This is a genomic window from Sphingomonas sp. (assembly GCF_965200105.1).
Lineage (GTDB): Bacteria > Pseudomonadota > Alphaproteobacteria > Sphingomonadales > Sphingomonadaceae > Solisphingomonas.
This window is the reverse complement of the sequence record NZ_CBDATN010000003.1, coordinates 827,332-874,688: the sequence shown is the minus strand read 5'-3', so window position 1 is coordinate 874,688 and position 47,357 is coordinate 827,332. Positions and strand designations below refer to the sequence as shown.

Genomic DNA, 47,357 nt, shown 5'->3' with positions numbered 1-47,357 from the left:
GGTCGCCACCGGGGGGGTCGACCCGGCCCGTCTCGCCCCGCTGATCGCGGCGGCACGCTCCGCCTTGCCGAAGGCGGAGCTGCTCGCCGGGCCTGTCGGCGGCGGATCGGTGCGCGCGCTACGGCAGGCCGGCGTCGACCGGCTCGTTACCGCCTTCGGCTGGTGGGATCTCTCCGCGCCCTGGCTGCTCGACGAGCTGGAAGCGGCGCGCGGGCTGCTGCCCGTCGCCGCCGAGTTCCGGCGCGAGCAGCTCCACGGATCGGACGAGCCGGCACGGATCGCGCGGCTCCTGTCGGTCGCGGCGGCGCTGTCCGACACGCTGATCGTGCCCGCGTCGGTGTTCGCGGACGCCAGCCTGGTCCAGCGCGTGCGGACGATCGGGCAGGCGGCGCTCGGCTACCGCGGCGCTGTTCGGCGGTTGAGCGATCCTCAGGCGGGCGTCACCGTCCTGCTGCGCGGCGACACGGGCGATCTGCGTGCGGCGACAGCCGCGACGCTGCTGCTCGTCAACCGCGCCGACGAGCCCGTCGACGCGCCTGACGCCGCGTCGCTGCTCGCCGTCGCAGGCGTCGGCCTGCGCGCGATCGCGCGGGCAGGCGGGCGCGGCGATCCGTTCGTGCCGCTCGGCCCCGGCGAGGTTCGGCTGCTGACGGCGCGCGTCGCGCGGCCGATCGCGTCGGCCGTCAAGCCCGGCGGCAAGGCCGCGCGCGCCTTTGCCGAGGAGTGCCCGCGGATCGTCGTGGAGCAGGTGGCGCCGTCCGTCTCGGGCGGTGCGTTCGCGGTCAAGCGCGTCGTCGGCGAGACCGTCGAGGTGGAGGCGCTGGTCTACGCCGACGGGCACGAGCAGCTCGCCGCCGAGCTGCTGTGGCGTGCCTATGACGACAAGGGTTGGACGGCGGTGCCGCTGACGTTCGAGGGCAATGACCTATGGACGGCGAGCTTCACGCCGACGCGGATGGGCCGGCATGAATTCGTGGTCGAGGCGTGGCTCGATCGCTTCGGCGGGTTCCGGCGCGATTTCGCCAAGAAGCTGGAGGCGGGCGTCGCGCAGCCCGTCGACTATATGGAAGGCCGCGCGCTCGTCGCCGAGGCCGCCGCCCGTGCCGGCGCGCTCGCCGACTGGCCGGCGCGGCTAGAGGCGGCGGGCGACGGCGAGGAGGGAACGGCGCTCCTCCTATCGCCCGAACTCGCGAGTGCGATGGCGGTGGCGGACGATCGGCGGCATCGCACACGCTCCTCGGTGCAGCTCCTCGATGCCGAGCGGCTGGAGGCGCGCTTCTCCTCCTGGTACGAGCTGTTCCCGCGTTCCATGTCGGGCACAAAGGACCGCCACGGCACCTTCCGCGACGTGATCAACCATCTGCCGCGCGTGCGCGACATGGGCTTCGACACGCTCTACTTCCCGCCGATCCACCCGATCGGCACCGCCAATCGCAAGGGCCCGAACAACACGCTGACGCCGGCCGAGGGCGATCCCGGCAGCCCCTATGCGATCGGATCGGCGGACGGCGGCCACGACGCCATCCATCCGGAACTCGGCACATTCGAGGATTTCCGCGCGCTGATCGCCGCCGCCCGCGCCGAGGGGCTGGAGATCGCGATCGACTTTGCGATCCAGTGCTCGCCCGATCACCCGTGGCTAAAGGAGCATCCCGGCTGGTTCGCGTGGCGGCCCGATGGCTCGATGAAATATGCCGAGAACCCACCCAAGAAGTATCAGGACATCGTCAACGTCGATTTCTACGCGCCCGACGCGGTGCCGGCGCTGTGGTGCGCGCTGCGCGACATCGTGCTGCTGTGGGCGCGCGAGGGCATCCGCACCTTCCGCGTCGACAATCCGCACACCAAGCCGTTGCCCTTCTGGCAGTGGATGATCGGCGAGGTGCGCCGCCAATATCCCGACGCGATCTTCCTGGCCGAGGCCTTCACGCGACCGGCGATGATGTACCGCCTCGCCAAGATCGGCTTTTCGCAGAGCTATACCTATTTCACCTGGCGCGACGACAAGGCGGAGCTGATCGAGTATATCGAGGAGCTGACGACGACCGCTCCGCGCGAGTTCTACCGCCCGCACTTCTTCGTCAACACGCCCGACATCAATCCCGTCTATCTCCAGACCTCGGGCCGCCCCGGCTTCCGCGTGCGCGCGGTGCTGGCCGCGACGCTCAGCGGCCTTTTCGGCGTCTATTCGGGCTTTGAGCTGTGCGAGGCGGCGCCGCTGCCCGGCAAGGAGGAGTATCTCGACAGCGAGAAGTACGAGCTGCGCCCGCGCGACTGGAACGCGCCCGGCAACATCGTTGCCGACATCACGCTGCTCAACCGCCTGCGCCGCGCCAACCCCGCGCTCCAGACGCACCTCAACACGCGCTTTTACAGCGCCACCAACGATGCCATCATCTACTACGGCAAGCCCGAGCCCTCCGGCACGGGCATGATTCTCGTCATGGTCAACCTCGATCCGCACAACGCGCGCGAGTGCGAGTTCGACGTGCCTCTGTGGGAGTTCGGCCTGCCCGACGAGGGCTCGGTGTCCGTGGAGGATATGGCGCGCGGCTACCGCTTCGACTGGCACGGCAAGCGCCAGTTCATCCGGCTCGACCCAGACGAGCCGTACCGCATATGGCGCATCGCGCCTAAGGAGAACCCTGCATGACGGACCCGTCCGACACGATGTGGTACAAGGACGCCGTCATCTATCAGGTCCACGTCAAGTCGTTCTTCGACGCCAACAACGACGGCATTGGCGACTTCGACGGGCTGATGGCAAAGCTGGACTATATCTCCGATCTCGGCGTCAACGTCGTCTGGTTGTTGCCCTTCTACCCCTCGCCACGTCGCGACGACGGCTACGACATCGCCGAGTATCGCGACGTCTCGCCCGATTACGGCACGATGGAGAGCGTGCGCGCCTTCATCGCCGCCGCGCACGAGCGCGGCATCCGCGTCATCACCGAACTCGTCATCAATCACACCTCGGACCAGCATCCCTGGTTCCAGGCGGCGAGGCGCGCCCCCGCCGGCAGTCCGGAGCGCGACTTCTACGTGTGGTCCGACGACGACCAGCTCTACTCGGGCACGCGGATCATTTTCTGCGACACCGAGAAGTCGAATTGGTCGTGGGATGAAGAGGCCAAGGCCTATTACTGGCATCGCTTCTATTCGCATCAGCCGGACTTGAACTTCGACAATCCGGCGGTGATCGCCGAGGTGCTGTCGGTCATGGACTTCTGGTGCGAGGCCGGCGTCGACGGGCTCCGCCTCGACGCCATCCCCTACCTCATCGAGCGCGACGGCACGTCGAACGAGAACCTGCCCGAGACGCACGTCGTGCTGAAGCAGGTGCGCGCGCACCTCGACGCCAAGTGGCCCGACAAGATGCTGCTCGCCGAGGCCAATATGTGGCCCGAGGACACGCAGCAATATTTCGGTGGCGCCGGAGACGGCGGGGCGGGCGACGAGTGCCACATGGCGTTCCACTTCCCGCTGATGCCGCGCATGTACATGGCGGTGGCGCAGGAGGATCGCTTCCCGATTACCGACATCATGCGCCAGACGCCGGACATTCCGGAAAACTGCCAGTGGGCGATCTTCCTGCGCAACCATGACGAGCTGACGCTCGAGATGGTGACGGACAGCGAGCGCGATTACCTCTGGAACACGTACGCGTCGGACAAGCGCGCGCGCATCAACCTCGGCATCCGCAGGCGCCTCGCGCCGCTGATGGAGCGGGACCGCAGGCGCATCGAGCTGATGAACGCGCTGCTGCTCTCGATGCCGGGCACGCCGGTGCTCTATTATGGCGACGAGATCGGGATGGGCGACAATGTCTATCTCGGCGATCGCGACGGCGTGCGCACGCCGATGCAATGGTCGATGGACCGGAACGGCGGCTTCTCGAAGGCGGACCCCGCCTCGCTCACGCTGCCGCCGATCATGGACCCGCTTTACGGCTTCCAGACGATCAACGTCGAGGCGCAGGAAAGGGATCGGCATTCCCCGCTCAATTGGGTGAAGCGGATGCTCGCGGTGCGCGGACAGCACCAGGCGTTCGGGCGCGGCACGCAGCGCTTCCTGAAGCCCGCCAACCGCCGCATCCTCGCCTACTTGCGCGAGCATGACGGCGATCGCATCCTGTGCGTTGCCAACCTGTCGCGCACCGCGCAGGCGGTCGAACTCGATCTCCACGAGTTCGAGGGCGACGTGCCCGTAGAGATGACGGGCGGCGCGGCCTTCCCGGCGATCGGCCAGCTTCCCTACCTGCTCACCTTGCCGCCCTACGGCTTCCTGTGGTTCAAGCTCTGCGAGGATGTGATGGCACCCGACTGGTCCAGCGGGGCGCCCGGCGCCGAGATCGAGCGCTATACCTTCGTGCTGCGCCCCGAGCTTGCCGACGTGGCGCTCGGCGCCAATCGCGGCGTCCTGGAGCACGACATCCTCCCGCCCTACGTCGCGCAGCGCCGCTGGTTCGGCGCGAAGGACGAGGCGATCCGCTCCGCCCGGCTCGCGTGGAGCGCGGAGCTGCCCGGCACGCGCGACCTGCTGCTCGCCGCGATCGAGGTGGAGACCGAGAAGACGACGGCGCGCTACGCGCTGCCGCTCGGCATCGTGTGGGAGGGCGAGCAGCCCGGCCGCTTCGCGCCTGCGCTGGCGCTGGCGCGCGTACGGCGTGGCCGTAATGTCGGCCTGCTGACCGACGGCTTCGCGGTCGAGGCCTTCTCGAAGGCGGTGGTCCACGCGATGACCGAGGGCGCCAGCTTTCCGGTAGGCGAGGGCGCGGCGCTCAGCTTCTCCTCCTTCCCCGGCTTCGACGTCGATCCCGACGAGCCGCCGCAGTGGCTGTCGGCCGAGCAATCCAACAGCACGCTGGTGCTGGGCGACAGCGCGGTTATAAAGCTGCTGCGCAAGATCGCGCCCGGCATCCATCCCGAGATCGAGATGGTCCGCCACTTGACCGATGGCGGCTTCGAGAGCGTGCCGCCGATGCTGGGCCAGGCGGTGCTGGAGGAGGGCGACAGCAGGAGCGTGATGATGCTCGCCCAGGCCTTCGTCCATAACCAGGGCGATGGCTGGGAGTGGACGCTGGGCGTGCTGGAGCGGCTCGCCACCGATGTGGAAGGCAGCTTCGCCAACTACGAGAACTTCGCCTGCCGGCTGGGATCGCGCCTGGCCGAGATGCACGCCGTGCTGGCGAGGCCCAGCGATGATCCCGCTTTCGCGCCCGAGACGATGACGCGCGAGGATGCCGACGCGCTGGGCGAGCGAGTCGCGGCCGGACTCGATCGCGCGATCGGGCAGATCAAGGCGTCCGGCATCGACGACGATAATGCGCGCTTCCTCGTCGAGCACGCCGCCGCCATCGCCGCGCACGTCCGCACCGCCGCGCAAGAGGCTGAAGGCGAGAAGCGCACCCGCATCCACGGCGACCTCCATCTCGGCCAGATGCTCGTCACGGGATCGGACGTGATGCTGATTGACTTCGAGGGCGAGCCCGCCAAGCCGCTGGAGGAGCGCCGCGCCAAGGATCTGCCGGCGCGCGACGTCGCCGGCGTGCTGCGTTCCTTCGATTATGCGAGCGCCGTCGCGCTGTCGCAGCGGCCCGCGGGCGCGGACACGGAGGAGGCGCGCACCGACGAGCGCTATGCCGAGTTCCGCAGCCGCGCGGCGCGCCGCTTCCTGGCCGGTTACACGGGCGAGGACGAGCCGGAGGTGGGCGCGTTGCTGGAACTCTATCTGATCGAGAAGGCGGCCTACGAGATCGGCTACGAAGCCGCGAACCGGCCGGATTGGCTTGGCGTGCCGGTGGCGGGGCTGGCGCGCGTGGCGCGGATGCTGATCGAGGAGGGCGCGGGCGCCTAGGCTGAGCGCGCTTGCGGATCGTGCAAGCGCGCACCCGATCTAAGGCATTGTTTTGCCGATGTCGGAAGCTTAGGGGCGGCCCCGTGAAGCTGCCTCGCGCATTTCGCTCTCCAAAGCCTCTCGCGATCGCTTCGCTTCTCGCGCTATCCGGTTGCGGCCAGATTCTCGATCCCGCCGGGCCGATCGGCGCGGGCGAGCGCACGATCCTGCTCGACAGCCTGGCGATCATGCTGTGCATCATCGTGCCGGTGATCGTGCTGACGCTGGGCTTCGCCTGGTGGTATCGCGAGGGCAACGCGCGCGCGACGTACCGGCCGGATTTCGTCTACTCGGGACGGATCGAACTCGTCGTCTGGGCGATCCCGCTGCTCACCATCATGTTCCTGGGCGGCATCGCCTGGATCGGCAGCCACGATCTCGATCCGCCCAAGCCGATCGAGGCGAAGGCGGCGACGATGGACGTCCAGGTCGTCTCGCTCGACTGGAAGTGGCTGTTCATCTATCCTGGGCAGGGCGTGGCGAGCGTCAATCACCTCGTCGTCCCCGCCGGCGTGCCGGTGCGCTTCCACATCACCTCGGCGTCGGTGATGAACGCCTTCTTCGTGCCGCGACTGGGATCGATGATCTACGCCATGAACGGCATGGAGACGAAGCTCAACCTGATGGCGGACAGGCCCGGGCGCTTCCTCGGCCTCTCCTCGCACTTCTCGGGCGACGGCTTCCCCGGAATGCGGTTCGACGTCGACGCGGTGCCGCAGGCGCGCTTCGGCCGGTGGGTGCGCCAAGCGAAGGGCGCCGGCCCCGTGCTTGATCGCGCCGGCTACGACGCGCTCGCCCGGCAGAGTTCGGACGAGCCGCAGCGCACCTACGCCGCCGTCCAGCCCGGTCTCTTCGACGCGATCGTCGCGCAGCGCATCCCGCCCGCCGCAGGGCCCACCACCGGACAAGGAGGGCCGGGCGTCTCGCCGCGCCCCCAAGGCTCGATATGAACCTCTTCGGCAAGCTCACATGGGACGCCGTCCCCTGGCACAATCCCATCGATCTCGTCGCCTCCGGCGGGATGATCGTCGCCGTCCTCGCGCTGCTCGGCTGGGTGACAAAGAAGGGCTGGTGGCCGTATCTGTGGGGCGAGTGGCTGACCAGCGTCGACCACAAGCGCATCGGCGTCATGTACTGCCTGCTCGCCGGCGTGATGCTGCTGCGCGGCTTCGTCGACGCGCTGATGATGCGTGCGCAGCAGGCGGTGGCGTTCCACGCGCCGGGCTACCTGCCGCCGGAGCATTACGATCAGATTTTCTCCGCGCACGGCACGATCATGATCTTCTTCGTGTCGATGCCGTTCGTGATCGGGCTGATGAACTTCGTCATGCCGCTGCAGCTCGGCGTACGCGACGTCGCCTTCCCGACGCTCAACTCGGTGAGCTTCTGGCTCACCGCCACGGGCGCGCTGCTCGTCAACATCGCGCTCGTCGTCGGGGAGTTCGCGCGCACCGGCTGGCTGCCCTATCCGCCACTCAGCGAACTCGCCTACTCGCCGGGCGTCGGCGTCGACTATTATCTCTGGGCGTTGCAGATATCGGGCATCGGCACGCTGATGTCCGGCATCAATCTCGTCACCACCGTGCTCAAGATGCGCGCGCCTGGCATGAGCTACCTCAGGATGCCGGTGTTCTGCTGGACGACGCTCGCGTCCAACCTGCTGATCGTCGCGGCCTTCCCAATCCTCACCGCGACGCTCGCGATGCTGATCCTCGACCGTTATCTCGGCTTCCACTTCTTCTCGAACGATGCCGGCGGCAACATGATGATGTTCATGAACCTCATCTGGGCCTGGGGGCACCCGGAGGTCTACATCCTCATCCTGCCCGCCTTCGGCGTGTTCTCCGAGGTGATCTCCACCTTTTCGGGCAAGCCGCTGTTCGGCTATCGCTCGATGGTGCTCGCAACGATGGCGATATGCCTGCTGTCGTTCATGGTGTGGCTGCACCACTTCTTCACGATGGGGGCGGGGGCCGACGTTAACGGCTTCTTCGGCATCACCACGATGATCATCGCGGTGCCCACCGGCGTGAAGATCTTCAACTGGCTGTTCACCATGTACGGCGGCCGCGTGCGCTTCACGACGCCGATGCTGTGGGCGCTGGGGTTCATTTGCACCTTCGTGATCGGCGGCATGACGGGCGTGCTGCTGGCGGTGCCGCCCGCCGACTTCGTGCTGCACAACTCGCTGTTCCTGGTGGCGCATTTCCACAATGTCATCATCGGCGGCGTGCTGTTCGGTGCGTTCGCGGGCTACACCTATTGGTTCCCCAAGGCGTTCGGCTTCACGCTGGACGAGGCGTGGGGCCACCGCGCCTTCTGGTGCTGGCTGATCGGCTTCTACGTCGCGTTCATGCCGCTCTACGCGCTCGGGCTGGACGGCATGACGCGGCGGATGCAGCATTACGACGTGCCCGGTTGGCATCCGTGGCTGATGGTGGCGGCCGGCGGCGCGCTGATCGTGGCATGCGGCATCGCCTGCCAGCTCATCCAGCTCGTCGTGTCGATCCGCACCCGCGACCAACGCCGCGACGTCACCGGCGATCCCTGGGACGGCCGCAGCCTGGAGTGGGCGACGCCGTCGCCGCCGCCGTCCTTCAACTTCGCGATCATGCCGCGCGTTGAGGACGAGGAGGCTTATTGGGGCATCAAGCAGGCCGCCATCGAGACGCAAAGCATGGGGGACGAGCCCGACTACGCGCCGATCCACATGCCCCGCAATTCGGCCACCGGCTTTGTCTGCGCCTTCTTCGCCACCTTGGTCGGCTTCGCGCTGATCTGGTACATCTGGTGGCTGGCGATCGCGGGGCTGATCGGCGCGTTCGCGACCTTCGTCGCCTTCGCCTGGCGCGATCACGACGAGTATGAAATCCCGGCGGAGGAGGTCGCGCGCGTCGACCGCGAGCGCCGGCAGGCGCGCGCCGAGTGGATACGCCGCAATTTGGCACCCGAGGAGCGGCCGGCATGAGCACCGGCACCTTCGAGGGACTGCCCGCCAGCCGCGAGTATCAGCGCCAGCGGCAGGGGCGCGATCCCAACCGCGTCGGCCATCGCGGCCACGGCCCCGGCCACCACGACGAGGCGACCGGCCACGGCGAGAGCGGCCCGGCATCGAAGCGCGTCATCACCGGCTATGGCTTCTGGATCTTCCTGCTCTCCGACATCATCATGTTCTCGGCGCTGTTCGCCTCCTACGCGGTGCTCGCCAAGGCCACCGCAGGCGGGCCGTCGGGCCGCGACATCTTCGATCTGCGCAACGTCGCGGTGGAGACGGGCCTGCTGCTCGCCTCCTCCTTCGCCGCCGGCATGAGCCAGATCGCGGCCGACCAGAAGAACATGCTGTGGACGCAGGCCGCGCTGCTCGTCACGGGGTTGCTCGGCGCGGGCTTCCTGCTGCTCGAACTCCTCGAATTCGTCGATCTGGTGAGCCGCGGCTTCGGGCCGTCGCGCTCGGCCTTTCTGTCCGCCTTCTTCACGCTCGTCGGCTGCCACGGCCTCCACGTCGGCTGCGGGCTGCTGTGGCTCGGCACTATGATGGCGCAGATCTGGGCCAAGGGCTTCCGCGACAGCATCATGCGCCGGCTGCTGTGCTTCAACCTGTTCTGGCACGCGCTCGACATCATCTGGGTCGCGGTCTTCACGATCGTCTACCTCATGGGAGCGGGCGCGTGAGTTCGAACCACCACTCGGCGTCCGAGCATAGCCGCCACGATCTCGCGCCCGGCGAGGAGCAGAAGGGGGGCAGCGGCATCGCCAAGGGCGTGCGCGGCTACCTGGTCGGGCTGGCCTTCGCGGCCGGGCTGACGGTGGCGTCGTTCGTGGTGGCGGGCTCCACCAGGTTCATCTACGCGCCCGGCGTGCCCGTCGCGCTGCTCGTGCTGGCGGTGGCGCAGATGGGCGTCCACCTCGCCTTCTTCCTCCACATCACCACCGGCCCGGACAACACCAACAACGTGCTCGCGCTCGCCTTCGGCACGCTGATCGTCGCGTTGGTGGTGGTGGGATCGTTGTGGATCATGGCGAACCTGAACGCCAACATGATGCCGATGGACGCGATGATGCCGGCCGGTGGCATGGCCCAGAGCGGCCCGACCGGCGGCGCGACCGTTCCCGGCGCCTCGCCGAGCCCGGTGACGCCGCCGCCCGCCGCGCGCTGACGCGCGTTCAGCCCGGATGGGCGGCGCGCCACGCCTTTACCGCCGCCAGCGTCTTGTCGACGTGGCCGGCGGCATCGAGCGCCGTGTAGGCAAAGACGATCTTGCCGTCGGGCGCGATCACGAACGACGTGCGGTTGGACCGCGCGAGCACCGGCAGCTTGACGTCGTAGGCGGCGATCGTCTGCTTCGACGCCGATCCCACCGCGAACTTGCTGCGGCAATCCGAGACCGAGAAGCGGTTGAGCGTGTCGATCGGATCGGCGGACATGCCGATCACCGTCGCGCCGAGCTTCGCGAACTCGGGCGTCGCCTCGGCAAAATCATGCGCCTCGACGGTGCAGCCGCTGGTGAAGGCGGCGGGGTAGAAATAGAGCACCACCGGCCCGTTCCTGAGCGCGTTCGACAGGCGGAAGGGGAAGGGTTTACCCGCGAGGCTAGCCTGCGTGGCAATATCGGGCGCCTTCGCGCCGACCGGCAGCGCGGCGGAGGCGGAGACGCCGGCGGCGAGCGCGAGGGCGGCGGACAGCGGGACGAGACGGATCATCGGCTAGGCTCCTTTCCGACGGAGCCTAGAGCATGATGCCGCGTCGATGAAGCGCTTCCCGTCAAGCAGGGTGGCCGCACCGGCTGTTGCCGGGTAGCGCGACACGATGATCCTTCCCGCCGGCTGCTCACCACCATCGCGAACCGCGACGGCGGTGCGCGAGCATCGGGTTTGCTTTGGGCATCGTCGCCGGAAAGCGATCAGGAAATCTTATTCCGGCGTGGTGGGCGCCCCGACATTGGCGGAAACGGCGTCGATCACCTCGACGCCAGGATCGATCGCGGTCGGAGCCGCCGGCGACGGCGGGATCACCACGGCAGGCGGCGGGACGCGCGGCTTGCGGCCTTCGAGCGTGGCGGCCATCGCCTGGTCCAACCTATAGGGATCGCCGACGTCCTTCAGCGAGCCGTCAGCGCTGCGCACTAGCGTAAGGTACACGATGTCGGCGCGCCAGGCGCGCGCGGGCGCGAAGCCGCGCGTCTGGACCGACGCCATCGCCGCGTCGTAGCGCGCCTGATTGGCGACGATCGAGCGGCCGAGCGTCGCGATATCCTGCACGCGCACGCAGCCGTGACTGAAGGTGCGGACCTCCGCGCCGAACAGCGAGCGGCTGGGCGTATCGTGGAAGTAGATCGCCAGCCGGTTGGGGAATTCAATCTTCACCTTGCCCAGCGCGTTGCCTGCGCCTGGTTTCTGCCGGACCCTGAGCGTTCCGTCGGGACGTCGAGAGAAGATGTATTTCGCGGACGGTTTCAGGTGCGACCGGCGGACGATGCTGGCGGGCACGATCCAGTCGGGATTGACGATCACCTGGCGGACAGGCGCGGAGAGCACCGGCGTCGGCATGTCGGTGGCGCCGATCACCGCGCGGTAGCTGTTGGCGGTCTGGCCGTCCCGCGTCACCTCCAGTCGGTAGGTGGGCAGGTTGATGGTCAGGCGGTCGGGTGCGGTGCCGAAGTCGCGCGGCAGCCAGCGGTGCCGCTCCATATTGGCTTTGATCCGATCGCGCCGCTGCCAATCCTCTTCTGGCGTCGCGCTTAGCGCATCGCGCAGCGCGCGGTAGTCGGCATCGTCGGGCAGCAGCCCCGTGAGCCAGGTGTCGAGCCGCTGGTCCTCGCGCGCCGCGACGATCAGCCGCCGCATCGTCGCGGCATCCGGTCCCGCATAGTCGATATACCAGTTGAAGCGATGCCGGTTGCGGATGCGGCCAGCGGCATAATCGTGGGCGAGCGCCAGCGCGGCGGCATCGGCTATAGCGTCGACCGGCTTGCCGGTTTGCCGGGCGGCGAGTGCGCCGCGGAGCTCGCCTGCGCGATAGTCGCCCGCGCGTAGCCCGTTGGCGTCGGCGCGCACGATCGCGCTGAGCAGGTCGGAGAGTTGCGCCTGCGTCCAGGGCGGCGATGGCGGCGGGGAAGGGCGCGCGGGCTCCGCCACCTGCCCGACCGCGGGGAGGGGAACGTCGGCCGGGCGATGCCCGATCCAGGCGATCGCGACGGCGGCGACGAGGACGACGAGCAGGATTGCCGCCCGCCCGCGCCCGCTTGCCCTGCCGCCGCCTGCCTCCGAAACCCGCCCCACCCGCGCTTCCTGTCGCAAGCCCTGCGCGCCCGCAAGTCCGCTCGCTAGAACGCGGGCGGGAACGCGGGCGGCGGTTCCCCTGTTCACGAGCCGATCGGCGACGGAGATGGCCATGAGCGACGCGAACACGCAGGCGGCGGCAGTACCCGGCGCGCATTCGAGCAGCCCGTGGCGGATGCCGGGCGCTGCCTGGAAGGACGTGCTGGTGCGCACTTGGACGCAGGCCGCCGAGGATAATATCAGTTTGGCGGCCGCCGGCGTTGCCTTCTACGGCTTCACGGCGATGGTGCCGCTGCTCGGCGCGACCGTGCTGATCTACGGCATCCTCGCCGATCCGAGCACCGTCTTGAAGGACATGAACAGCCTGACGACGGTCATGCCCAAGGATGCCGCGAAGCTGATCGGCGAGCAGCTGATGGGCGTCGTCAAGACATCGTCGGGTAAAAAGGGCTTCGGGCTGATCCTCGCCATCCTGATCGCGCTTTACGGCGCGCGCAGCGCAGCGGCGGCGGTCGTCACCGGGCTCAACATCGCGTACGAGGAGAAGGAGCGGCGATCCTTCCTGCGTGTGACGGCGCTCACCTTTGCGATCACCGGCGCGACGGTGGCGGTGGCGATCGTGGCGACGATCGCGATCACCGCGGTCGGCAACCTCAACGACATCTTGCCCCATTTGCCGCAGCCCGTTCTCCTCGTCGGCAAGCTCGCCTCCTACGTGCTGCTGGTGGCGGCGGGTGCCGCCGGGGCGGCGACGCTCTATCGCTACGGGCCCGATCGGGTGAAGGCGAAGTGGGTGTGGATCACGCCGGGATCGACGATCGCGGCGACGATCTGGATGCTGCTGACCATCGTGTTCGGCATCTACGTCGCCAATTTCGGCAGCTACGATGCGACCTACGGGTCGCTCGGCGCGGTGGTGGTGTTCCTCACCTGGCTTTACCTCACCAGCTACGTCCTGCTGCTCGGCGCCGAGCTCAACTCGGAAATGGAGCGGCAGACGCACGTCGACACCACCGAGGGGCCCGATCGGCCACCAGGACAGCGCGGTTCGGCCGTCGCCGATTATGTGCTGAAGCCTGAGGAGCGGCGCGGCGTCGACGACGCTCCGCGGTCCGCGCCGCTCGCCGAGGACAAGGGTGACGGGCGCGGAAGCATGGCTTTAGGCGTGCTGCGTGCCGGCATGCTGCCGGGGCTCGTGGCGTCGGCCGGGTTGTCCGGCATCCGTCGTGGGCGCTCGCCTGCTACAGGATTCGGCCTGCTACTCGCGGGCGGGTTGCTCGCGCTCCTGCGCCGGAAGCCGTACCAGGACGACGAGGAACGGGTTTGATCACGGGCGACCGAGCGGTGCTGAAGGGCAACATGGAGGCGTCCACATCCGCGTCGGCTTGGTCGCCGCCGTGGAAGGCTGCGGGCGGTTCGCGCGGACGCGGGCAGGATCCCTCGTCCGGTCGCCGGATCGTGGACCACCGGCCGACCGTCCTGTCCCGCCACCGCGACGTCGCCCGGCTGGCGGCGCGGTTCCACCGTCGGGGGCGCCGCGTCTTGCCCGTTTGCTTCGGTCTCGACGACGGGCATGTCACGACCTCCTTCGGATTCGCCGTCGTGCGCGGGCGCGGCTGAACCCGCGTGGAGTCCGTCCGAGCTGACGCAGGCGATTGGAGCGAAGCGGAGCCGGCACCGGCACGCCGGATCCAGCTTTTCGTCAATCCCAGGGCGGGAACCTGGCGGCTGCGGCGCGTCGCCGCGCTGAGGCGGGCGTTCGAGGCCCAGGGTGCGACCGTTCTCGTCGCACCGAGCCATGGCGGCCCGCTCGCGATCGCGGAAACGGTCGATCATGTCTGCGCCGTGGGCGGCGACGGCACCGTCCGCCACGTCGCCGCCGCCGTCGCGCGGGCGAGCCGGCCGCTGTCGATGAGCGTCTACCCGCTCGGAACCGTCAACCTGCTCGCGCGAGAGTGCGGCTACCTGCACGATCCCGTCGCGTTCGCGCGCCGCGTGACCGCGACGCCACCCAAGCGAACGCATTACGCCGCCGCGATCGGCGACGTCCCGGTACTCACCTGCGCCAGCGTCGGACCCGATAGCCGCGCGGTTGAGCGCGTCTCGCCGTGGCTCAAGCGGCTGATCGGCCGCGCCGCCTATATCGTCGCGTTCTGCGGGCTGCTCGCGCGCTGGCCGCGCTCGTCGCTGCGCGTCGTCGCAGACGGGCGGAACGTGTGCTGCGAGGCGGTCTACGTCGCCAAGGGTCGGTTCTTCGCCGGACGCTGGAGCTTCGCGCCGGCCGCTGCCGTCGACGATCCGCTGCTGCACGTCGTGGCGTTGGAACGCGCCAGCCGCTTGACGATGCTGCGCTTCGCCTGGGCGTTGCTGCGCGGGCGCGTTCCGCGCGACGCGACCTGCTTCACCTGCTCGGCCCTGACGATCGAGGGCGCGGAGCGGTTCGCGGTACAGGCCGATGGCGACATCGTGGCGCGGCTGCCCGTGGAGATCGGCGTCGGGCTCGGGACCATTGCGTTCTGCTGATCAAGTGAGAGCCCGGCCGCAGCCTGCTCGGTTCGGCATCGGCCTCTCGTCGCGCGGATTGGACAGGATGGGTGCGTGCCTGCTTAATCGCGCCTTGCGTAGGTCCATGCTCCTCGTGCTGATGCTTTCCGCCAGCGTCCACGCCGCGCCGACGCCGTCCGATGCTGTCAATCCGATGATCGGCACCGCCGGCGAGGGGCATACATTCCCGGGCGCGACCGCTCCGTTCGGCATGGTGCAGCTTTCGCCCGACACCGACACCAGCTGCGTGATCCGCGCCTGCTACGGCCACGCCGCCGGCTACCGCTACGAGGATCCGACGATCCAGGGGTTCAGCCACACCCACTTCTCAGGCGCCGGCCACTCCGATCTTGGCGACGTGCTGGTGATGCCGCAGGCAGGCGCCATGGTGCGCCTCGATCCGGGTGATCCCAAGCGTCCCGGCTCGGGCTACCGGTCGCGCTTCGATCACGCTCGGGAGGTAGCGTATCCCGGCTACTACGCCGTTACGCTGATCGACGGCGGCGTGCGCGCCGAGCTCACCGCCGGCACGCGCGTCGGCGTGCATCGCTACGCCTTCGCGGTTGGGCAGGCGGCGCACCTCATCGTCGATCTGCGCTCCTCGCTCTACGACTATCCGGGCAAGATCCTGTGGTCCGGGCTCCACCTGCGGCCCGACGGCACCGTCACCGGCTTCCGCGAGACGCGCGGCTGGGCGCCGGGTCGCAAGCTCTACTTCGCGATGCGCTTCTCCGCGCCGCTCACCGGCCACGCCTTTGTCGATCGCGACGCGGCGGTGCCGTACAAGGGCTTCCAGGGGCCGGGCCGGGGCAGTGATGCAGTGGCGGAGAAGCTGGGCCGCGCGCTGGAAGCGCGGCTCGACTTCGGCACGCTCAAGGCGCCGCTGGAGGTCAGGGTGGCGCTGTCGGGGGTGGACGAGGACGGCGCCGTCGCCAATCTCGATGCGGAGCCGGGCGGCTTCGACGCCGTGCGCGCGGGTACCGCCGCCGCATGGGCGCAGGCGCTAGGCGCGATCGACATCCAGGCGCCTGCGCCGATCCGGCGGAGCGTCTACACCGCGCTCTACCACGCGCTGCTCGCGCCGAGCGTTTGGAGCGACGCCGACGGCCGCTATCGCGGGCCCGACGATCAGGTGCATCGGGCGGACGGCTTCACCTTCCGCTCCACCTTCTCGCTGTGGGACACGTTCCGCGCCGAGCACCCGCTGCTGACGCTCGTCCAACCCGAGCGGACCACCAGCGACGTCGTGCGCTCGCTGATCGAGAGCCGCCGCTTCAGCCCGGACGGCATCCTGCCGGTGTGGCAATATGCCGGCCGCGAGACATGGACAATGATTGGCTACCATGCGGCGCCTGTGATCGCCGACGCCTATCTCAAGGGCCTGCGCGGCTTCGATGCCGACGCCGCACTCGACGCCATGGTGGCGAGCGCCAGCTATGCGGCCTATGGCGGCCTCGGCGAGTATATGCGGCGCGGCTACGTGCCGATCGACAAGGAACCGGAGGCGGCGTCCAAGACGGTCGAGTACGCCTATGACGATTGGACGATCGCGCGCATGGCTCGCGCGATGGGCCGCACCGCGATCGCCGATCGCTTTGAGAAGCGCGCCGGCAACTGGCGTAACAGCTTCGACGCGGCGGGCGGCTGGGTACGCGCGAGGCTGTCGAGCGGTGCCTTCCGCAAACCGTTCGATCCAACCGCGATCAACTATGGATCAGACTATACCGAGGGTAATGCGTGGCAATATAGCTGGTTCATGCCGCAGGATCAGGCCGGGCTGATCCGACTGCTGGGCGGCGACGCCAAGGCCGTGGCCAAGCTCGACGCGATGTTCGACTTCGACGTTTCGAAGCTGGACTATAGTCACGCGGAGGACATCGCCGGCCTCATTGGGCAGTACATTCACGGCAACGAGCCGAGCCATCATGTCGCCTATCTCTACGATTACGCTGGCGCGCCGTGGCGCACGCAGGAACGGCTCACGCAGATCGTTGCGTCGCAGTATAAGCCACGCCCCGACGGGCTCGTCGGGAACGACGATCTCGGACAGATGTCGGCGTGGCTGGTGTTCACGGTGCTGGGTTTCTATCCCGTCGCGCCGGGATCGAACCAATATGTCATCGGCCGGCCGTTTGTGGAGCGCGCCGCGCTGAACTTGCCGAGCGGCAGGCGTTTCGTGGTCGTCGCCGATCGCCTGTCGCCCGCGAACCGCTACGTCGGCGCGGTGACGCTGAACGGCGTGGCGCTCGATCGCAGCTACGTCACCGACGCGGAGATCCGCGCAGGCGGTGAGCTGCGCTTCACCATGGCGGCGGTGCCGAATAAGGTCTGGGCAAGCGATCGGACGGCGCGCCCCTTCTCGATGAGCGGCGACTGATCTCAGGCGATCGCGGGCATTCGCGCGAGCAGCTTGTCAAGGCGCAGCGGATAGTCGCGCACGCGCACGCCGCAGGGGTTATAGATCGCGTTAGCCACCGACGCGCCGACTCCGTAGATGCCCAGCTCGCCGACGCCGCGCGCCTTCAGCGGCGAGGACTTGTCTCGGCGCACTGCACGGCGACGCGCTGGCGGCGGCATACGCCTCGGCCGACGTGCTCGTCTTCCCGAGCCGGACGGACACGTTCGGGCTGGTGATGATCGAGGCGCTCGCCTCCGGCGTGCCGGTGGCGGCGCTGCCGGTACCAGGGCCGCTCGACATCGTCGGCCGCGACGGCCGAGGGCGGCAGGGGTGGCCGATCGGCGCGCTCGACGACGATCTCGCCGCCGCGATACGCAGTGCGCTCGGCGCCTCCCGGTCCGCTTGCGTCGCGGAAGCTTCGCGCTACGAGTGGGGCAGCTGCGTGGACCAGTTCCTACGCGGCCTGGCACACTACCGCGCCTACGATCTCACGGCCTGATCCCGAGGCAACCCGTCGCGGACCGAGGTGGAGCGCGATCGCGGGCGCAAGTGGGTCCGGCCGGGTTCCGCGAAGAAGCCGCTCGATCTCGCCACCACCTCGAAGTTTCCGCTCGCGAGGGCAGCTCGGCGTCGGGGCAGCTCGCTCGTCGGCTTGAGGCTCATGCACGTCTCGAACGCCTGGTCCGCCGCCTCCACCTTGCCCATCAGGCCGAGCATGTCGCCCAGGATGTGCCACTCGGACCAGCTATAGGGCGAGACGCGGATGAGCGCCCGCTGGACCTCGACCGCGACATCGCCGTCGCCGATCGCCAGCGCGGCGTCGCGCGATACCCAGAGCCATTCCGGCTCGCCGCGTCGCACGCCCCGCCGCGCGAGAAGTCGGAGCAGGCCCGGTCCCGCGCGTCGGGCGGCGAGTGCTGCAAGATCGGTGCTCCACGCTCGCGGCGCCTGAACGGTGATCGCAGACAGCCAGGCGGCCTCCTCCTCGGGCGCCAAGGGAGTCTTCGTCGCCAGCCGCAGCAGCGCCGGCAGATCATGCGGAGCCGTAACCAGTCGGGGCAGGTTGGCGAACAGCGATCCCATTCCGCTCGCATCGAGCGTCATGACCCTCGTCGCGAGACTCGCGTCCGCTTGTTCCACTTCCTCGAATGCAATCGCGAGACGATGGAGACGACGTAGCGTGACGAGGCGCGCGAGGATGGCGCCGTCGACGGCGGCGTGGCTCGATGGTCTCGGCAGCGTCCAGCCGTCGCACGCGTCGAGCACCCGCCGCAGGACCGTGGCGGCGCTCTCCCGCCCACCTTCAAGCAGTTCGCGGACCGGACCGACGATCGCCACCGACGTCGCTACGATCTTCTCAAGCGGCATCTGCCCCCGCGCACGCGGGCTCGCCGCGTCCTCGACGGGCCGATCGTCGATCGTCAACGACGGCCATTCGGACAGGAGCGTCCGCAGCCCGGAGATCGCGCGATCGAGTATCGGCTCCTGCGCCAGTCCCGCCGTTAAAGGGGGCGGTGCACGCCACAGGCCGGTGCGGTTCGCCGTGTCCTGCCATCCCGGCACGCGGCGCGACGACGGGCCCTGCTCCAGCGCTGCCGCGCCGAAGAGCAGCAGCGCGCCTTCGCCGTCTCCTGCGGCGAGCGCGAGATCGGCAAGATCGAGGATATCCTGGAGCGGCGTCTCGCCGTCCTGCAGCAGCGCCAGCCTGCGCAGTGCGGCATCGATCAAACCGTGGCTCAGGTCTTGGATCGACATCAGCGCGGCTCGGCCGCCGCGACGAGGCGCCTCTCTGGTGACGGCTCGTCCGCCGCACTTGCCGCGAGCGTCCTCGCGATCGCCTCCATCACCTCGGCGGGCGTGATCGCGCGCAGGCAGACGAATCCCGCGCCGCACTCCTCGGGATCGTAGTGGATCAGGCAGCCCGCGCATGGAACCTTGCGCGAGACGATGGTGCCGCCGCTCTCCTGCCCCCACTCGTTCCAGTTGTTGCGCGCCATGTGGATGCTGACGACGGGTGCGCCGCGAAGCGAGGCGAGATGCTTTGGCCCGGAGTCATTGCCGACGAAGACAGCGCAGTCGGCGAGGAGCGCGTCGAACCCGTCGAAGGACAGCCGCGCGGGCAGGAGGTGGAAACGCTCGGAACGGTCCAGCGCCTCGGGCAGCGGGGCCGGCGTCGCCTCGTCGCGCAGCATCGCCACGTCGAGGTCGGTCTCGCGCAGGATCGTCTCGACCAAGGCATCGAAGTGCGGCCAGCGGCTGAAGGCCAGACGCGCGCCGTCGTGGATCACCGCATAGCGGCGGCCCGGCCGCAGGCCGAGCGCGGCCAGCGCCTGCGCCGTCGGCCGCGTACGGGGCTGAATGTTGGGCTCGCTCCTCGCGAGCGCCGCCAGCCACTCCATCATGCCGAGCAGCTTGTTAGTGTGGGGCACCATCTCGTGCCCGTTGCGGGGATCGTGGGTGTTGCCCTCCAGGTCGAGGTCCAGGCCGGGGAAGTCGTCACCGGCCCGGAAGCCGTAGAGGAAGCGGGCACCGCTCAGCATGAGCACCCGGCGCGCCCATGCATTCTCGGACAGGTCGATGGCCATGTCGAAGCGGTGGGCGGCCAGCAGCTCGGCCAAGCGACGCTGCTCGTCGAGCGGCATCACCCGTCGGCGCTGCTCGTAATCCTCCGGGAAGTCGGTGGTGAGCACCTCGTCGAAGAGTGAGAGGTCGCGGGCGAGCTCCGCATTGGCGTTGCTGACGAGGCCGACGATGCGCGCGTCGGGGAACAGGCCGCGCAGGCGGCGCAAGGCGGGCACCGAGACGACCATGTCGCCGAGCTGATCCACGCGCTGGACGAGGATACTCCGCGGCGGCTCGGCGAGCAGGGCGCGCCGCGCGGAGCGAATCTGCGAGGGGCGCTCGTTGATCTGCTGCGCTACGGAACGCGGATCGGCGGCATCGACGTCGACGATGCCGTCGACGCGCGGATCGTCCGCTTCGAAGCGCGACGGCTGAATGACGATCGTCTCGTGGTGCGAGTGCCGCCGGTAGCGCGCGTCGGTGACGCGGATGTCGAGATCGTGGCGTCCCGGCGGCTCGTCGCTGAAATCGATCCAGGCATTGAAGACGTATTTGCGGAGTTCCGGCCTCTCGTTCTCGCGCTTCAGTTCGTAGCCGCCATCGACGCCGCCACGATGCCGGGCTACGCCGTTCAGCAGGACGACCACCTCGACGAGGGGAGTCGCGGAGATGCAGAAGCCGCGGACCGCCTCCACGCCACGGAACGTCTTGATCGTGCCCCAGGCCGTCCTCTCGACGCGTCCGAAGCCGCGAAGCTCGATGCCTTCGCGATGGGGATGCATCAGCTCCGCGACCGAACGCGGGAGCAGATCCCGTTGCAGGCTGAAGCGACGGGAGGCGTCGAGCAACGCCGCCTCCGATCCGACGTCCTGCTCCATGCCGTCCTCGGCTTCGGGACCCGCCCTCTCGATCTCGCCTGCGCCGAGGCGGGCCAGTTCATGGCGAGGCTCGGCCCAGTCGGGGCGTAACTGGATGGCGCGGCGGTAGGCAACCAGCGCGTCCTCGCGTCGGCCGGCTACCTTGTGGAAATGGCCGATCTGTAGCGCCAGCTCGGGATTGCCCGGCATGGCGCGTTCCGCCTGCCGATAATGCGAGTGGGCGCGCGCAATGTCGCCGCCTTCCTTGAACATGTGCCCGGCCTGCACGTGGAGGTCGGCGCGATCCGGGCGCAGCCGCAGCGCCTCCTCATACAGTGCGGCCGCCTCCAAGAAGCGGCGGGCGTCGCGATGATCGTCGGCACGACGCACGAGCCCGCGCGCGAGGCTGCGCGTCGACACCAGCCGGGGGAGACCGCCCGCCACGTTCAGACGGCCGATGCGGCGATGCCGCCGTTCGCGAGCACGGCGTCGAAGACCTCCGCCACCTTGATGTCGCGGATGCAGGTGAAATCCTGTCCGCATTCTTCGGGATCGTGGAACAGCGCGCAGCCGGCGCACGGCACCCGCCGGCTGATGATGACCCCGCCGCGCTCCTGCCCCCATTCCTGCCAGTTGATGCGCGCCGTGAAGAGCGTGACGGCGGGCACGCCGCGAAAGGAGGCGAGGTGCTTCGGGCCGGAGTCGTTGCCGACCAGGACGGTGGCGAACGAGACGAAGGCGTCGAAATCGTCGAAGTCCAGCCTGTGATCGATGAGGATGAAGCGCGGATGGTCGAGAAGCCGCTCGGGAAGCCCGGCGCGCGCGGCGTGATCGTCGACCATCATGACGACCTTCACCCCGGTGCGGTCGAGCAGCTCGGCCGCGAGTTCAGGGAAGTGCGGCCAGCGCGAGAACTCGATCCTGGCGCCCGTGTGCAGGAGCACGTACCGGTCGCCTTCCCCGATCCCGAAGCGCCTCAGTCGCGCGCGGTCGAGATCGTCGCGCCGATGCGTTTCGAAGCTGTCGCGCAACACCGCGCCGAGCGTCTCGATCAGCGCCAGCGTCTTGGCGGAATGCGGCACCCAATCGAGCCGGTTGCGGCGATCGTGGGTGTTCAGCCCGAACTCGGCCGTCAGCCAGGGCCAGTCCCCGCCGCCGACGCCGTAGAGGAAGGGCGCGCCCGAAAGGAGGAGCAGGGGTCTCGAAACATCAGACTGCGAGAGGTCGATCGCCATGTCAAAGCGATACGGCTCCAGGCGGCGTCGCAACTCCTCCTGCTGGTCGAGCGGCATCACGCGACGCCGCTCTCCCTTGTCGTCGGGGAAGTCGGCAACGAGCACCTCGTCGAGCAGGCCCGTGGTGCGCGCGATATCGGCGTTGGCGGCCGTGAACAGCCCGATCAGGCGGGCGCCCGGCAGGATCTCGCGCAGCCGCCGGATCGCCGCCGCGGACGAGACGACGTCGCCGAGCTGGTCCGTCCGCATCACCAGCACCGTCCGCGGCGGGCTCGGCAAGGTCGTCCGCGCGGCGGGGCGCACGGCGCTCGGTAAGCCGCGGATGCGGGCGGCGAGGGTTCGGGGATCGGGATCGCTTACCGGAACCTCGGCATCCGAGCCGCCATCTTCCTGGTGCGAGAATGTTGCGATGACGACAAGCTGACGGACGTGATGCACATGCCCCTCGCTGTCGATGCAGCGCACCTCGGCATCGTAGCGCCCCGCAGCATAGCCCGAGAAATCGAGCCATATGTTGAAGACGTATTTGAGCACGCGTCGTTTGTCGCGCTCGTGTGCGAGCTCATATCCCCCCCTCGGCAGACCGCGATAAATCGCGATCCCGTCGAGCAGGATCTGCAAGTCGACGATCGGGTGCGGCGAGATGCAGAAGCCGCGGATCGCCTCCACGCCGCTCAGCGTGCTGGCGTTTCCCCAGGGGCCGTGCGCGGGACGCCCGAGCCGGCGTACCTCAAGGCCGATGCCATGCTCGTGGAGCAGCGCGTCGGGCGAGCGCGGTGCAAGCGTCGGCACGAGGCGAGCGACATCGCTTGGCCGAAGGCCCTCCGGCAGGTCGAACATGCCTGATCCGGCCTCGTGGTTCTCATCAAGCGAAGCCTTCGGGTCGACGCTCGCGCGCGAAGCCAGGATCCGGTCCAGTGCCTCGATCTCCCGCCGTGGCTCGGCCCAGCCGGGCTTGAGCTGCAAGGCTCGCGCGTAAGATGCCGATGCCTCCGCCGGCCGGCCGGCCGCCCTGTAGAAGTGGCCAAGCTGGAGTGCTAGCTTCGGATCGCGGGGCGCGACCTCCAGCGCCGATCCGTAGGCCCGCTCGGCCGCCTCCATCTGGTTGGCCTCCTGGAGCATCTCGCCATGTCGAAGGTGCAGCTGCCTCAGGCCGGGCGCGATCCTCACCGCCTCGCCATAGAGCGTGGCCGCCTCGGCAAAGCGCCGCTCGTCCCGCGCGACGTCCGCCCGGCGCATGATATGCTCGAGAACGCGACCGCGACGGGATAGCCCGCCGATGAACGACCGCCAATGATTGAGAGGCATAGGGACGCGGAACCTGAGTGCGTGCCGCACCTAGCGACGGGGCGCTCCGCTCGTCAATCATGCGATCCGTCGTCATGACCATCCGACCGACTTCCGTCACGGTGGCGAGGACAAATCGCTTACCCGTAGTGCCGGCGAGGGTGGCGACGGGCCGATCCGACCACCGTCTTTGTGACGGTGACGGGCGAGCCGTAGCTCGTCATCTTGTAGAGCCGCTTGGCAAACGCCATCGGCAGCCGGATGCAGCCGTGCGAGGCGGGGTAGCCGGGTAGATGCCCGGCGTGGAGCGCGATACCGGACGCGGTCAGCCTCTCCATATATGGCATTGGCGCGTTGCTATATCGGTTGGAGCGGTGGAACACCTGCTTCTCGGTGATGTGGAAGACGCCGGCCGGAGTGGCGTGGCCCGGTTTACCTGTCGAGACTGGCGACGTCGCCACGAGCACGTTGTCTTTATAGGCGAAGAGCCGCTGCTGGGGCAGGCTGACGACGACGTGGACCAACCCCCTCCTGAGGCCGGGTGGGGGCGGCGCCATGATCTCCATGCGTGCGACGCTCAGGTCGTACGGGAGGGCAGGTGGTGGCGGGCCGCAATTGGCAGCGACCGGCTGGATGCAAGGATCGTTCATCGCCAGATCGGCCACATCGTAGGGCAGCGTCGGCCGACGCGAGCAGCCGGGGAGGGCGAGGACGAGAAGGGCGGCTGGAAAGGCGCCGCGCAGCAGTGGCGAGCCGAGGATCGAGGAATCGTGCATGAGCCTGCCACCGCGAGGACGTGCTCGCGGGAGAGCGAGGATGCGGCGAGTAGCAGAGGGCGATCGGCATCGAGAGCTGCCTCTCAGGCGGATTGTCCACCGATGGCACGCTGGCGCGTGAGATGATGACCCCGCACCCGCTTGGCGCTCAAGGCGCGTTTGTCCGTAGGTATCGATTGCCGACAGATGACAGCGTTGCGCGTGCGCGCTACCCGCGCGGCGTGTCCGCCGTGAAGTGCCTCCTGTCGCATCGTCCGCTCGCGATCCTGCTCTGCGCGGCGACGCTGCTGCTGAAGCTGCTGGTGCCGACAGGGTATATGATCGGCAGCGAGCATGGCCGCCTCACGATCGAGCTCTGCTCCGGCTTGGCCTCTCCGGCGATGGCGGCGGACATGCCGGAGATGCGCGGCGACATGCCCGATCACGGCAGGTCGAAGGACCATGGCAAGGCGGAGATGCCCTGCGCCTTCGCGGCTCTGTCCGCCGCGTCGCTGGGCGCGATCGATCCCGTCCAGCTCGCCGCGCTATCCGCCTTCATCCTGGACGTGGGGCTGCGCCCCGCGACGTGGACGGCACCGTGCCGGCGAGCGCAGCTGCGCCCGCCGCTGAGAGGGCCGCCGGCCTTCCTTTGATCGATCGACCGCCGCTCTCACTGCGGGCGGCTCAGGCGCTCACGGCTCTCGCATCGTCGCGGGGCCGATCAAAGGCATGTCCATGTCGCGATACCTCCTGCTGTCCGGGGCCGTAGCGCCCTGCCTCCTGCTTGCCGTTCCTGCATCCGCCCAGAGCGTCGCCCGATCGGACGACATCGTCGTCACCGCCACCCGGTCCGCCCGGATGCTGGCGGACGTGCCCGCGAGCGTCAGCATCGTCACTGGCGACAGGATCGAGAGCACGCCCGCGAGGACGATCGACGACGTGCTCCGACGGGTCCCCTCGGTCGATCTGCCGATCGCGAGCACCGACGAGCAGCACCCGACCAACACCATCGTGTCCATGCGGGGCTTGAGCGGCATCCGCTCGCTCGTCCTGCTCGACGGCGTGCCAATCAACGATCCCTTCTTCGGCTACGTCCAGTGGAGCGAGGTGCCGCTGGAGACGATCGACCGCGTGGAGATTGTCCGCGGCGGCGGCGCGCCGCTATGGGGCAACTACGCCATGGGCGGCGTCATCAACATCCTGACCAAGCCGATCGACAGGGACGCCCTGACGGCAGAGGCGGCCGGGGGCAGCCGCGGCTCGTACCGCGCGGACGGGCACGCCGCGCTGGCGGGCGCCGGCTTCGGCTTGGGCCTGGATGCCGGCATCAATCACAGCGACGGCTATGTCGAGCAGGTGAGAAGCGCGCGCGGCGCGATCACGGTGCCGACCGCGTTCACCGCGCACACCGTTGCCTCGTCCGGGAACGCGGATCTCGCGCCCGACCTCACCCTGCGGGCGCGGGCCAGCTATTACGACAACGACCAGACCTTCTTAACCCGGCTGAACACCAACGATCAGCGCACCTGGCGCGGTACCGCCACGCTGAGCTGGACGCCGGGCGAGGGCAGCTCGGTGGAGCTGACCGCCTTCCACGATGACGAGCGGTTCGTCACCAACAACACCGGCACGCCGGACGGCGCCGGCCCGTATGATGCCGAATACGTCCAGAACAGCCATCGCACCCGGGCGCGGGACTGGGGCGCTTCGCTGATCTGGACGCGGGCGTTCACCGGGGCGCTGCGCTCGCTCTCGCTGGGGGCGGACTATCACGGCATACGGGGGCGCGACGACGCGCGCATCTTCGACGAGGCCGGAAGCTACTTGCGAACCGACACCGGCTCGGGCGATCAGCGCTTCCTCGGCGGCTTCGCGCAGGCCGATCTGCGCCCGCTCGACGCGCTGCAACTGCTGTTCAGCGTCCGCTACCAGGATTTCCGCAGCTTCCACGGCGTCGACAAGGCGCCGGGCGGGCTCGGCTCCGGCATCCCGGGCCGCCGCGACGGCGACGTCGATCCCCGCCTGTCGGTCCGCTACCAGCTCCCCGCTGGCTTCGCGCTGCGCGGCGCGATCTATCGCGCGTTCCGCGCGCCCACGCTTGACAATCTCTACCGCGCGGCGTCGGTGCCGGGCTACATCCTCTACGGCAACGCCGCGCTCAAGCCCGAGACGCTGGAGGGCGCGGAGGCAGGCTTTGATCTAGAGAGAGGAACGATGCGCCTGCAAGCGACCGCCTATGCCAGCCGCATCTCCAACTTCCTGACCTACCGCTACCTCGATCCCGCGACGCTTCCGGCGGGCTTCGACATCGGCGCGCGGCTCATAAACGCCGGCCGGGCGCGCAGCCGCGGCGTCGAGGCGGAGCTGAGCTGGCGGCCGGCGCCATCGCTGGAGGCGACGCTCGCCTACACCTACGCAGACTCGATCGTCACCCGGAACCCGGAAGATCCCGCCAGCGTCGGCGCGCAGCAACCCGGCATCCCGAGGCATAGGGCGAGCGCGGGCATGGACTGGATCGGCCCCTACGGCATCAGGCTCTCGCCGCGCGTCCGCTATCTGTCGCGCACCAACGGCGATCCCGACGCTCTCTACCGAACCGACGCGCACTTCATCGCCGATCTCGCCGCCAGCGCGCCGCTGCGGCACGGAATCGAGGCGTTCGCGCAGGTCGAGAACCTGTTTGACCGCCGCTATGTCGGCACCAATGACGGCTTTACCGCGCCGCTCTACGGCAAGCCGTTCACCGCCGTGGCCGGTTTTCGGCTGAAGCTGAAATGACGGCGGCGTCGTGGACAGGCAACGATTGCGGCTCCTGGATCATTTGTCGGCGATGAGCCGGCTGAGCGACGTGGAGCATGCGGACATTCGAGCCGCACGGGCGATGGCACCGGCCCGCGAGAGCGTGCCGGTGAAGCTTCTCGGCTGGCTGAGCGAACTCGCCGACCAGCCGCAGCTCATCTCGATCTGCGCGGCGACGACCGTCTTCGGCTTGGTCTCGCGCGATCGCCGGCTGGCGAGGACGGGCGCGAGGATGCTCGCCGCCGAACTCCTCGCGACGAAGCTGAAGAGCGTCGTCAAGCACCGCGTCGATCGGACGCGGCCGCGCGTGCCCGAGGACGGCGGCGCCTATCGGATGGAGGCGGGCGACGATCGCGACAGCGCCATGAACAGCTTTCCCTCGGGTCACACGGCGGGCGCCGTCGCGGTCGCGCGGGCGTTGGTGCGGGATTATTCCGGGCAGCGATGGCCGGCCTACTCGGCGGCGGCGGCCGTCGCTGCGATTCAGGTGCCGCGCTGCCAGCATTATCCGAGCGACCTCGCCGCCGGCGCCGCCCTGGGCCTCGCAGCCGAGGGCCTCGTGCACGCGGTCGAGGTCGCGGCCTCGCGGATCGCCGGCGCGGCGGACGGCCGGAGCACGTTTCGGACGAGTCCCGCGGACGCCGTACGCCTCCCTCAATCCAGCGGGCCGATCAGCCGCCGATACGCAGCCTCCGGCATGCCGTAGGAGTTGCCGGCGAACTCCTCAGCGCGGCACGGTTGCGGATGATGACGCAGCGCCGTTCGGAGCGGATGAAGCCGTTGCCTTCCAGAATGTGCAGCGCGGTGGTGACGCTCGGCCGCCTGACACGGTCGTGGCACACCAGCAGCCAGCGGGCGAGCCGCTCCTCAACGGCGTGCACCGCGTTGCTAAGCGCGGTGAAGCCGATCTGGACGTTGGGCGCCTCGCCATTGCGGAGCGGCAGCGAACGCAGGCTGGCGCTGCGCTCGGCCGCATCCTGCAGCGCGCCAATCGGGATGCGGTGGCCGCTGTCGGAAAGCTGGATGAGCGCGTCGTAGGAGGCCCAATCGGTCTCCATCGTAGCGCAGACGGGCGTGAAGCCCTCACGGCCAAACAGCCCGGCCTCGACCCGCTGCCCCTCGGACGAGGAGGCGATCAGCGAGCCGACGCCCTCGTCCAGGAAGTGCGCGTGCCCGATCAGCTGGTCGGCCTTGAACAGGACGTCGCCGCGCTCGCATGCGAACGGCTCCAGGTGATCGGCGAGCAGCGCGAAATCGTCCGGCGAGAGCTGCCGGAGCAGGCGATTGCGAAGCTCAGACTGTTCGATGGCTGGCAAGCGACAGGTCCCGAAAGTGCGTCAGGATCAAGGTCCAGCGGCGCAGCTGGAACGCTGCCCTGCCAGTGGGATTACCTCGCGCTCCGCGTGCACGCGCTATACGCGTGTAAGGCTCCTGCCGCCGGGACGCGTATGGGTCCTTGCCATGCCCAATCCCTTCGTCCGCAAGCTGGAGGCGTTCTGCGCGCTCTCGTCCGCCGAGAGGCAGGCGCTTGAACGGCTCTGCACCGAGGTGGTCGATGTCAGGGGGGCGAGGACCTGATCCAAAAGGACGAGCGTCTCAGCCACGTCCACCGGCTGATCGAGGGCTGGGCCTATCGCTACAAGCTGCTGTCCGAGGGAGGGCGCCAGATCCTCGCCTACCTGATCTCCGGCCACCTGTGCAACATCCACATCTTCATCCTGAGGACCATGGGCCACGCGATCGGGCTGCTGAGCGACGCCAGGGTGGCGCTCATCAATCCGGAGGCGATGCGCCACCTGCTCGACACGCAGCCCCGGATCGCGCGCGCGCTCTCCTGGGCGACGCTGGTCGACGAGGCGATCTCGCGCGATTGGCTGGTCAACGTCGCGCGGCGCGAACCCTATGAGCGGCTGGCGCACCTGCTATGCGAGATGTGGATGCGGATGAGCACGGTTGGTCTGGTGGCGGACGATTGCTTCGACTTGCCGCTGACGCAGCTCCAGCTTGGCGACACGATCGGGCTGACCTCCGTCACGGTCAACCGCGTGCCCCAGCGGCTGCGCGCGAAGGGGCTCATCAGCCTGCGCGACCGGCAGTTCACGATCCTCGACGCCGCGCGGCTGAAGGAGGTGGGCGGCTTCAACGGCAATTATTTCGATCGCGAACGATCGGGATCGGCGCTGGTGATGGAGTAACGCTTGAGCGGAACGCATCCGAAAGCCTCCGTCCATGCTGATCTACCGCCCCGTGTCCGTCGACACCGCAGCAAGGACGGCTCGCCGAGACGCTGAGGAGAGCCAACAAGTGGATTGCCAGATGCGCGGTTGCCGATCCCGTGTCGTTTAGAGGAGAAGCGGTGAGATTGCGCGCTCCGACATCTCTGCTTAATCCACCTGACATACCAATTGGCGCCATCGACAACGTGTGTACCCTGCATGACCCTTTCCCCCAGATCGACCTAGGACAGCGCTGCTCAGGATCGAAGTGCTGGTACGAGGCACCGGGGCAGATGACCGAAATCAACGTGAACTATTTAGCCAAAGGGCTGAGACCGAGCGGCTGATGGCCCAGGCATCCTCATACGACGCGCAGAGATGGCGCACGACGCTTCCAGGCGCCGTATCTTAGCGATGCGCGGTAAAGCGAAGCGGCGAGGGGCGCAGCTGCGATGAACGTCGCTTCCGTCGAGCAAAGCCGGGAGGCGCTGCTGCCGAAGAGGCTGGAACGTCTCGCCGGCCTGAATGCATCCGAGACGGACGCGCTGGCGGGCGCCTTCGGACCGGCGAAGAAGATTTCCGCCGATCGCGAGCTTGTCAGTGAAGGTGAGGAGCCTTCACATGTCCACGTCCTGATCGACGGCTGGGCCGCGCACTAGAAACTGCTGCTCGACGGGCATCGGCAGATGCCCGCGCTGCTGCTGCCGGGCGACGTCTGCGACATCGTCGGCCTCTACGTTCGCCGCTACGATTATAGTGTCGTGATGTTGATCGCTTGCCACGTCGCCAGCATCGGCCGGGACGCGCTGCTGAACCGGATCGACGAGTATCCGCGGATCGGGCAGGCGCTCACCTGGCTCGCCTTTGTCGAGAATGCGGTGCTTTCCGAGTGGATCGCGTGCCTGGGCAGGCGATCCGCGCGCGAGCATCTCGCCCACCTGCTGTGCGAACTCCATGCCAGGCTCGACGCGGTGGCCGCGTCGACGGGGGCGGCTACCTGCTGCCGCTGACGCAGGAGGAACTGTCGGACGCGCTGGGGCTCACCTCCGTCCACGTCAACCGCACGCTCCAGGGATTGCGATCGGACGGGCTGATCGCGCTCGAGAACTACCGCCTGACGATACTCGACATGCCCGCTCTCCAGCGTGCCGGCGGGTTCTCGCCGGATTACCTGCACCTGGGCGGCATGAGGCCGGCCGCGCTCGCCGCCTGAACATCGCGCTCGTCAAGGATCGTCTTGCGATCGGCGGCGGTGCGACGGCAGCCTAATGCGGTGTCGCGTACCAGATCATGTGCGTCGGCCCCTTGCCGTTCTCGCGGGCGCGTACCCGCGCCTCCTCGACGGCGAAGCCCGCCTCTCCCAATCGCCGCGTGAACGCGCGGTCGGCGCCGGCGGACCAGACGGCCAGGACGCCGCCGGGCCGCAGCGCGCGGCGGGCGCGCGCCAGTCCGTGCGCGGTGTAGAGGCCGTCATTGGCCTGCCGCGTCAGCCCGTCCGGGCCATTGTCGACGTCGAGCAGGATGGCGTCATACCCGCCGTCGCCGGACGCCATCAGCTCCGCCACGTCCTCGAACCTGATCTCGACGCGCGGATCGTCGAGGCAGCCGCCGGTGATCGCCGCCATCGGCCCGCGTGCCCAATCGATTACCGTCGGCGCGATCTCCGCGACGACGATCCTCGCGCGGGCGCCGCTTTCGGCGAGCACGGCGCGTAGCGTGAAACCCATGCCGTAGCCGCCGATCAGCACCCGCGCATCCGCCGGGGATCGCAGCCGGCGGCAGGTGGTGGTGCCGAGCGCGGTTTCGGAGCCGCTCATCCGGCTGCTCATCAGCTCGTTGCGATCGAGCATGATGATGAAGTCGCGGCCGTGCCGGACCAGGCGGAGCGGGGCGGCGCCCGGCACCTCCGCCAGGCCCAGCACCTCGCGGGGGATCACCGCTTGCGGGCCTTTCGCGCCGCATAGCGCGCGTCGCGAGCCGCCTTCTGCTCCGCCTCGGTCAATTTGGGGCGCTCCGGCCGCTTGGCCGCCTCCGCCTCCGCCCTCAAAGCTTCGGCCTCGCGCGCCTGCTCCGCGAGCTTGGCCGCCTTCTCCTCGGCGGTGGCACGAAGGCGGGCCTCGCGCCGTTCGGCGGCGGCGGCGTCGCGGGCCGCGCGCGCGGCCTGCCGCTCGGCGATGAGCGCGGCATCGGGAGCCGGCGCAGCGCGCAGCTTCTCCAGCGCGCTCTGCTTAGCGGCGCGGGCGGCCGCGGCGCGTTCGTTGAAATCGGGAGCCTTGAACTTCGCCATCTATGACCTGCTGCGTTGCGGCGGTGAAAAGGACCGCGAGATGAGCCCTCGTCGCCGCCCTGCCACAGGATCGGGGCTCCGCGCCACGCCGTTTACCAAGGGCGCGGCGTGGGAGGGGGCCGCCCCCCTCGGGCACGGCCGCGAACCGCGCTCCGCTATGTCCTACCAGCCGGCCGGCGCGCCGTCCTTCAGCCGCGCGGCAAAACCCTTGCGCAGCTTGGCGAGCTTGGGCGGTATCATCGCGACGCAGTAGGAGCTGCGCTGCCCGGCGCCGTTCCAATAGCCCTGGTGATAGGCCTCCGCCGGATACCAGGTGGCGTCCGGTTCGATGGTCGTCACGATCGGTGCGGCGAAATCGCCCCGCGCGCGCTCGATCGCGCGCTCGGCCTCCTCGCGCTGCTCGGGGGAATGGGGAAAGATCGCCGAGCGGTATTGGGTGCCGACATCGTTCCCCTGCCGGTTGAGCTGCGTCGGGTCGTGCGTGTGGAAGAAGATGTCGAGGAGGTCTCCATAGCCGATCGCCGCCGGGTCGAACCCGATGCGCAGCGCTTCGGCATGACCGGTGCGGCCCGAACAGACCTGCTCGTAGCTCGGATCGACAGTCTGGCCACCGATATAGCCACTCTTGACAGTGTCGACGCCCGCGATGTCCTGGAACACCGCCTCGACGCACCAGAAGCAGCCGCCGGCGAAGGTCGCGATCTCGTGGCTCATGTAACGCTCTCCCGCTCGCCGCGAGATGGGAGCGCGTGGGCGTGCCGGCAAGTGCTCCGCAGAGCGCGTCGTGGGTGGCCGCAGCCTGACTCGGTGGTCGGTCCCATCAGGCGGTGAGCGGCAGGCTTGGGTCCCAACGGGTGAACCCGGCTCGACCCTCGCCGCCTGCGCGCGTCATCTCCGGTCCGACGTGGCCCTGCGGATCGCCGCGTCGCAGACTTTGCGGTCGAACGCGACCGCTGCTGCTGAGAGATGGCGTGCCGGCGCCCTCCACGTCGGGCGATCGCGCGGGCTCTGGCCTGAGGAGCGGCGCGCTTGGGGCCGGGGAGCGGGGATGCTATCGCGGCGGCAACTCGTTCCGGGAATTCCGACACCGTGGGTACATCGATTGAAACGATCCGCAACTTCTCGATCATCGCGCATATCGATCACGGCAAGTCGACGCTGGCGGACCGGCTGATCCAGCGGACGGGGGGCCTGACCGACCGCGAGATGACGGCGCAAGTGCTTGATAACATGGACATCGAGAAGGAGCGCGGGATCACCATCAAGGCGCAGACGGTGCGCCTGGATTACAAGGGCCACGTCCTCAACCTGATGGACACGCCCGGCCATGTCGACTTCGCCTACGAGGTCTCGCGCAGCCTCGCGGCGTGCGAGGGCGCGCTCTTGGTGGTGGACGCGGCGCAGGGGGTGGAGGCGCAGACGCTCGCCAACGTCTACCAGTCGATCGAGCACGACCATGCGATCGTCCCCGTCATCAACAAGATCGACCTGCCCGCCGCCGACCCGGACAAGGTGAAGGCCGAGATCGAGGACATCATCGGCCTGCCCGCCGCCGGCCATTGGCAGGACGGGGGGGCCGTGCTCGCGTCGGCCAAGACGGGGATCGGCATCGACGAGATCCTCGACGCGATCGTGGCGCGCGTGCCCCCGCCCAAGGGCGATGCGGACGCGCCGCTCAAGGCCATGCTCGTCGATAGCTGGTACGACCCCTATCTCGGCGTCGTCATCCTGGTGCGCGTGATCGACGGATCGATCCGCAAGGGCCAGCAAGTGCGCTTCATGAACGCGGGCACCACCCACCTAATCGACCGCGTCGGCTGCTTCCGCCCCAAGATCGAGGTGCTGCCCGAGCTCGGCCCCGGCGAGATCGGCTTCATCACCGCCCAGATCAAGGAGGTGGCGCAGACCGCGGTGGGCGACACCATCACCGATGCCCGGCGCCCGGCGGCCGAGGCGCTACCCGGCTTCAAGGAGGTGCAGCCCGTCGTCTTCTGCGGCCTGTTCCCGGTGGACGCGGCCGAGTTCGAGAAGCTGCGCGAGAGCCTGTACAAGCTGCGCCTCAACGACGCCTCCTTCTCGTTCGAGATGGAGACGAGCGCGGCGCTGGGCTTCGGCTTCCGCTGCGGCTTCTTAGGCCTCCTCCATCTGGAGATCATCCAGGAGCGGCTGACGCGCGAGTATGACCTCGATCTCATCACCACCGCACCTTCCGTCGTCTACAAGATCTACCTGACGCACTCCAAGACCGAGGCCGCCAAGACGATCGAGCTGCACAACCCCGCCGACATGCCCGATCCCAACCGCATCGAGCGGATCGAGGAGCCGTGGATCGAGGCGACGATCTACGTGCCCGACGAGTATCTCGGCTCGATCCTGAAGCTGTGCCAGGACAGGCGCGGCATCCAGAAGGATCTCACCTATGTGGGCGGCCGCGCGCAACTGAAGTACGAACTGCCGCTGAACGAGGTGGTGTTCGATTTCTACGATCGGCTGAAATCGATCTCGCGCGGCTATGCCTCGTTCGATTACGAGCAGATCGGGTACAGGGAGGGCGATCTCGTCAAGATGTCGATCCTCGTCAACAACGAGGCGGTCGACGCGCTCTCCATGATCGTCCACTCCGGCACCGCCGAGACGCGCGGGCGCGGCATGTGCGAGCGGCTGAAGGACCTGATCCCCCGCCACATGTTCAAGGTGCCGATCCAGGCGGCGATCGGCGGCAAGGTGATCGCCCGCGAGACGATCGCCGCGCTGCGCAAGGACGTGACCGCCAAATGCTATGGCGGCGACGCGACGCGCAAGCGCAAGCTGCTGGAGAAGCAGAAGGAGGGCAAGAAGCGGATGCGGGAATATGGCAGCGTGAGCATCCCGCAGGAGGCGTTTATCGCGGCGTTGAGGATGGGCGAAGACGCCTGAGGCTAAGGAGGGGATTGCGCAGCAATCGCCGAGTTAGCCGAGGACCGGCGTCGAGCCGGCCGACGAGGGGTGCCCGCAAAGTACTACTTTGCGGGGTGCCCCGACGACCGGCCGGGCTCGCCCCCGGCCGTGTCGATCGACGACGCGGGCTTCGCCCGTGGCGGCTATCCGCTCAAGCTGGTCATCGATGAGCAGATACGGCAGTGCCATGAGTGGACATTGTGGCGCAGGTTTCTGGCACCGGCAAGACCTTGCGAAACTGTGGCGGGGTCTACAGCCTCGAAACCGACCGGTTGTGACACCGCCACATCAGGCGACCTATTTTGGCAAAGCGCTGAGTAGCTCCGCTTGACGCTCCGCATTCTTGAATATGTTACCTGGATAGGCCTCAGGGAATTTATCTGCGATAGCCTCATTGAGCGCAGCTAGTGTTAAGGAGGTGAGTTTGCGCGCCTCGCTTTCCAGTTCAACGACTGGCCGATCTGACTCCAATGCGGCTCGTCCTATAAATTCATAGACATAGAATAGTATGAACCGGTTCGCATGAACGGATGTGAGTCTTTCTTTGCTTGTTAGCTTCGCGCCTTCCTTAATAAGTTCGTCGTCAACGGCGTTCATAACCTGAACAGCTCGCCAAAGAAAGATGGCACTCGTTCCTGAATTAAATAGCTTGGTATATGGCTCTTTCTTCGTGTCCTCCCAGAGACTGCTAATGTAGCGTTTGGCTGACACCGCCAAGCGTAGCTCACCCGCTGCGCAAGCGGCAGCCACTGTAGCTGATCTTATCGTAAAGCCATGACTGCGCTCAGGTTCCTTATCCCCACGTCTGTAAGTGTATATTAGCCCATGTTGGAGAGCTTCGCGACGGATCCGATCTTGGTTTGGATCAGCAGCCACAAAGTCTACTGGATTTAGATCATTTTGTGTGTTGTTGGCGCTAGTGACTTTCTCAGAAAAATTGTCTGGTGTGTCACTAAGCGAGATAATTCTAAGATGGACTCGTATTTTGGATAGGTCACCGTCAGATTGCCTAGCGCGCGCTAGCGACGTGATTGTTTGAGCACCATTGATGATGCTTATCTTTTTTACTTCGAAAACACCGCTAGCGGTATCTGGTCCACCGAGAGGCAGCTTATCGACAGATTCGCAAATGGCTGTAATGCCGTTGTTATAGTACCAGAATGCGTCAGGCTCTCCGCGAGCAGTACTTATGATCCCGTCGTTTACCTCGGACTTTTCAATACCGTAGCGAAGGTTTTCGGCAAACAGCTTGTTTCCGTGCCCCTCGTACCATCCCACAACGTCAGTTGCAGCTACGGAGCCGTACACAGCTCGATATGGGCCGGAAAGCAGTCCCCAATTAGCCAGCATCACATTGAAATTGATGTTTTCTGGCCGTGTATGAGATCTGGCTATCTTTGCAGCCTCAGGAACTCGAAACTCATTAAATGAAACAAATTCAGGATTGTATTCATTTTCTTCCTGAACAAACTGCGCTATCTTTGGATTTATGTTCTCTGCAATAGGACGCCCACTCGTGTGAGCTAGTACCATGTACACATCGGTATCAATATTGGACAGCTGCTGCTCAATATCAGACTTGAACCGATGTAGATTTGCATTCTCTGCTGTCCAGTTTAATGTTAGTACATTCCTCACGCCGTCCCTGAAACGCACGAAATCGTTTAGCTCTATTCCTTTGTCCATGTTGACACGCCACTTGGACTGTCCAAAATACACGCGAGCATTCTTTTTATCTACATAGACAGCGTCAATACCGTCGTCGGCACCGCCATCAGTTATCGCCGCTGCGGCATCTGACGCAGACAGGCCAATCTCGTCCAAGAAGAACAACGCTAAATACGATCGCGTGAGGAAGTATTGCTCCTTCTCAGCAGGCTGCTTGTTTTCGACGTCAATCAGATCAATGTGACCGTCGAAAATGTCATGGAGCCGTTTGGCTATCTGCGTTAAAATGAGTGGAGTTTTGGCTTTGCCAGGTTCCTGTTCCATACCCGCCTTCTGCCGCGCAATTGACGCTATGATAGGACGAGTTGCTACCGGCTGCTAGCGCCGTTCTAAGTGTCAAAACCGAGCGGTTGTGACACCGATCGAACGGTTGCATCCTGCCGCGCGGTACTCAGAAGCCGCCGGTCTGCCAACGACTATCCCTCCCCCTCCGCTGCATCCAGCCTCTCGCGCATCTCCTCCAGCTTGATCCGCAGCCGCTCCTTCGCGCTCACCTCGTCGCGCTCCTGCCTGGCGTACCACTCGCGCTCCCACTCCTCGTAGAGCGCGCGGCGCACGTGCGGCGGCACGCGGCTGCGCTGCTGGCTGGCGCCCCAGCCCTCGGGGTCGTGGTGGCGCAGCACGGCGTTGAGCAGGCGGTCGTTGTAGCGGCGCTCCTCGCCGACCTGCTCGCCCTTGTAGAAGATCGGCCTGGGCACGCCGTAGATTGCGCGTTCCAGCGCGATGTCGTGGAGGCGCTGGACGCCGAGCGCCTGCGCCTCGTCCCACGCCGCCGCGAACTCGCCCGCGCCGTCGGCCTTGCGCAGCAGGTAGACGCCGACGGTCGCCATGCCGACCGCCAGGCAGGCGCGCGCGACGCTGCCCGTCTCGGCCAGCGCCTTGATGAAGGCGCGCTGGCGCGGGTAGGTCCAGCCGTCGTAGCGGCAGGTCGCGCGCGGCACGGGCGCGAAGTGCGGCGCGCCCTCCAGCATGTCGGCGGCGACCGGCACGGGCGCGGCGCGGCGCTTTCGCTTCCCGCGCGGGCGGCGGGCGCCGGTCACGGGCTCGCGGGAGCCGCGCTCGGCCTCGTCCTCGGCGGCGCGGCGCGGATCGTTGCTGTCGGTCATGGCCTGTCCCCCCGGACGTTCCGGCTCAGGCTTCGTCAGCGCAGGCGGGTGATCTGGCGGCCGAACATCGCGCGCTCGTTGGCCAGCACGCGCGCGGTGAGCGCGGCCTGATCGGGCGCGGGCGTGTGGACGTGGTGGGCGATCACGGTCTCCAGCCAGTGGCGCTCGGCGTCGCGGAACAGCGCGTCGGAGGCCTCGGGCTGGCGCTCGGCGCCGGGGACGGGGTTGCAGGGGATGTGGGTCATCGGTTCGACTCCTGATCGGGAGCGAACCCATATGGCACCACGCAGCCGTGTAGGACAGCGTTTTTCTGGTGCGTGGACGCGGGGCGGGGCGGGGGTGCGGCTTGCAAGCGGGGGGCGCTCGCCTAAGCTCGCGGCTCTTTGGTCCAGCCTCCGGAGCTTGCCCGTCATGCGCGTCCGCCGCCCGCCCGCCGCTCCCGTGCCCGCCGTCCCCGCGCCGGCACGCGGTTGAGCGGCGCGGTGGCGGCGGGGCGCGACGCCGGGCTCGCGCGCGGCATCGGCGCGTTCGGGCTCGCCGCCGCGATCGTCAACGTCGTCGTCGGCGCGGGGATCTTCACGCTGCCCGCCGGCATGGCGCGCGCGGCGGGGCCCTGGGCGCTCGTCGCCTACCTGCTGTGCGCGGTGGCGATGGCCGCGGTGGTGCTGTGCTTCGCGGAGGCCGGCAGCCGCGTGCCGACCAGCGGCGGCACCTACGGCTATGTCGAGGCGGCGTTCGGGCCCCAGGCGGGGTTCGTGGCGGGCGTGCTGCTGTGGCTGTCGTGCGTGCTCGCCGCCGGCGGCATCGCGTCGGCCTTCGCGGACGCCGTGGGGCGGATGGCGCCCGCGCTGGCGGGGCCGGGGGGGCACGCCGCGCTGATCGTCGCGGCGCTGGGCACGCTCACGCTGGCCAACCTCGCCGGCGTGCGCGTCGCCTCGCGGCTGGTGGCGGCGACGACGGTGGTGAAGCTGGTGCCGCTGGGCGTCTTCGTGCTCGTCGGCCTGTTCTTCGTGCGCGCGCCCGCGCTGCACGAGGGCGCCGCCCCCGACGCCGCCGGGATCGGGCGCGCGGTGCTGCTGTCGCTGTTCGCCTTTCAGGGCATGGAGACCGCGCTCGGCGCCAGCGGCGAGGTGGCGGACCCGGCGCGCACGCTGCCCCGCGCGCTGATCGGGGCGATGGCGTTCGTGGCGGGCTTCTACGTCGCGATCCAGCTCGTCGCGCAGGGCTTGCTGGGCGGCGCGCTCGCCGCCGCGCCGACGCCGCTCGCCGACGCGATGGCGACGATCGACCCGCGCCTCGGCCTGCTGCTCGTCGTCGGCACGGCGGTGTCGATGGGCGGGTGGCTGGGATCGGACCTGCTCGGCGCGCCGCGCGTGCTGTTCGCCTTCGCGCGCGACGGCTTCCTGCCGCGCTGGCTGGGCGGGGTGTCGGCGCGCGCCCAGGTGCCCGCGCCCGCGATCCTGACGCATGCCGTGATCGCCGCCGGCCTCGCGATCACCGGGACGTTCGAGACGCTGGTGGTGCTCTCGGTGCTGTCGGCCTGCGCGCTGTATCTCGGCGGCTGCGCGGCGGCATGGGTGCTCAGGCGGCGCGAGGTGGCGCTGGCCGGCGTGCCGCTGCGGCTGCCCGCGCTGGAGGCCTGGGCGGTGACGGGATGCGGCAGCATGGCGGCCGTGATCCTGCTCGCCCGCTGGGACGAGATCGCGGCGCTGGCGGGCGAGATCGCCGCCTCCTGCCTGATCTACGCGGTGGCACGGCGGCGGGGCGGGGCTGCGGGGTCGGGCGGCTAGATCGCCGCGCAGCGGCGGGCTGGCGTCTCTCGAACAGGGATGAGGCCCCAGCCTCATGAGCTGGGAGCCGCCGGCGTCGGGGCGAGCTGGACCATGGCGGGGCGGCCGCGAGCTTGTCGGAGCGCGTCGCGCTTCGGCGAAAGCGCTTCGGCTTCGTGCGGAACCGTTCGCCAGGATTGCACTCGCGGTAGAGCCGCCTGCTGACGCCGCACCGCGGCATTGCCCCTCGCAGTTCCTGGTCAAAGCCACGCGATTCCGCAGCCGGTGGAACATTCGTGCGGCCAGCCGTCAGTTTAGCCTACGCTCTCCGGCTCAAGTCGGCGAGAGGCTGCCAATCCGTTCTAGCAGGTGCGAGCGCGTGTTGCCTTGGGAAACGATGTTTCCGAGCAGCCCGGCCAATGTCTTTCCAAGAGGCTCGCGGCATGCGGTCCTGCGTTAACCGCCAGGGTGCTGACCGGACGGGCTGCGAGCGCCTCGCGCCCCGCCACCGATCATGACCCGAGAGCGACATGGCAGCGTCGACCAGATTTCCCGAGCGCCGTGCGTCACTTCGACCCACGCGAGGTCCTACGATCCCGTCATGCGCCACTGGGTCCCAAGACATCGCTGACGTCCATTTTCTGGCAACACGACACGCCGCCATCCACGGTCAAGCGTATTCCCGTCAGGAACTTCGACTCGCGTGAGGCCAGGTATGTCGCCGCGTATGCAACGTCGATCGGGCGACCGGTCTCGAGGATCTGCTTCTTCATCACCATTTCGATCAGCGGTTTGTGGAGCTCGTCTTGGCCCTCTGGTATGATCAGACCGGGTATGATCGTGTTGCAGCGGACATTCGATGGTCCGTATTTGAGCGCGATCGCACCGCATAATGCGTTGATCCCACCCTTTGCGGTCGTGTACGCATCGAGACCAATCGTGGCGCGCATGCTAACTATGGACGAGACGTTGACGATCGAGCCGCTACCGGCCTTGATCATCTCGGGTATTGCGTACTTGCAGCCCCAGAACACCGAGGTCAGCGTGCCACTTATCACGCGTTCCCAGCGCTCGGTTGTGAGATCCGCGATCGAGCCGTCAAGCGATCCCGTCGAGACCTGATCCGTCGGCGCGGCGTTGTTTACCAGAACCGTCAGCTTGCCGAACTGACGTATGGCTTCCGCGATCATGTCGACGATTTCGCCTTCCTGCTCCACATCGGCGCGGACGAAAGACGCGGTACCTCCGGCCGCGACGATGGCTTCCACCACCTCGCGACCGCGCTCGATGCTGCGCCCCGTCACGAGCACCTTGGCACCCTCCCGGCCGAACATCTCGGCCGTCGCACGGCCGATGCCGCTCGTCGCCCCGGTGACGATCGCTACCTCGCCGTCGAGCCGTCCCATCCGATCCTCCTCCGCTGCAGGTCCGTCGCCGTCGCTTACTCGATCGACTCAGAATGTGATGACGCTACGCGCCACTCCGCCCTGCGTCATGTGGACAAAGCCCTCGTTGATCTCGGCAAGCGGGATGGTGCTCGACACCAGTTCGTCGAGCATCAGGCGGCCCGCCTGGTAGTGCGAAACGAGTTGCGGCATGAATATCTGGAAGGGCGCACTGCCCATCAGGCTGCCGATCACGCGCTTCTCGGTGAAGGTGAAGGCGGTGATCGGCAGCGGAAGTTCGGTGCTGAACGAGCCGATCCCTACCAGCACCAGCGTGCCGCCCGTCCGCACTACGCCAAGTGCCAGTCGCGCGGTTACTTCCAAGCCCACGACTTCGAAGGCGAAGTCGGCGCCGCCGCCGGTCAGTTCGATGATCGTCGCCGCGGCGTCGGGTCCGCTGATGACCGTGTCGGTCGCTCCGAACTCCCGCGCCATCGCCAGCTGCGACTCGTTGAGGTCCACCGCGATGATCCGGGCGGCGCCCGAGATGCGCGCGCCTTGGATCACGTTCAGACCGACGCCGCCGCAGCCCACGACGACCACCGTCGATCCCGGCGGAACCTTCGCGCCGTTCAAGACGGCGCCGACGCCGGTCAGCACCCCGCAGCCCAGAAGCGCCGCCGAAGCCGCGGGCACCTCTTCCGAAATCTTCACGATCGCACGGTGATGCACCACCATCTCCTCGGCGAAGCCGCCGAGATTGCTGAGCTGGTAGACCGCTTCCGCTCCCTTCGTGATGCGCGAACCTGTCTCCCGGTCGGGATTGCCGGGCCTGTCCTCGCACCGGTGCGAGTAACCGGTCTGGCACTCACGGCAGCAACCGCAAAAGGCCGTGATGCAGGTGACGACCCGATCGCCGCGCGCCAGCCCGGGGACGTCGCTGCCGACATCCTCGACGATGGCGGACACTTCATGACCGAGAACGGCGGGCAGGGGGATCGGAAGGTCGCCCTGGATAACGTGATAGTCGCTGTGGCAAAGGCCGCTGGCGAGCACGCGAAGGCGCACCTCGTCGGGACGCGGGCCATCCAGGCTCACATCTTCGATATCAAGCCGGCCTAGCTCCCGGAGCACCGCTGCTTTCATGACGTTCCTTCCTGAATTCGTTGAGCCGCATCTTGAATAGTGCCATAGGCCCGGCCGCGGATCAGTGCTCTTCTCCGCCTATACTTGCGGCAGGCAAGCAGCTACGGTCGCGATGTACCGGTGGACTTGCGGCGAGGCTGCCGTCGCCCACTGAGTAACGCGCTCCGGAAAACAGGGCAAGCGGATTCATACTGCATAGTAGGAGGCGGTGCCGGTCGCGGCGGCGATGACGCGGCCGCGCGCCCGGTCGCGTCGGCTGCCTTCGCTCGGGATCGACCTGCCGGCCTTTGATCGACGCTATCGCCAGTGACCCGTCGGCCGCCGCTTTCCCCCGGCGACCGACGACGGTTCCCAGCCAGCTCGCGAGCAGACCTGACGCCGGGCTGGATATCGTCCATCCGCTCTCGTTCAGGCGATCGCCGCACGCGCCGCATGGCGGACGTAGGCGCCGGCGCGGCGGCTTGCGGACGTGCCTTGCCACGAGCGGGCGGGCACGAACCGTTGCGACATCCCGGCTTTCCGGCCGTCACACCATCCGTGCGAGCAGCTCCGGGATCGGCACGAAGGCGAAGCCGACCGCCGAGTCCGCGATGCCGTAGGGCATGAACAGCAGGTCGCCGTGGCGAAGCGCGCCGCAGGTATAGACGACGTTGGGGACGTAGCCCTCGCGGTCCTCGGCGGCGGCGGCGATCAGCGGCTCGGACGTGCGCTTGAGGATGCGCGACGGGTCCTTCTTGTCGAGCAGCACCGCGCCCACCGAATATTTGCGCATCGCGCCGACGCCGTGGGTGAGCAGCAGCCAGCCCTCGTCGAGCTCGACGGGCGACCCGCAATTGCCGATCTGCACCATCTCCCAGGGGTAACGCGGCGCCATGAGAAGCTCGCCGTCGCCCCATTGGGTGAGCTTGCGCGAGCGGATCAGGAACAGGTTCTCGCCGTCCTGCCGCCCGACCATGACGTACCAGCCGTTCACCTTGCGCGGGAACAGCGCCATGCCCTTGTTGCGTGCGGCCGGCCCGCCCAGCGGCACCATCTCGAAGGTGCGGAAATCGCGCGTGCGGATCAGCTCGGACCGGATGCTCTCGCCATTATAGGCGGTGTAGGTGCCGAGCCACTCGACCGAGCCGTCGTCGTGGTGGAACTCGACGAGACGGAGATCCTCCAGCCCCTTGGACTGCGCCGATGTCATCGGGAAGATGACGGTGCCGCTGAGCGTGCTGTCGCGATGGCGGTGGACCTCGATGCCGCCATTCTCCAGCTCCACCGCGCTGTCGGCGGCGGTGGCGAAGGGCGGCTCGGGCGCCAGCTCGAAGAAGCTGCCCTTGGAGAGGATGCCTTCCCGGAACGCGATGGAGCTGATGTGCCCCTCGCCCACGGTGCGCAGCGACATCACGATCCGCGACGAACCCGGCGACAGGCCGCTCTGATCCGGGTGGCGGACGATCGAGGGGTTCATGATTGCCGCCGCCGCGTAGCTGTATTCGTGGCAGAAGAAGGCGCCGACGAGCTGCTGCTTGGTGTCGGAGAAGACGCCGTCGTCGAGCCCGAGCGCATCGGCGATCTGGCGGTAGCGGGTGTTGAACACCGCGCGCGTCTGCCAGTGCCGCGCCTCGAAATCCCTGAGCACGGTGGCGAGCTCGCGCTCGGCCTCCTCCTCGTTCAGCGCCATGACGCCGTTCACGATCCGGCGCGGACGGCTGGGTTTGCCGCCCTTGCTGTCGATCGGGATGTGGAACGGCCTGACCACCACGCGCGAGGCGTCCGCCTGGAGCCGGAGCGGCCAGTGCATCACCAGATCGAGCACACCGCCTCCCACCCCGGCGACGCGCCGCCGCGTTCGTCGCCGGGTCCTACCCCAGCGACGCCGCCCCGTCCCCGATCGGGACGCGGCCGCCGCCCGTCTCTTCCGCCAATTCCCGCATCGCGCAACACACAAATTGATAGGCGAGCACGGACTCGGCGCCCTGGTTGAGATTGGCGCGATCGGGCATTAGCCCGTCATAGCAGCCGCCGTCCGCGAGCGTGGCGATCGGCAAGCCGAGATCGTTGGCGCCGAGGTACCAGCCATAGGCGCGGCGTGCGGCGGCGGCCCAGCGCGGGTCGCCGCTTGCGCGGTAGGCGTCGCAGGTCGCGTCGGCGGTCGCCCACGCCTCCAGGGGCTGCTGGTCGAAGGGCAGCGGATCGGCGAAGTGGCGGCCGAAGCTGTCGGTGCCGACCGCGCGGAAAAAGCCGTCCTCGCCGGTCTGCTTGGCCTCCAGCCACTCCATCGCGGCGAGTGCGTCGCGGCGCATCGCCTCGTCGCCCAGCCGAAGGGCGGCGCGCAGCAGCGCCTGCGGCAGGCGCGCATTGTCGTAGGCGAGCACCGCCTCGAACCATGTCCAGCCCGGCCGGCGCACCGCGGCGAACTCGCGCGCCAGCCGGTCGGCGAGCGTGCGCACGAGCCCGGTCGCGACCGGATGGCCAGGATGCGCGTCGAGCATCGCGTCGGCGCCAAGGATCGCGAACGCCCAGGTGCGGGGGGAGCGCAGCGCCAGCGCGTGCGGGGCCACCTGATCGAACAGGTGCGACGCCCAGACGCGCAGATCGTGGCGCCGCGCGCGCGCGGCGGTGTCGCCGAGCGACCAGAGCGAGCGGCCGAAGCTGTCCTCCGAGCCCTCGCTCTCCAGCCACCCGCGATCGAAGCCCATGAAGTTGCGGAACCGCCCGCGCGCGCCGTTCCAGGCATGCTGCACGAAGGCCGCGTAGACGGTGGCGAGCTGGTCCGCGCGCGCGGCATCGACGCCCGTCACGCGATGCATCAGCATCAGCGCGCGGCAATTGTCGTCGACGCAATAGCCGTGGTTCCGGTCGGGCACCGAGAAGATCGAGTGCTGGATCATCCCCGTGCCGTCGGTCAGCCGCTCGATCGCGTCGAGGCGCGGCGGCACCGGCGCGTCCTCTCCCCGCCCGCCGGGACGCGGCAGCGGCGTCGGCTGTCGCGCCAGCGCGTCGTCGAACAGCGCGACATAGGCGCGTGCTACCGCCGGCCACACCATCTGCCGGCCGAGCGCGCGCGCCGCCGCGCCCATCCGTGCCTGCCGGGCAGGATCGGAGAGGATCGCGTCCGCGGCGGCGGCGAAGGCGGCGGCGTCGCCGAACGGCGCGAGCGTTCCCGCCGCACCGTCCCCGAGCAGCTCGATCGCGTGCCAGTAAGGCGTCGCCAGCACCGGACGGCCCAGCGCCACCGCCATCGACAGCGTGCCCGAGGTGATCTGCGCCTCGTTGAGGTAGGGCGTGACGAAGGCGTCGCAGGCGCCGACATGCTCGATCAGCCGATCCTCGGGCAGGAAGCCGTCGATCAGCCGGACATTGTCGCCGACGCCCAGCTCCGCCGCCAGCGCGACGAGCCCCTCGCGATAGCTCTCGCCCTGCTGCTCGACCAGGTGCGGGTGCGTGGCGCCGAGAATGACGTACAGCACGTCGGGGTGGCGCGCGGCGATCGCGGGCAGCGCGCGGATCATCGTCTCCAGCCCCTTGCCCGGCGAGAGGAGACCCGACGTCAGCAGCACGCGCCGCCCCTTGAAGCCGAGCGCCGCCTTCAGCGCCGCCGGATCGCCGGCGTCGCGATCGACCACGCCGTGCGGCACCACCGCGATGCGATCGGCGGCGATCCCGTGCACCGCCGTCAGAATGTCCCGGCCCTTCTCCGCCATCACGACCAACTTGGCCGCCCGCCTGGCGAGCGCGTCGATCACCGCCCGCTGCTCCGGGTTCGGCCGTTCGAGCACGGTGTGCAGCGTCACCACCACCGGCGCGCGAACGCGGTCCAGCAGACGCAGGAGGTGGATGCCCGCCGCGCCGCCGAAGATGCCATATTCGTGCTGGACGCAGAGCACGTCCGCGCCGCTGCCGTTGATGCGGTGCGCCGCCGCCGCGTAGTCGCCGATCTCGTCCTGCCCGATCGCGCAGACGACCGACGCGGGATAGTCGTAGCTGTGCCCGCGATCGTTCATCGCGTAGAGGTCGACCGCGAGTTCGGTGAAGGTGGTGCTGAGCGCCGCGCCGAGATTGGCCGTGAACGTCGCGATGCCGCAGAGCCGCGGCGGGCTGTTGCCGAGCAGCGCCACCCTCTTGACCTTGGTCGGCGCGGTCTCGATCATGCTGAACTCCACCCGCACCCACCCGAAATGAGCGGCTTCGCGGCCATGGGCCGACAATGTTCGAGCCGGCGCGGGGTTGCATCTCTCATTGTGCGGTGCGGCATAATCCGGTCGCGCGAGCGCCGCGGAGCGATTTTTGGCGTTGACCGGTGCGGAACGCGCGCTATCCCGTTGCTCCGGGGCCGGCAGCTGCCGAGACCCGAGAGATGTATTCGAGGGAGCTGCCCGAATGAAGAAGTTTGCGATCGTCCTCGCCGCCGCGGGTCTGATGAGCGTCGCCGCCTGCAACAAGTCGCCGCAGGCCGAAGCTGTCGAGAACGCCGGCGACAACGCCGCCGCCAGCCTCGACAATCAGGGCGACATGCTGTCGGCCGCCGCCGACAACACCAGCAACGAGGCAGCGTCCGCCTCGCTCGACAATGCCGCCGACAACGCGCACGCCTCGGCCGACAACGCCAAGGACATGGCCGAGAACAAGGCCGACGCGATGGACAAGAACTCGCACTGAGGCAGGCTCGGCCGGCGTCATGCCGGCGATCCGCCATGAGGAGGCGCCGTTCCTTCAGGGGGACGGCGCCTTTTTCGCGTTTCCGCGCCTTGGCGGCCGCGGATGCCGCCGCTATGCGGATGCACGGTCCGGGGAGTGGCGCAGCCTGGTAGCGCATCTGCTTTGGGAGCAGAGGGTCGCAGGTTCGAATCCTGTCTCCCCGACCATCCTCCAACGTCCGCGCCGCCCAAGTCTTGCGGATCGCCCGTCGCCGGGAACGGCCGCGCCGACGCCACGTTCGCGATCATTCTGGCGAGGAGACGATCATGGCGAGCAATTGGCTGGGGCTGCTGGTGGGCGCGGCGCTGGATCGCGAGGATGGCGGATCGGGCGTCATGGGCGCGATCGAGGGAACGGTGATCGAGGGCGCGGTGAAACTGGTGACGCCGCTCGTCGTCACCTTCGCGATCGGCTGGGCGGTGCAGTACGGCTTGCGGCGCGGCCTGCACGCCATCACCGGCGACGAGGCTTATCAGGGCCGTTGAACGTGCGCGGTGACGGCGCGCCGTCGCACGCCTCGGGCGCGGCTCGCCGGCTCGTCCGGCGTTGAGCGACGACGCCGCGCCGGACGGCCTGCCGCTGCCGCGACGCTGGTGGGCGATGGCGGCGATCTGGCTCGCCATGGTGATGGCGGTGCTCGACAGCGCCATCGCCAACGTCGCGCTGCCGACGATCGCGCGCGATCTCGGCGCGAGCGCCGCGGACGCGATCTGGGTGGTCAACGCCTACCAGATCGCAATCGTCATGCTGCTGCTCACCGTCGCCTCGCTGGGCGAAATCCTCGGCTATCGGCGGGTCTACGCGGCGGGGCTGGTGCTGTTCGTCGCGGCGTCCGTCGTCTGCACCCTCGCGGGCAGCCTGACCGGACTGGCGCTCGCGCGCTTCGCGCAGGGCTTCGGGGCGGCGGCGATCATGGGGATCAACGGCGCGCTGGTGCGCTTCGCCTGGCCGCGCGCGCAGCTTGGGCGCGGTATCGGCGCGAACGCGCTGGTGGTGGCGATCGCGTCGGCGGCGGGGCCGTCGGTCGCCGCCGCGGTCCTGGCGCTGGGCTCGTGGCGGTGGCTGTTCGCGATCAACGTGCCGTTCGGGCTCGCCTCGCTCGCGATCGGCTGGGCCGCGCTGCCGACGCCCCCGGTGGCGGACCGCCGCTTCGACTGGCGTTCGGCGCTGCTCGCCGCGATCGCCTTCGCGGCGCTGTTCGCGGTGGCGGAGACGCTGGCGCACGGCGGCGTCTCGCTGGCGACGGGCGTCGCGCTGCTCGTCGCCGCCGGCGCTGGCTGGCCGCTGATCCGCATCGCCCGGCGGGAGAGCGATCCGCTGATCCCGCTCGATCTGATCGGCGTGCCGCTGCTCCGCCTCTCCTACGCGGCGTCGGTCGCGTCCTTCGCGGCCATGATGATCGGGCTGGTGGCGTTGCCCTTCTACCTCCAGGCGCGCTGGGGCTTCGACCATGTCGAGGCGGGGCTCGCGATCACGGCGCTGCCGC

Annotated in this window: 41 protein-coding genes and 1 tRNA gene (1 of these 42 running past the window's edge); 24 read left to right on the top strand and 18 right to left on the bottom strand. The window is 68.4% G+C overall.

Translation table 11 applies throughout. The features are described 5' to 3' along the window. The 6 genes from ACOFKX_RS17190 to cyoD form a co-directional block, all read left to right on the top strand. Positions 1-2,653: alpha-1,4-glucan--maltose-1-phosphate maltosyltransferase (locus tag ACOFKX_RS17190; RefSeq protein WP_419828263.1), on the top strand; the 2,653-nt coding region annotated here is incomplete at its 5' end. Continuing rightward, entirely contained in the window at positions 2,650-5,856 is a 3,207-nt protein-coding gene (gene treS / locus ACOFKX_RS17185; RefSeq protein ID WP_419828262.1) for a maltose alpha-D-glucosyltransferase, read from the top strand. The genes ACOFKX_RS17190 and treS, both read left to right, overlap by 4 nt. 83 nt (positions 5,857-5,939) lie before the next feature. Next, positions 5,940-6,845 (top strand): ubiquinol oxidase subunit II, encoded by a 906-nt coding sequence (cyoA, locus tag ACOFKX_RS17180; RefSeq protein ID WP_419828261.1) that lies wholly within the window; start codon positions 5,940-5,942, stop codon positions 6,843-6,845. Continuing rightward, positions 6,842-8,863 carry a cytochrome o ubiquinol oxidase subunit I gene (gene cyoB / locus ACOFKX_RS17175; protein WP_419828260.1) on the top strand — a complete coding sequence of 674 codons (2,022 nt, stop codon included), beginning with the start codon at positions 6,842-6,844 and terminating at the stop codon, positions 8,861-8,863. Before cyoA ends, cyoB begins: the two co-directional genes overlap by 4 nt. Continuing rightward, complete coding sequence (gene cyoC / locus ACOFKX_RS17170; RefSeq protein ID WP_419828259.1) at positions 8,860-9,567, top strand: cytochrome o ubiquinol oxidase subunit III; 708 nt, start codon at positions 8,860-8,862, stop codon at positions 9,565-9,567. The genes cyoB and cyoC overlap by 4 nt, the downstream gene beginning before the upstream one ends. Next, positions 9,564-10,052, top strand: coding sequence for a cytochrome o ubiquinol oxidase subunit IV (gene cyoD, locus ACOFKX_RS17165; RefSeq protein WP_419828258.1), 489 nt, complete (start codon positions 9,564-9,566; stop codon positions 10,050-10,052). Before cyoC ends, cyoD begins: the two co-directional genes overlap by 4 nt. A 7-nt stretch (positions 10,053-10,059) precedes the next feature. Here the strand turns inward: cyoD and ACOFKX_RS17160 are convergent, their stop codons facing one another. Then, positions 10,060-10,596 (bottom strand): peroxiredoxin, encoded by a 537-nt coding sequence (locus ACOFKX_RS17160; RefSeq protein ID WP_419828257.1) that lies wholly within the window; start codon positions 10,594-10,596, stop codon positions 10,060-10,062. A 210-nt stretch (positions 10,597-10,806) separates the two neighbouring features. Further along, positions 10,807-12,288: a L,D-transpeptidase family protein gene (locus tag ACOFKX_RS17155; protein ID WP_419828256.1), complete on the bottom strand. Its 1,482-nt coding sequence runs from the start codon at positions 12,286-12,288 to the stop codon at positions 10,807-10,809. Between ACOFKX_RS17155 and ACOFKX_RS17150 the strand changes: the two genes are divergently transcribed. The 4 genes from ACOFKX_RS17150 (at position 12,287) to ACOFKX_RS17135 (ending at position 17,095) form a co-directional block, all read left to right on the top strand. Next, positions 12,287-13,501, top strand: coding sequence for a YihY/virulence factor BrkB family protein (locus ACOFKX_RS17150; protein WP_419828255.1), 1,215 nt, complete (start codon positions 12,287-12,289; stop codon positions 13,499-13,501). The genes ACOFKX_RS17155 and ACOFKX_RS17150 overlap by 2 nt on opposite strands. Further along, positions 13,498-13,794: a hypothetical protein gene (locus ACOFKX_RS17145; RefSeq protein ID WP_419828254.1), complete on the top strand. Its 297-nt coding sequence runs from the start codon at positions 13,498-13,500 to the stop codon at positions 13,792-13,794. Before ACOFKX_RS17150 ends, ACOFKX_RS17145 begins: the two co-directional genes overlap by 4 nt. Before the next feature lie 6 nt (positions 13,795-13,800). Further along, positions 13,801-14,697, top strand: a complete 897-nt coding sequence (locus ACOFKX_RS17140) for a diacylglycerol/lipid kinase family protein (protein WP_419828253.1) — start codon at positions 13,801-13,803, stop codon at positions 14,695-14,697. Between the two features lie 106 nt (positions 14,698-14,803). Next, a complete protein-coding gene (locus tag ACOFKX_RS17135) occupies positions 14,804-17,095 on the top strand; it encodes a GH92 family glycosyl hydrolase (protein WP_419828252.1) in 2,292 nt (763 codons plus the stop codon). Between the two features lie 2 nt (positions 17,096-17,097). Here the strand turns inward: ACOFKX_RS17135 and ACOFKX_RS17130 are convergent, their stop codons facing one another. Then, positions 17,098-17,268 carry a hypothetical protein gene (locus ACOFKX_RS17130; RefSeq protein ID WP_419828307.1) on the bottom strand — a complete coding sequence of 57 codons (171 nt, stop codon included), beginning with the start codon at positions 17,266-17,268 and terminating at the stop codon, positions 17,098-17,100. Between ACOFKX_RS17130 and ACOFKX_RS17125 the strand changes: the two genes are divergently transcribed. After that, positions 17,268-17,615 carry a glycosyltransferase gene (locus ACOFKX_RS17125; RefSeq protein ID WP_419828302.1) on the top strand — a complete coding sequence of 116 codons (348 nt, stop codon included), beginning with the start codon at positions 17,268-17,270 and terminating at the stop codon, positions 17,613-17,615. The two genes, ACOFKX_RS17130 and ACOFKX_RS17125, sit on opposite strands and share 1 nt — an antisense overlap. Here ACOFKX_RS17125 and ACOFKX_RS17120 read toward each other — a convergent pair. The 4 genes from ACOFKX_RS17120 to ACOFKX_RS17105 all read right to left on the bottom strand — a co-directional run bounded on the left by ACOFKX_RS17120 (position 17,597) and on the right by ACOFKX_RS17105 (position 23,833). Beyond that, on the bottom strand, positions 17,597-18,871 hold the full coding sequence (locus ACOFKX_RS17120) for a hypothetical protein (RefSeq protein WP_419828251.1): 1,275 nt from the start codon (positions 18,869-18,871) through the stop codon (positions 17,597-17,599). The genes ACOFKX_RS17125 and ACOFKX_RS17120 overlap by 19 nt on opposite strands. After that, entirely contained in the window at positions 18,871-20,979 is a 2,109-nt protein-coding gene (locus ACOFKX_RS17115; RefSeq protein ID WP_419828250.1) for a glycosyltransferase family 9 protein, read from the bottom strand. Before ACOFKX_RS17115 ends, ACOFKX_RS17120 begins: the two co-directional genes overlap by 1 nt. Before the next feature lie 2 nt (positions 20,980-20,981). Further along, a complete protein-coding gene (locus ACOFKX_RS17110; RefSeq protein ID WP_419828249.1) occupies positions 20,982-23,009 on the bottom strand; it encodes a glycosyltransferase family 9 protein in 2,028 nt (675 codons plus the stop codon). A gap of 188 nt (positions 23,010-23,197) precedes the next feature. Continuing rightward, positions 23,198-23,833 carry a L,D-transpeptidase family protein gene (locus ACOFKX_RS17105; protein WP_419828248.1) on the bottom strand — a complete coding sequence of 212 codons (636 nt, stop codon included), beginning with the start codon at positions 23,831-23,833 and terminating at the stop codon, positions 23,198-23,200. A gap of 230 nt (positions 23,834-24,063) precedes the next feature. Between ACOFKX_RS17105 and ACOFKX_RS17100 the strand changes: the two genes are divergently transcribed. The 3 genes from ACOFKX_RS17100 (at position 24,064) to ACOFKX_RS17090 (ending at position 27,317) form a co-directional block, all read left to right on the top strand. Continuing rightward, complete coding sequence (locus tag ACOFKX_RS17100) at positions 24,064-24,465, top strand: hypothetical protein (RefSeq protein WP_419828247.1); 402 nt, start codon at positions 24,064-24,066, stop codon at positions 24,463-24,465. A gap of 82 nt (positions 24,466-24,547) precedes the next feature. Continuing rightward, positions 24,548-26,590, top strand: coding sequence for a TonB-dependent receptor (locus ACOFKX_RS17095; protein ID WP_419828246.1), 2,043 nt, complete (start codon positions 24,548-24,550; stop codon positions 26,588-26,590). A 52-nt stretch (positions 26,591-26,642) separates the two neighbouring features. Continuing rightward, complete coding sequence (locus ACOFKX_RS17090) at positions 26,643-27,317, top strand: phosphatase PAP2 family protein (RefSeq protein WP_419828245.1); 675 nt, start codon at positions 26,643-26,645, stop codon at positions 27,315-27,317. Here the strand turns inward: ACOFKX_RS17090 and ACOFKX_RS17085 are convergent. Continuing rightward, positions 27,283-27,927, bottom strand: a complete 645-nt coding sequence (locus tag ACOFKX_RS17085; RefSeq protein WP_419828244.1) for a Crp/Fnr family transcriptional regulator — start codon at positions 27,925-27,927, stop codon at positions 27,283-27,285. The two genes, ACOFKX_RS17090 and ACOFKX_RS17085, sit on opposite strands and share 35 nt — an antisense overlap. Positions 27,928-28,338: 411 nt before the next feature. Between ACOFKX_RS17085 and ACOFKX_RS17080 the strand changes: the two genes are divergently transcribed. The 4 genes from ACOFKX_RS17080 (at position 28,339) to ACOFKX_RS17065 (ending at position 30,040) form a co-directional block, all read left to right on the top strand. Further along, positions 28,339-28,806 carry a Crp/Fnr family transcriptional regulator gene (locus tag ACOFKX_RS17080; RefSeq protein ID WP_419828243.1) on the top strand — a complete coding sequence of 156 codons (468 nt, stop codon included), beginning with the start codon at positions 28,339-28,341 and terminating at the stop codon, positions 28,804-28,806. Between the two features lie 473 nt (positions 28,807-29,279). Continuing rightward, complete coding sequence (locus ACOFKX_RS17075) at positions 29,280-29,486, top strand: hypothetical protein (RefSeq protein ID WP_419828242.1); 207 nt, start codon at positions 29,280-29,282, stop codon at positions 29,484-29,486. 27 nt (positions 29,487-29,513) lie between these two features. After that, a complete protein-coding gene (locus ACOFKX_RS17070; RefSeq protein WP_419828241.1) occupies positions 29,514-29,837 on the top strand; it encodes a Crp/Fnr family transcriptional regulator in 324 nt (107 codons plus the stop codon). Further along, entirely contained in the window at positions 29,771-30,040 is a 270-nt protein-coding gene (locus ACOFKX_RS17065) for a Crp/Fnr family transcriptional regulator (protein WP_419828240.1), read from the top strand. Before ACOFKX_RS17070 ends, ACOFKX_RS17065 begins: the two co-directional genes overlap by 67 nt. Before the next feature lie 52 nt (positions 30,041-30,092). Here the strand turns inward: ACOFKX_RS17065 and ACOFKX_RS17060 are convergent, their stop codons facing one another. From ACOFKX_RS17060 to msrA, 3 genes are all read right to left on the bottom strand, one after another. Beyond that, positions 30,093-30,764, bottom strand: coding sequence for a spermidine synthase (locus tag ACOFKX_RS17060; protein ID WP_419828239.1), 672 nt, complete (start codon positions 30,762-30,764; stop codon positions 30,093-30,095). Continuing rightward, complete coding sequence (locus ACOFKX_RS17055) at positions 30,761-31,114, bottom strand: DUF6481 family protein (RefSeq protein ID WP_419828238.1); 354 nt, start codon at positions 31,112-31,114, stop codon at positions 30,761-30,763. Before ACOFKX_RS17055 ends, ACOFKX_RS17060 begins: the two co-directional genes overlap by 4 nt. Positions 31,115-31,276: 162 nt before the next feature. Next, the gene (gene msrA / locus ACOFKX_RS17050) at positions 31,277-31,828 is read right to left on the bottom strand and encodes a peptide-methionine (S)-S-oxide reductase MsrA (RefSeq protein ID WP_419828237.1); all 552 of its coding nucleotides are present in this window, start codon (positions 31,826-31,828) and stop codon (positions 31,277-31,279) included. 375 nt (positions 31,829-32,203) lie between these two features. On the opposite strand from msrA, the gene lepA reads away from it, so the two are divergent. Further along, positions 32,204-34,030, top strand: coding sequence for a translation elongation factor 4 (gene lepA, locus ACOFKX_RS17045; RefSeq protein ID WP_419828236.1), 1,827 nt, complete (start codon positions 32,204-32,206; stop codon positions 34,028-34,030). A 318-nt stretch (positions 34,031-34,348) separates the two neighbouring features. Here the strand turns inward: lepA and ACOFKX_RS17040 are convergent, their stop codons facing one another. The 3 genes from ACOFKX_RS17040 to ACOFKX_RS17030 form a co-directional block, all read right to left on the bottom strand. Then, positions 34,349-36,043 (bottom strand): AIPR family protein, encoded by a 1,695-nt coding sequence (locus ACOFKX_RS17040; RefSeq protein WP_419828235.1) that lies wholly within the window; start codon positions 36,041-36,043, stop codon positions 34,349-34,351. A gap of 152 nt (positions 36,044-36,195) precedes the next feature. Then, a complete protein-coding gene (locus tag ACOFKX_RS17035; protein WP_419828234.1) occupies positions 36,196-36,885 on the bottom strand; it encodes a hypothetical protein in 690 nt (229 codons plus the stop codon). 35 nt (positions 36,886-36,920) lie between these two features. After that, the gene (locus ACOFKX_RS17030) at positions 36,921-37,130 is read right to left on the bottom strand and encodes a hypothetical protein (protein ID WP_419828233.1); all 210 of its coding nucleotides are present in this window, start codon (positions 37,128-37,130) and stop codon (positions 36,921-36,923) included. A 225-nt stretch (positions 37,131-37,355) separates the two neighbouring features. Between ACOFKX_RS17030 and ACOFKX_RS17025 the strand changes: the two genes are divergently transcribed. Further along, positions 37,356-38,675: an APC family permease gene (locus ACOFKX_RS17025; protein ID WP_419828232.1), complete on the top strand. Its 1,320-nt coding sequence runs from the start codon at positions 37,356-37,358 to the stop codon at positions 38,673-38,675. 578 nt (positions 38,676-39,253) lie between these two features. On the opposite strand, the gene ACOFKX_RS17020 is transcribed toward ACOFKX_RS17025, so the two are convergent. The 4 genes from ACOFKX_RS17020 to ACOFKX_RS17005 form a co-directional block, all read right to left on the bottom strand. Then, entirely contained in the window at positions 39,254-40,060 is an 807-nt protein-coding gene (locus ACOFKX_RS17020; protein WP_419828231.1) for an SDR family NAD(P)-dependent oxidoreductase, read from the bottom strand. Between the two features lie 48 nt (positions 40,061-40,108). Next, entirely contained in the window at positions 40,109-41,185 is a 1,077-nt protein-coding gene (locus ACOFKX_RS17015; protein WP_419828230.1) for a Zn-dependent alcohol dehydrogenase, read from the bottom strand. Positions 41,186-41,711: 526 nt separating this feature from the next. Further along, positions 41,712-42,974, bottom strand: coding sequence for a glycoside hydrolase family 130 protein (locus ACOFKX_RS17010; RefSeq protein ID WP_419828301.1), 1,263 nt, complete (start codon positions 42,972-42,974; stop codon positions 41,712-41,714). 61 nt (positions 42,975-43,035) lie between these two features. After that, entirely contained in the window at positions 43,036-45,324 is a 2,289-nt protein-coding gene (locus ACOFKX_RS17005; protein WP_419828229.1) for a glycosyltransferase family 4 protein, read from the bottom strand. 229 nt (positions 45,325-45,553) lie between these two features. Here ACOFKX_RS17005 and ACOFKX_RS17000 point away from each other — a divergent pair, with 229 nt between their 5' ends. The 4 genes from ACOFKX_RS17000 to ACOFKX_RS16985 all read left to right on the top strand — a co-directional run. Then, positions 45,554-45,832, top strand: coding sequence for a hypothetical protein (locus tag ACOFKX_RS17000; protein ID WP_419828228.1), 279 nt, complete (start codon positions 45,554-45,556; stop codon positions 45,830-45,832). A 129-nt stretch (positions 45,833-45,961) separates the two neighbouring features. Then, a tRNA-Pro gene (locus ACOFKX_RS16995) sits at positions 45,962-46,038 on the top strand. A 99-nt stretch (positions 46,039-46,137) separates the two neighbouring features. Next, positions 46,138-46,356 carry a hypothetical protein gene (locus ACOFKX_RS16990; RefSeq protein WP_419828227.1) on the top strand — a complete coding sequence of 73 codons (219 nt, stop codon included), beginning with the start codon at positions 46,138-46,140 and terminating at the stop codon, positions 46,354-46,356. Positions 46,357-46,417: 61 nt separating this feature from the next. After that, positions 46,418-47,357 carry the 5' portion of an MFS transporter gene (locus ACOFKX_RS16985; protein WP_419828226.1) on the top strand. Its footprint extends 416 nt past the window's final position, so only the first 940 of its 1,356 coding nucleotides appear in the window; the start codon lies at positions 46,418-46,420; its stop codon lies beyond the right edge, outside the window.

Coding starts and splice junctions, on each gene's coding strand:
- ACOFKX_RS17135 (WP_419828252.1), top strand. CDS start 14,804: ATGCTCCTCGTGCTGATGCTTTCCGCCAGCGTCCACGCCGCGCCGACG.
- ACOFKX_RS17120 (WP_419828251.1), bottom strand. CDS start 18,871: ATGTCGATCCAAGACCTGAGCCACGGTTTGATCGATGCCGCACTGCGC.
- ACOFKX_RS17090 (WP_419828245.1), top strand. CDS start 26,643: ATGAGCCGGCTGAGCGACGTGGAGCATGCGGACATTCGAGCCGCACGG.
- ACOFKX_RS17010 (WP_419828301.1), bottom strand. CDS start 42,974: ATGCACTGGCCGCTCCGGCTCCAGGCGGACGCCTCGCGCGTGGTGGTC.
- ACOFKX_RS17005 (WP_419828229.1), bottom strand. CDS start 45,324: ATGATCGAGACCGCGCCGACCAAGGTCAAGAGGGTGGCGCTGCTCGGC.
- ACOFKX_RS17055 (WP_419828238.1), bottom strand. CDS start 31,114: ATGGCGAAGTTCAAGGCTCCCGATTTCAACGAACGCGCCGCGGCCGCC.
- ACOFKX_RS17110 (WP_419828249.1), bottom strand. CDS start 23,009: ATGCGCCGGGCGGACGTCGCGCGGGACGAGCGGCGCTTTGCCGAGGCG.
- cyoB (WP_419828260.1), top strand. CDS start 6,842: ATGAACCTCTTCGGCAAGCTCACATGGGACGCCGTCCCCTGGCACAAT.
- ACOFKX_RS17075 (WP_419828242.1), top strand. CDS start 29,280: ATGAACGTCGCTTCCGTCGAGCAAAGCCGGGAGGCGCTGCTGCCGAAG.
- ACOFKX_RS17150 (WP_419828255.1), top strand. CDS start 12,287: ATGAGCGACGCGAACACGCAGGCGGCGGCAGTACCCGGCGCGCATTCG.
- treS (WP_419828262.1), top strand. CDS start 2,650: ATGACGGACCCGTCCGACACGATGTGGTACAAGGACGCCGTCATCTAT.
- ACOFKX_RS17015 (WP_419828230.1), bottom strand. CDS start 41,185: ATGAAAGCAGCGGTGCTCCGGGAGCTAGGCCGGCTTGATATCGAAGAT.
- ACOFKX_RS17080 (WP_419828243.1), top strand. CDS start 28,339: ATGGGCCACGCGATCGGGCTGCTGAGCGACGCCAGGGTGGCGCTCATC.
- ACOFKX_RS17095 (WP_419828246.1), top strand. CDS start 24,548: ATGTCGCGATACCTCCTGCTGTCCGGGGCCGTAGCGCCCTGCCTCCTG.
- ACOFKX_RS17105 (WP_419828248.1), bottom strand. CDS start 23,833: ATGCACGATTCCTCGATCCTCGGCTCGCCACTGCTGCGCGGCGCCTTT.
- ACOFKX_RS17000 (WP_419828228.1), top strand. CDS start 45,554: ATGAAGAAGTTTGCGATCGTCCTCGCCGCCGCGGGTCTGATGAGCGTC.
- ACOFKX_RS17030 (WP_419828233.1), bottom strand. CDS start 37,130: ATGACCCACATCCCCTGCAACCCCGTCCCCGGCGCCGAGCGCCAGCCC.
- ACOFKX_RS17035 (WP_419828234.1), bottom strand. CDS start 36,885: ATGACCGACAGCAACGATCCGCGCCGCGCCGCCGAGGACGAGGCCGAG.
- ACOFKX_RS17070 (WP_419828241.1), top strand. CDS start 29,514: ATGCCCGCGCTGCTGCTGCCGGGCGACGTCTGCGACATCGTCGGCCTC.
- cyoC (WP_419828259.1), top strand. CDS start 8,860: ATGAGCACCGGCACCTTCGAGGGACTGCCCGCCAGCCGCGAGTATCAG.
- ACOFKX_RS17020 (WP_419828231.1), bottom strand. CDS start 40,060: ATGGGACGGCTCGACGGCGAGGTAGCGATCGTCACCGGGGCGACGAGC.
- ACOFKX_RS17160 (WP_419828257.1), bottom strand. CDS start 10,596: ATGATCCGTCTCGTCCCGCTGTCCGCCGCCCTCGCGCTCGCCGCCGGC.
- msrA (WP_419828237.1), bottom strand. CDS start 31,828: ATGAGCCACGAGATCGCGACCTTCGCCGGCGGCTGCTTCTGGTGCGTC.
- ACOFKX_RS17155 (WP_419828256.1), bottom strand. CDS start 12,288: ATGGCCATCTCCGTCGCCGATCGGCTCGTGAACAGGGGAACCGCCGCC.
- ACOFKX_RS16990 (WP_419828227.1), top strand. CDS start 46,138: ATGGCGAGCAATTGGCTGGGGCTGCTGGTGGGCGCGGCGCTGGATCGC.
- ACOFKX_RS17040 (WP_419828235.1), bottom strand. CDS start 36,043: ATGGAACAGGAACCTGGCAAAGCCAAAACTCCACTCATTTTAACGCAG.